Origin of the sequence: Sporosarcina sp. SAFN-015, from assembly GCF_051966875.1 — a bacterium.
In the GTDB taxonomy this organism is placed as follows: domain Bacteria; phylum Bacillota; class Bacilli; order Bacillales_A; family Planococcaceae; genus Sporosarcina.
The window spans coordinates 1-57671 of record NZ_JBQCKP010000006.1 but is presented as its reverse complement, the minus strand read 5'-3'; the positions used below and the strand labels follow the sequence as shown (position 1 = coordinate 57671).

59 protein-coding genes and 1 tRNA gene (1 of these 60 running past the window's edge) are annotated in these 57671 nt (G+C 41.1%); 45 read left to right on the top strand and 15 right to left on the bottom strand.

The window, feature by feature from the left end; all coding sequences use genetic code 11:
* Positions 1-247, bottom strand: the 5' portion of a protein-coding gene (locus tag ACTHPA_RS11760) for a DUF3899 domain-containing protein (RefSeq protein WP_440500466.1). The gene continues 98 nt to the left of window position 1, outside the view; 247 of the gene's 345 nt are visible here — the first part of the coding sequence; the start codon lies at positions 245-247; its stop codon lies off the left edge, out of view.
* 257 nt (positions 248-504) lie between these two features.
* On the opposite strand from ACTHPA_RS11760, the gene ACTHPA_RS11755 reads away from it, so the two are divergent.
* The 11 genes from ACTHPA_RS11755 (at position 505) to ACTHPA_RS11705 (ending at position 10992) form a co-directional block, all read left to right on the top strand.
* Positions 505-2226 (top strand): peptide ABC transporter substrate-binding protein, encoded by a 1722-nt coding sequence (locus ACTHPA_RS11755; protein ID WP_440500465.1) that lies wholly within the window; start codon positions 505-507, stop codon positions 2224-2226.
* A 164-nt stretch (positions 2227-2390) separates the two neighbouring features.
* Positions 2391-3323, top strand: coding sequence for an oligopeptide ABC transporter permease (gene opp3b / locus ACTHPA_RS11750; protein WP_440500464.1), 933 nt, complete (start codon positions 2391-2393; stop codon positions 3321-3323).
* On the top strand, positions 3323-4345 hold the full coding sequence (opp3C, locus tag ACTHPA_RS11745; RefSeq protein WP_440500463.1) for an oligopeptide ABC transporter permease: 1023 nt from the start codon (positions 3323-3325) through the stop codon (positions 4343-4345). The genes opp3b and opp3C overlap by 1 nt, the downstream gene beginning before the upstream one ends.
* A gap of 16 nt (positions 4346-4361) precedes the next feature.
* Positions 4362-5426, top strand: a complete 1065-nt coding sequence (locus tag ACTHPA_RS11740; protein ID WP_440500462.1) for an ABC transporter ATP-binding protein — start codon at positions 4362-4364, stop codon at positions 5424-5426.
* A complete protein-coding gene (locus ACTHPA_RS11735; protein ID WP_440500460.1) occupies positions 5426-6358 on the top strand; it encodes an ABC transporter ATP-binding protein in 933 nt (310 codons plus the stop codon). Before ACTHPA_RS11740 ends, ACTHPA_RS11735 begins: the two co-directional genes overlap by 1 nt.
* Before the next feature lie 140 nt (positions 6359-6498).
* The gene (locus tag ACTHPA_RS11730) at positions 6499-7194 is read left to right on the top strand and encodes a Crp/Fnr family transcriptional regulator (RefSeq protein ID WP_440500459.1); all 696 of its coding nucleotides are present in this window, start codon (positions 6499-6501) and stop codon (positions 7192-7194) included.
* A gap of 179 nt (positions 7195-7373) precedes the next feature.
* Entirely contained in the window at positions 7374-7523 is a 150-nt protein-coding gene (locus ACTHPA_RS11725; protein WP_440500457.1) for a cytochrome C oxidase subunit II, read from the top strand.
* Positions 7524-7551: 28 nt separating this feature from the next.
* Positions 7552-8019: a cytochrome c oxidase subunit II gene (locus tag ACTHPA_RS11720; RefSeq protein WP_440500455.1), complete on the top strand. Its 468-nt coding sequence runs from the start codon at positions 7552-7554 to the stop codon at positions 8017-8019.
* A gap of 89 nt (positions 8020-8108) precedes the next feature.
* A complete protein-coding gene (locus tag ACTHPA_RS11715; RefSeq protein WP_440500695.1) occupies positions 8109-9740 on the top strand; it encodes a cbb3-type cytochrome c oxidase subunit I in 1632 nt (543 codons plus the stop codon).
* A 62-nt stretch (positions 9741-9802) separates the two neighbouring features.
* Positions 9803-10438, top strand: a complete 636-nt coding sequence (locus ACTHPA_RS11710) for an SCO family protein (RefSeq protein ID WP_440500694.1) — start codon at positions 9803-9805, stop codon at positions 10436-10438.
* Positions 10435-10992, top strand: a complete 558-nt coding sequence (locus ACTHPA_RS11705) for a hypothetical protein (protein WP_440500454.1) — start codon at positions 10435-10437, stop codon at positions 10990-10992. The genes ACTHPA_RS11710 and ACTHPA_RS11705 overlap by 4 nt, the downstream gene beginning before the upstream one ends.
* 59 nt (positions 10993-11051) lie before the next feature.
* On the opposite strand, the gene ACTHPA_RS11700 is transcribed toward ACTHPA_RS11705, so the two are convergent.
* The 3 genes from ACTHPA_RS11700 to ACTHPA_RS11690 all read right to left on the bottom strand — a co-directional run bounded on the left by ACTHPA_RS11700 (position 11052) and on the right by ACTHPA_RS11690 (position 13707).
* Positions 11052-12347, bottom strand: a complete 1296-nt coding sequence (locus ACTHPA_RS11700; protein WP_440500453.1) for an L-lactate MFS transporter — start codon at positions 12345-12347, stop codon at positions 11052-11054.
* A gap of 213 nt (positions 12348-12560) precedes the next feature.
* Positions 12561-13346, bottom strand: a complete 786-nt coding sequence (gene fdhD, locus ACTHPA_RS11695) for a formate dehydrogenase accessory sulfurtransferase FdhD (RefSeq protein WP_440500452.1) — start codon at positions 13344-13346, stop codon at positions 12561-12563.
* Between the two features lie 13 nt (positions 13347-13359).
* A complete protein-coding gene (locus ACTHPA_RS11690; protein WP_440500451.1) occupies positions 13360-13707 on the bottom strand; it encodes a DUF2294 domain-containing protein in 348 nt (115 codons plus the stop codon).
* A gap of 263 nt (positions 13708-13970) precedes the next feature.
* Here ACTHPA_RS11690 and fdhF point away from each other — a divergent pair, with 263 nt between their 5' ends.
* The 3 genes from fdhF to ACTHPA_RS11675 all read left to right on the top strand — a co-directional run bounded on the left by fdhF (position 13971) and on the right by ACTHPA_RS11675 (position 18126).
* Entirely contained in the window at positions 13971-16907 is a 2937-nt protein-coding gene (gene fdhF, locus ACTHPA_RS11685; protein ID WP_440500450.1) for a formate dehydrogenase subunit alpha, read from the top strand.
* A gap of 5 nt (positions 16908-16912) precedes the next feature.
* Positions 16913-17392 carry a DUF1641 domain-containing protein gene (locus ACTHPA_RS11680; RefSeq protein WP_440500449.1) on the top strand — a complete coding sequence of 160 codons (480 nt, stop codon included), beginning with the start codon at positions 16913-16915 and terminating at the stop codon, positions 17390-17392.
* 92 nt (positions 17393-17484) lie between these two features.
* Positions 17485-18126, top strand: coding sequence for a YIP1 family protein (locus ACTHPA_RS11675; protein ID WP_440500447.1), 642 nt, complete (start codon positions 17485-17487; stop codon positions 18124-18126).
* Between the two features lie 51 nt (positions 18127-18177).
* Here ACTHPA_RS11675 and ACTHPA_RS11670 read toward each other — a convergent pair whose 3' ends face one another.
* Positions 18178-18357: a hypothetical protein gene (locus ACTHPA_RS11670; RefSeq protein WP_440500445.1), complete on the bottom strand. Its 180-nt coding sequence runs from the start codon at positions 18355-18357 to the stop codon at positions 18178-18180.
* 102 nt (positions 18358-18459) lie between these two features.
* The gene (locus ACTHPA_RS11665; protein ID WP_440500444.1) at positions 18460-19308 is read right to left on the bottom strand and encodes an MBL fold metallo-hydrolase; all 849 of its coding nucleotides are present in this window, start codon (positions 19306-19308) and stop codon (positions 18460-18462) included.
* Between the two features lie 150 nt (positions 19309-19458).
* Here ACTHPA_RS11665 and ACTHPA_RS11660 point away from each other — a divergent pair.
* A tRNA-Arg gene (locus ACTHPA_RS11660) sits at positions 19459-19531 on the top strand.
* A 76-nt stretch (positions 19532-19607) separates the two neighbouring features.
* Here ACTHPA_RS11660 and ACTHPA_RS11655 read toward each other — a convergent pair.
* Positions 19608-19844 carry a hypothetical protein gene (locus ACTHPA_RS11655; RefSeq protein ID WP_440500443.1) on the bottom strand — a complete coding sequence of 79 codons (237 nt, stop codon included), beginning with the start codon at positions 19842-19844 and terminating at the stop codon, positions 19608-19610.
* A 232-nt stretch (positions 19845-20076) separates the two neighbouring features.
* On the opposite strand from ACTHPA_RS11655, the gene ACTHPA_RS11650 reads away from it, so the two are divergent.
* The 4 genes from ACTHPA_RS11650 to ACTHPA_RS11635 all read left to right on the top strand — a co-directional run bounded on the left by ACTHPA_RS11650 (position 20077) and on the right by ACTHPA_RS11635 (position 23084).
* Positions 20077-20859 carry an amino acid ABC transporter substrate-binding protein gene (locus ACTHPA_RS11650; RefSeq protein WP_440500441.1) on the top strand — a complete coding sequence of 261 codons (783 nt, stop codon included), beginning with the start codon at positions 20077-20079 and terminating at the stop codon, positions 20857-20859.
* A gap of 63 nt (positions 20860-20922) precedes the next feature.
* Positions 20923-21582 (top strand): amino acid ABC transporter permease, encoded by a 660-nt coding sequence (locus tag ACTHPA_RS11645; protein ID WP_440500440.1) that lies wholly within the window; start codon positions 20923-20925, stop codon positions 21580-21582.
* Between the two features lie 43 nt (positions 21583-21625).
* A complete protein-coding gene (locus ACTHPA_RS11640) occupies positions 21626-22375 on the top strand; it encodes an amino acid ABC transporter ATP-binding protein (RefSeq protein ID WP_440500439.1) in 750 nt (249 codons plus the stop codon).
* Between the two features lie 151 nt (positions 22376-22526).
* On the top strand, positions 22527-23084 hold the full coding sequence (locus tag ACTHPA_RS11635; RefSeq protein ID WP_440500438.1) for a DUF420 domain-containing protein: 558 nt from the start codon (positions 22527-22529) through the stop codon (positions 23082-23084).
* Between the two features lie 48 nt (positions 23085-23132).
* Here the strand turns inward: ACTHPA_RS11635 and ACTHPA_RS11630 are convergent, their stop codons facing one another.
* Positions 23133-23609: a general stress protein gene (locus ACTHPA_RS11630; protein ID WP_440500436.1), complete on the bottom strand. Its 477-nt coding sequence runs from the start codon at positions 23607-23609 to the stop codon at positions 23133-23135.
* Positions 23610-23750: 141 nt separating this feature from the next.
* On the opposite strand from ACTHPA_RS11630, the gene ACTHPA_RS11625 reads away from it, so the two are divergent.
* Together ACTHPA_RS11625 and ACTHPA_RS11620 are read left to right on the top strand one after the other, a co-directional pair.
* Entirely contained in the window at positions 23751-24461 is a 711-nt protein-coding gene (locus ACTHPA_RS11625) for a DUF421 domain-containing protein (protein WP_440500435.1), read from the top strand.
* A gap of 60 nt (positions 24462-24521) precedes the next feature.
* Positions 24522-25820 (top strand): purine/pyrimidine permease, encoded by a 1299-nt coding sequence (locus ACTHPA_RS11620; RefSeq protein ID WP_440500434.1) that lies wholly within the window; start codon positions 24522-24524, stop codon positions 25818-25820.
* 18 nt (positions 25821-25838) lie between these two features.
* Here the strand turns inward: ACTHPA_RS11620 and mnmH are convergent, their stop codons facing one another.
* Both mnmH and selD read right to left on the bottom strand, forming a co-directional pair.
* Positions 25839-26903, bottom strand: a complete 1065-nt coding sequence (mnmH, locus tag ACTHPA_RS11615; protein ID WP_440500433.1) for a tRNA 2-selenouridine(34) synthase MnmH — start codon at positions 26901-26903, stop codon at positions 25839-25841.
* Positions 26904-26928: 25 nt separating this feature from the next.
* Positions 26929-27978, bottom strand: a complete 1050-nt coding sequence (gene selD, locus ACTHPA_RS11610; protein WP_440500432.1) for a selenide, water dikinase SelD — start codon at positions 27976-27978, stop codon at positions 26929-26931.
* 164 nt (positions 27979-28142) lie between these two features.
* Between selD and ACTHPA_RS11605 the strand changes: the two genes are divergently transcribed.
* Positions 28143-29561: an NAD-dependent succinate-semialdehyde dehydrogenase gene (locus ACTHPA_RS11605; protein WP_440500430.1), complete on the top strand. Its 1419-nt coding sequence runs from the start codon at positions 28143-28145 to the stop codon at positions 29559-29561.
* A gap of 187 nt (positions 29562-29748) precedes the next feature.
* Positions 29749-31230, top strand: coding sequence for a D-alanyl-D-alanine carboxypeptidase/D-alanyl-D-alanine endopeptidase (gene dacB, locus ACTHPA_RS11600; RefSeq protein WP_440500429.1), 1482 nt, complete (start codon positions 29749-29751; stop codon positions 31228-31230).
* Positions 31231-31280: 50 nt separating this feature from the next.
* Here dacB and ilvA read toward each other — a convergent pair whose 3' ends face one another.
* Positions 31281-32543: a threonine ammonia-lyase IlvA gene (ilvA, locus tag ACTHPA_RS11595; protein WP_440500693.1), complete on the bottom strand. Its 1263-nt coding sequence runs from the start codon at positions 32541-32543 to the stop codon at positions 31281-31283.
* Positions 32544-32717: 174 nt separating this feature from the next.
* Positions 32718-33617 (bottom strand): diacylglycerol/lipid kinase family protein, encoded by a 900-nt coding sequence (locus ACTHPA_RS11590; protein ID WP_440500428.1) that lies wholly within the window; start codon positions 33615-33617, stop codon positions 32718-32720.
* Between the two features lie 314 nt (positions 33618-33931).
* On the opposite strand from ACTHPA_RS11590, the gene ACTHPA_RS11585 reads away from it, so the two are divergent.
* From ACTHPA_RS11585 to ACTHPA_RS11575, 3 genes are all read left to right on the top strand, one after another.
* On the top strand, positions 33932-35395 hold the full coding sequence (locus tag ACTHPA_RS11585; RefSeq protein ID WP_440500427.1) for an amidase: 1464 nt from the start codon (positions 33932-33934) through the stop codon (positions 35393-35395).
* A gap of 173 nt (positions 35396-35568) precedes the next feature.
* Entirely contained in the window at positions 35569-37275 is a 1707-nt protein-coding gene (locus ACTHPA_RS11580; protein WP_440500426.1) for a methyl-accepting chemotaxis protein, read from the top strand.
* A 115-nt stretch (positions 37276-37390) separates the two neighbouring features.
* Positions 37391-38359, top strand: a complete 969-nt coding sequence (locus ACTHPA_RS11575) for a proline dehydrogenase family protein (RefSeq protein WP_440500425.1) — start codon at positions 37391-37393, stop codon at positions 38357-38359.
* 56 nt (positions 38360-38415) lie between these two features.
* Here ACTHPA_RS11575 and ACTHPA_RS11570 read toward each other — a convergent pair whose 3' ends face one another.
* Complete coding sequence (locus ACTHPA_RS11570; RefSeq protein ID WP_440500423.1) at positions 38416-39432, bottom strand: DUF1646 family protein; 1017 nt, start codon at positions 39430-39432, stop codon at positions 38416-38418.
* Between the two features lie 128 nt (positions 39433-39560).
* Complete coding sequence (locus ACTHPA_RS11565) at positions 39561-41054, bottom strand: peptide MFS transporter (protein ID WP_440500421.1); 1494 nt, start codon at positions 41052-41054, stop codon at positions 39561-39563.
* Between the two features lie 350 nt (positions 41055-41404).
* On the opposite strand from ACTHPA_RS11565, the gene ACTHPA_RS11560 reads away from it, so the two are divergent.
* The 11 genes from ACTHPA_RS11560 (at position 41405) to ACTHPA_RS11510 (ending at position 51745) form a co-directional block, all read left to right on the top strand.
* On the top strand, positions 41405-43291 hold the full coding sequence (locus ACTHPA_RS11560; protein ID WP_440500420.1) for an ABC-F family ATP-binding cassette domain-containing protein: 1887 nt from the start codon (positions 41405-41407) through the stop codon (positions 43289-43291).
* Between the two features lie 17 nt (positions 43292-43308).
* Positions 43309-44442 carry a conserved virulence factor C family protein gene (locus ACTHPA_RS11555; protein WP_440500419.1) on the top strand — a complete coding sequence of 378 codons (1134 nt, stop codon included), beginning with the start codon at positions 43309-43311 and terminating at the stop codon, positions 44440-44442.
* Between the two features lie 344 nt (positions 44443-44786).
* Positions 44787-45659 carry an ectoine/hydroxyectoine ABC transporter substrate-binding protein EhuB gene (ehuB, locus tag ACTHPA_RS11550; protein ID WP_440500418.1) on the top strand — a complete coding sequence of 291 codons (873 nt, stop codon included), beginning with the start codon at positions 44787-44789 and terminating at the stop codon, positions 45657-45659.
* A gap of 80 nt (positions 45660-45739) precedes the next feature.
* Positions 45740-46402, top strand: coding sequence for an amino acid ABC transporter permease (locus tag ACTHPA_RS11545; protein WP_440500417.1), 663 nt, complete (start codon positions 45740-45742; stop codon positions 46400-46402).
* Complete coding sequence (gene ehuD, locus ACTHPA_RS11540; RefSeq protein WP_440500415.1) at positions 46399-47085, top strand: ectoine/hydroxyectoine ABC transporter permease subunit EhuD; 687 nt, start codon at positions 46399-46401, stop codon at positions 47083-47085. The genes ACTHPA_RS11545 and ehuD overlap by 4 nt, the downstream gene beginning before the upstream one ends.
* 17 nt (positions 47086-47102) lie before the next feature.
* Positions 47103-47882, top strand: coding sequence for an ectoine/hydroxyectoine ABC transporter ATP-binding protein EhuA (gene ehuA / locus ACTHPA_RS11535; RefSeq protein WP_440500414.1), 780 nt, complete (start codon positions 47103-47105; stop codon positions 47880-47882).
* 131 nt (positions 47883-48013) lie between these two features.
* Positions 48014-48451: a BrxA/BrxB family bacilliredoxin gene (locus tag ACTHPA_RS11530; RefSeq protein ID WP_440500413.1), complete on the top strand. Its 438-nt coding sequence runs from the start codon at positions 48014-48016 to the stop codon at positions 48449-48451.
* Complete coding sequence (locus ACTHPA_RS11525) at positions 48429-49226, top strand: class I SAM-dependent methyltransferase (protein ID WP_440500411.1); 798 nt, start codon at positions 48429-48431, stop codon at positions 49224-49226. Before ACTHPA_RS11530 ends, ACTHPA_RS11525 begins: the two co-directional genes overlap by 23 nt.
* 305 nt (positions 49227-49531) lie before the next feature.
* On the top strand, positions 49532-50134 hold the full coding sequence (locus ACTHPA_RS11520) for a YpjP family protein (RefSeq protein ID WP_440500410.1): 603 nt from the start codon (positions 49532-49534) through the stop codon (positions 50132-50134).
* A 158-nt stretch (positions 50135-50292) separates the two neighbouring features.
* Complete coding sequence (locus ACTHPA_RS11515) at positions 50293-51234, top strand: thymidylate synthase (RefSeq protein WP_440500408.1); 942 nt, start codon at positions 50293-50295, stop codon at positions 51232-51234.
* A gap of 22 nt (positions 51235-51256) precedes the next feature.
* The gene (locus tag ACTHPA_RS11510; RefSeq protein ID WP_440500406.1) at positions 51257-51745 is read left to right on the top strand and encodes a dihydrofolate reductase; all 489 of its coding nucleotides are present in this window, start codon (positions 51257-51259) and stop codon (positions 51743-51745) included.
* A 22-nt stretch (positions 51746-51767) separates the two neighbouring features.
* Here ACTHPA_RS11510 and trhA read toward each other — a convergent pair whose 3' ends face one another.
* Positions 51768-52403 (bottom strand): PAQR family membrane homeostasis protein TrhA, encoded by a 636-nt coding sequence (gene trhA, locus ACTHPA_RS11505; RefSeq protein WP_440500405.1) that lies wholly within the window; start codon positions 52401-52403, stop codon positions 51768-51770.
* 72 nt (positions 52404-52475) lie between these two features.
* Here trhA and ACTHPA_RS11500 point away from each other — a divergent pair, with 72 nt between their 5' ends.
* From ACTHPA_RS11500 to ACTHPA_RS11465, 8 genes are all read left to right on the top strand, one after another.
* Positions 52476-53315 (top strand): DegV family protein, encoded by an 840-nt coding sequence (locus tag ACTHPA_RS11500; RefSeq protein WP_440500403.1) that lies wholly within the window; start codon positions 52476-52478, stop codon positions 53313-53315.
* 47 nt (positions 53316-53362) lie between these two features.
* Positions 53363-54175 carry a GDSL-type esterase/lipase family protein gene (locus ACTHPA_RS11495; RefSeq protein WP_440500402.1) on the top strand — a complete coding sequence of 271 codons (813 nt, stop codon included), beginning with the start codon at positions 53363-53365 and terminating at the stop codon, positions 54173-54175.
* Positions 54176-54187: 12 nt separating this feature from the next.
* Positions 54188-54763 carry a YpmS family protein gene (locus ACTHPA_RS11490; RefSeq protein WP_440500400.1) on the top strand — a complete coding sequence of 192 codons (576 nt, stop codon included), beginning with the start codon at positions 54188-54190 and terminating at the stop codon, positions 54761-54763.
* A gap of 138 nt (positions 54764-54901) precedes the next feature.
* Entirely contained in the window at positions 54902-55432 is a 531-nt protein-coding gene (gene msrA, locus ACTHPA_RS11485; protein WP_440500399.1) for a peptide-methionine (S)-S-oxide reductase MsrA, read from the top strand.
* Complete coding sequence (msrB, locus tag ACTHPA_RS11480; protein ID WP_440500398.1) at positions 55429-55854, top strand: peptide-methionine (R)-S-oxide reductase MsrB; 426 nt, start codon at positions 55429-55431, stop codon at positions 55852-55854. Before msrA ends, msrB begins: the two co-directional genes overlap by 4 nt.
* 13 nt (positions 55855-55867) lie before the next feature.
* The gene (locus ACTHPA_RS11475; RefSeq protein WP_440500397.1) at positions 55868-56089 is read left to right on the top strand and encodes a YozE family protein; all 222 of its coding nucleotides are present in this window, start codon (positions 55868-55870) and stop codon (positions 56087-56089) included.
* Between the two features lie 81 nt (positions 56090-56170).
* A complete protein-coding gene (gene deoD, locus ACTHPA_RS11470; RefSeq protein ID WP_440500396.1) occupies positions 56171-56872 on the top strand; it encodes a purine-nucleoside phosphorylase in 702 nt (233 codons plus the stop codon).
* A gap of 85 nt (positions 56873-56957) precedes the next feature.
* A partial coding sequence (locus tag ACTHPA_RS11465; RefSeq protein ID WP_440500395.1) for a S41 family peptidase occupies positions 56958-57671 on the top strand: 714 nt, incomplete at its 3' end.

Here is a 57671-nt window from a genome sequence, read left to right as displayed (position 1 = left end):
GTGCCCGCATAGTATTTATTTCGTCTTGGCCATGTTTGCGGGAGAAGACCTTTTTAAAACTCGAAGAAAAGAAATCGAAAAAACCAGATTGCAAGATCAAAACAAGAATTCCAATAAAGAGATAGGCTCCTCCTATATAGAAAGAAACGTTAATATAATCTATAGTTGTCAGTTTCTTGTATAAGATTAAAACAAGTACCAAAATTAATAATTGGTTTACAATAACATTGAATGTAATTTTCTTCATATTCTAACCTCTTTTTTATTGTTTATATTATTGATTATTTATGTATAATATCTCATTTGACGAAAGAATGCAATTTGGCTAGAAGTCAATATCTATAAGGTTTTATGTATATATATGCTAAGTATTTAGACTTTTATTTCTTTTATAATTATGTTGTTTCAGAAAAAAACATAAAAAAACTCTTTGACTTAAGATATTTTGAATGTATAATAAAAAGTGATAATTCTTCAGACAATTACAAAAGGGAGGTCAATGCTTTGAAAACAAACAAATGGCTTTTGCTTGTCGCTTTATCATTAGTGCTAAGTGTCGTGCTTGCTGCTTGCGGAGGCAAGGACAAGGACGAAGACAAAACTGCTGCACCAAACAAAGAAGATGACAAAGCAACAGAACAACAAACAGAAGAAGCCGGCGAGCCGGATGCAGAACAAGTTTTGAACTTGATCGAATCTGCAGCAATTCCATCTGTTGACTCCGCAATCGTGGAAGATGCAGTAGGATTTAACGTATTGAACAACGTAAACGAAGGGTTGTACCGTTTAAACCTTGAAAACGTTGCTGAACCAGCAATGGCAGCAGAGGAAGCGGAAGTAAGTGAAGATGGTCTCACTTACACATTCAAACTTCGTGATGCAAAATGGTCTGATGGAACACCTGTTACAGCACACGATTTCGTGTTTGCATGGCAACGTGCAATCGATCCTGCAACTGGATCGCCTTATGGTCCGTTCATGATGTCTGGAGTTATCAAAAATGCAACAGCAATTAGTGAAGAGAAAATGGACAAGTCTGAACTTGGCGTAGTTGCCGAGGACGACAAAACATTGGTCGTAACATTGGAACGCCCAGTACCTTACTTCCTATCACTAATGTCATTCGGAACGTTCTACCCACAAAAAGAAGAGTTTGTTACATCAAAAGGTGATGCATACGCTACGAACTCTGACAACCTGCTTTACAACGGTCCTTTCGTTCTTACTGAATGGGATGGAACTGGAGATAGCTGGGTTTACAAGAAAAACGAACATTATTGGGATGCTGAAAACGTAAAACTTGAAACAATCAACGTTGACGTTGTTAAAGATTCTGCAACAGCAGTTAAACTTTACAACGACGGCAAGAAAGACCGTGCAGGAGTATCTGGAGACTTGGCTCTTCAATATGGAACTCATGAGGAAGCTCGTAATGAGTCAGATACAGCAGTATTCTATTTTAAATTTAACCAAGAACGCGGTGGAGAAAAAACTCCACTTGCAAACGTAAATATCCGTAAAGCAATTGCAAAGTCTTTCCAAAAAGAGGACTTGGCTGATGTAGTTCTTGCGAACGGATCAACAGCTGCAAACTTCCTAGTGCCAAAAGAATTCGCATATGATGAAAACGGAACAGATTTCCGTGAAATCAGCGGAGATCACCTAGTATACGATGCAGAAGAAGCTAAGGAATACTGGGCAAAAGGTTTGGAAGAGCTAGGTGTTACTGAATTGGAACTTGAAATCCTAGGCGGAGACACTGAACTTTCCAAGAAAATGGACGAGTATTTCAAATCACAACTTGAAGGCAACCTTGAAGGTTTGAAAATCAAGTTGAAAGAAGTTCCTTTCGCAGTACGTTTGGAACTTGACGGAAATCAAGATTACGATATCCAAGTTTCTGGATGGGGCCCTGACTTCCAAGACCCGATTTCATTCATGGATTTGTTCGTAACAGGTGGTACTAACAACTTGATGTCATTCTCGAACAAAGAATACGATGAATTGATCGAATCTACTAAAGATGAGCTTGCACTAGATCCTGTAGCACGTTACGAAGCATTCGCAAAAGCTGAGAAAATCCTACTTGAGGATGAAGCAGCTATCGCACCGATCTACCAACGTGGTTTGATCCAACTTCAAAAACCGTACTTCAAAGGACTTGGAGTTCATCCATTCGGAGCTGACTACAGCTACAAATGGGCTTATATCTCTGGTAAAGAGTAAGTAAGCAACGCAGTTTAATCATCTGAGAGTATATGGCGGAAGCTCCATATACTCTCTTTTTACTAAAAGGGAATAAAGTGAAAGTTTGTAAGTGTTTTCATTTTGAAAAGAAATTGATTATTCAATTTGACATAAATCAAACTCACGTACTTTGGAGGTGCAACGTGGTTAAGTATATTGGAAAACGGCTCGTTTACATGTTCCTTACGATGTTCCTGATTGCAACTGCAACGTTTTTCTTAATGCAGACGCTCCCAGGTTCACCGATTGCTTCTTATAATAAGTTGAACGAAACGCAACGGGCAATAGTAGAAAAAAAATATGGCATCGATAAACCGAAACCGGTACAATACGCTATTTATATGAAAAACTTAGCCAAAGGGGATTTGGGTACTTCCTTTGTCTTTAAAGGGAAAAGCGTTAACGACTTATTGGCGTCAAGGGTGAAACCTTCCTTCATATTAGGTGCGCAGGCGATGGTATTCGGTACGATCATAGGGATTCTATTAGGAATGCTTGCCGCTTTGAAGCAGAATACGATATGGGATTATGGAAGTACATTTTTCGCCATATTGGGCGTATCGATACCTTCTTTCGTATTTGCTTCATTATTGCAATATTGGGTCGCTTCCCAATGGCATTTATTGCCGGTCGGACTTTGGAACGACGGATGGAAGTCAAGTGTCCTTCCTTCCATAGCTTTGGCAATGGGACCACTTGCACTATCGGCACGTTTCATTCGTACCGAAATGATTGAAGTATTGAGTTCCGACTATATTACATTAGCGAAAGCGAAAGGTGCGAGCGGTTTTGAAATCGCATTCAAACATGCATTCCGAAATGCGCTAATTCCTCTCGTTACAGTATTAGGACCGGTAGCGGCCGGTATTGTCACCGGTTCCCTTGTTGTAGAACAGATCTTTGCGATTCCGGGAATCGGGGAGCAGTTCGTATCCTCCATCATGACGAATGATTTTGCAACAATCATGGGTACGACACTATTCTTCTCTGCATTGTTGATTTTCATTATCTTCATTGTAGACCTTCTTTACGGAATCATTGATCCGCGAATCCGTTTGTCTGGAGGTAAAGGTTAATGCGAAAAGAAGAACTTCAACAATTGCCGCCGGAAAAATTCGAGCGTATTTCAATTGATAGCAGTAATGCTGAACGTATTACTAAACCAAGCTTAAGTTTTTGGCAAGATGCATGGCTAAGACTACGGAAAAACAAAGCGGCGATTGTCAGCATGATTATTCTTGTATTGTTTATCATTATGGCTTTAATAGGGCCGCATCTAAATGGCCATGATGGTGATGAACAAATTTTACGTCACGCTAACTTGCCGCCAAAAATTCCTGGTATTGAAAAATTAGGGATATTTGACGGAATGGGAAAATTAGGTGGAGAAACAGTAAACCTATATGAAATTAAAAAAGTGGATGAGTATTATTGGTTCGGAACAGATGGACTTGGCCGTGACTTGTTCACACGTGTTTGGGAAGGAACTCAAATTTCCTTATTGATTGCATTTGTTGCTGCGGCGATTGATGTGGTCATCGGTGTCCTTTACGGAGGAATTTCGGGCTACTTCGGTGGCCGTGTTGACGATATCATGCAACGGATTGTCGAAATTTTAATCGGTATCCCGACACTAATTATCGTCATCTTGATGCTATTGATAATGGAGCCGGGGCTAACCGCAATTATCATTGCAATATCCTTGACCGGATGGATCGGCATGTCCCGTATTGTACGTGCTCAAATCTTGAAATATAGAGGACAGGAATTCGTACTTGCTTCACGGACGCTTGGCGCGAGTGATAAGCGAATCATCGGTAAGCATTTATTGCCGAACATCATGGGGATTATCATTATTAATACGATGTTCACGATTCCAACTGCTATTTTCTTTGAGGCGTTCTTGAGCTTTATCGGACTTGGGCTGCAACCGCCTGCCGCTTCATTAGGTACGCTGATCAATGATGGATACAAAGTGATGGAGCATCAGCCGTATTTCCTATTGTTCCCGGCTGTGATCATCAGTGTCTTGATGATTGCATTTAACTTGATCGGCGACGGACTGCGCGATGCGCTGGATCCGAAAATGAAAGATTGATAGGAGGAAAGCCAATATGGAAAAAATATTGCAAGTAAAAGACTTGGAGCTTTCCTTCCACACATTTGCCGGTGAAGTGAAAGCAATCCGAGGAGTCAGTTTTGATTTGAACAAAGGAGAGACGCTAGCAATTGTCGGTGAGTCAGGATCCGGGAAATCGGTTACGACAAAATCGATTATGCGTCTATTGCCAGAATCAAGTTCTGAATTTAAAAATGGTGAAATACTATTTAACGGAAATGACCTTACGAAACTTTCTGATAAACAGATGCAAAAAATCAGAGGGAAAGAAATTTCAATGATTTTCCAAGATCCAATGACATCATTGAACCCGACAATGACAATTGGCAAGCAAGTAATGGAGCCGATTTTAAAACACCAAAAAGTTAGTAAAGCTAAAGCAAGAGAAGTAGGAATTGAGCTCTTGAAAATGGTAGGGATTCCGAACGCGGAAAACCGCTTTAAAATGTATCCTCACCAATTTTCCGGTGGCCAAAGACAGCGGATTGTTATTGCGATAGCGCTCGCTTGTAATCCGAAAGTCTTGATTGCCGACGAACCGACAACTGCCCTTGATGTTACGATTCAAGCTCAAATTCTCGAATTGATGAAGGATATACAGAAAAAAGTCGATACGTCGATCATCTTCATTACACATGATTTAGGCGTCGTTGCGAATGTCGCAGATCGGGTTGCTGTCATGTATGGTGGGCGGATTGTAGAAGTAGGTACGGTTGATGAAATTTTCTATAACCCGCAACATCCATATACATGGGGGCTTCTCAGCTCGATGCCGTCTATGGATTTGACAGAAGAGAAGCTGTATGCGATTCCTGGCACTCCGCCAGATTTGTTGAATCCACCTCTTGGAGACGCTTTCGCACCAAGAAGTGAGTATGCTTTAAAAATTGATTTGGAGCAAGCACCACCAATGTTTAAAGTGAGTGATACGCATTATGCTGCAACCTGGTTGTTGCATCCGAATGCTCCAGAAGTTGAACCGCCGAAAGCGATCATCGACCGGATGAAGACTTTCCGTGGAAGCAAATATTTTGAGCAAGCGAATAGAGGTGATGCTTGATGGCAGAGAAATTACTAGAAGTAAAAAACTTGAAACAATATTTTAATGCTGGCAAGCCATCCGAAGTCCGTGCAATTGATAATATTAGCTTTGATATTTATCGTGGGGAGACATTCGGGCTAGTCGGTGAATCCGGTTGCGGTAAATCGACGACCGGTAGGACAATCATCCGACTATATGACGCAACTGACGGCGAAGTCCTTTACGACGGAGTCAGTGTGCATGCGAATAAATCGAAATCCGAAATGAAGGATTTGAATCAGAAGATGCAGATGATTTTCCAAGATCCATATGCATCGTTAAATCCACGGATGAAAGTTCTTGACATCATTGCTGAAGGATTGGATGTCCATGGACTGGTTAAAAATCCGAAAGAACGGAAACAAAAAGTTGTCGAGCTGCTGGAAACAGTCGGATTGAATAAAGAGCATGCTGATCGTTATCCGCATGAGTTCTCCGGAGGACAGCGGCAACGGATCGGGATCGCCCGAGCACTTGCCGTCAACCCTGAGTTCATTATTGCTGACGAACCGATTTCCGCACTAGATGTATCTATTCAAGCACAAGTCGTCAACCTCTTGAAAGAGCTGCAAAAGGAAAAAGGATTGACGTATTTATTCATCGCGCATGACTTATCAATGGTGAAATATATTTCAGACCGTATTGGCGTTATGTATTTTGGGAAACTCGTTGAGATGGCTCCTGCAGATGAATTATATAAAAATCCTCTTCATCCTTATACAAAATCATTATTATCTGCAATTCCACTTCCAGATCCGATTTATGAACGGACACGCGTAAGACAAGCGTATGATCCTAAAAAACATAATTACGGACCAGATGAAAAAGTGGAATTCCGTGAAGTGACACCAGGTCATTTCGTTCTCTGTTCTGATAAAGAGTTCAACGAAATGAAAGCACAAGTCAACTAATCAATTTCTACCGCCATGACATCAATCATTACGATGTCATGGCGGTTTTCTGTTTCTAAGCCGATATCTTGCGATAGAATGTTATAATATAAGCAACTATTTTATTTGGAGAGTTATGTTTCATTCGAAGGAGAGATAAAATGGACTCGGAAATTGAACTTCTGAAAAGTGCAATGTTTTTTAAAGACTTATCCGACCAAGAATTGAAGCCTTTTCTTTCAATTATGTATCGTAGGAAGCTTACCGATAGAACTATTTTATTTTTGCAAGGTGATCCGATCACCCATGTATTTATCGCAACGGCAGGGAAGATTAAAATATACAGGAACGACCAGGCGGGCAAAGAACAAGTCCTGCATTTTAAACAGCACGGGGACTTGTTTCCACATGTCGGTTTCTTCCGTCAAGGTCACTATCCAGCTCATGCACAAGCGATTGAGGATAGTGAAGTCTTTTCGATTGCTATCAAAGATTTCGAACAGGTTCTTATGTCGAATCCTTCTTTGTCCATCAAGCTTTTCAGAATGCTTGGCGATCAAATCGTCAATTTGCAGCAAAGGCTGGAGGAGCTTGCATTGCGCAGTGCGAATGAACGGATCTTGTTATTATTGCTTAGGCTTTGTGAAACACATGGATCTGTCATAGGGAAGGAAGGTTGGGTGAAGTTGAATACTCGCTTTAAAAATGCAGATCTTGCCAATATGATCGGCACTTCAAGAGAGTCAGTCAACCGGATGATTTCACAGCTGCGCAAAGATGATGCGTTGCGATTGGAAGAAGGGGAATATTTGATACGCCCAGAAATGCTGAAAGATGAATTGCTCAATTTTACTTGAATCATTACATGATAGCCATTTTGCAAACTACGATCGCGTAGTTGCAAAATGGCTTTTTTGTTGGAATCAATGTCATAGGTTTGTCACTTTCAATCTCGTTAATGTGATGTACATCACATTATTGAGAACTATTATCAACTATTATAAAAACAACAATAAAGCAATGGAGGTGTTACGAAATGAATTTGCATGAAGCACCGCTTAAAAATAAGCAAGAACAAGAAGATGAAAATACCGTAAAAGGAACAATGGTATCAGTAGGCATCGTCGGACTTGTCATCCTGGTAATGTGGGTATTGCTATTCGCCATTTATATGTACCGCTACTAATACACGATAGAGATTAGGAGGAAGAAAGATGAAAATGAATCGCTATGAAGAGATCTGGTTACTATTGAGCGGTGGGATGCTTGTCATTTTCATGCTTATTACGGGTTATCAAACATTTGCTTTTGGGATGGGGCCACCGAGCCATAAAGAGACAATTGACCCGCAAAAGGTGAATGAAACTGCACCGTTTGATAAGCCAGGCGTTTATAAGACCGGCGACAAAGAATATGAAGTAGTCATGACTTTGGAAGTCTTCAACTTCAATCCGGGGAATATTGAAATTCCGGCTGGTTCAACTGTCACTTTCATCATGACATCGAAGGATGTAGTACACGGTTTCCAAGTTGCTAACACAAACTTGAACGCGATGGTGATGCCTGGCCATATTCAAAAAGCGACGCAAACATTCGATAAACCTGGGGAATATCTCGTGTTATGCAATGAGTATTGCGGCGCAGGACATCAGCATATGAGTACGACTATAACGGTGAAATAAAGGAGGGAATTTCCTTGAATACTGCAGTAAATGTGCATCAAAAAGAAAAGAAATTAAAAACCGTTTTTAAGGATACATCAAATAAAGTGATGGGAATTGGACCAGAAGATGCCAAATTGACAAAATCATATATGAGTGTAGCTTTTATCGCTTTGCTAATCGGTGGTGCATTAGGGCTGCTGCAAGGTTTGGAAAGAGCCGGCCTCATGCAGCTGCCACACTGGTTCAATTATTATCAAGTTTTGACCACTCATGGTGTATTGCTCGTACTTGTATTAACGGCTTTCTTTACGATCGGCTATTTCTATGCAGGTTTGTCTCACACATTAGGCGGTTTATCATCAAAAGTGAGAAAAGTGGCATGGATCGGCTTTTGGCTGAAAGTGATTGGTCTTGTCGTAGCAGTTATTCCAATACTTATGAATAAAGCATCCGTCTTGTATACATTTTATCCACCTATGGCAGCGTCACCCTATTTTTATATTGGTCTAGCACTAATCGTCATCGGAGTATGGATGTGCGCTTTCGGAGCTTTCATAAGCGTAGCAAAATGGCGTAAACAGAATCCAGGAAAGCATATTCCAATTCTCGCATTCTTTGCAACAGGTGTATTTGTTTTATTGTTTTTCGGAAGTATCGGTGTCACCATTGAAGTGTTGACGTTAATTGCATGGTCTTTCGGTTGGAAAGCTACGATCAATGTCTTGCTTAGCCGCACGCTATTCTGGTCTTTCGGCCATACATTAGTGAACATATGGTATTTGACAGCTGTATCAGCATGGTATGTAGTCGTTCCTAAAATTATCGGAGGACGTAGATTTAGCGATACATTGACAAGGGTAGTCGTCATTTTGTTAGTAATCTCAAATATTCCAGGTGGATTCCACCATCAAATTGTCGATCCTGGAATGACACAAACTCTTAAATTTCTTCATCTGTTCATGAGCCTTGCAATCGGTTTTCCATCTTTGATGACAGCTTTCGCAATGTTTTATGTGTTCGAAAAAACCGGCAGGAGATTAGGGGGAAAAGGGTTGTTTGGTTGGTTAAAGAAATTGCCCTGGGGAGATGTGAGATTCCTCGCTCCGATGGTTGCAATGATTGCCTTCATTCCTGCAGGTGCTGGAGGAATTGCACAAACAACTAACCAATTGAATCAAGTCGTGCACAATACATTATGGGTAGTCGGCCATTTCCATTTAACAGTCGGCACATCTGTAATTCTGACATTCTTCGGCATCAGTTATTGGTTGATCCCTTATATATCTAAACGGGTACTGACTCCAAGGATGAATAAAATCGGCATCATCCAAACAATTATCTGGACTGTTGGCATGTTGTCCATGTCCGTTGCTATGCACTGGGTCGGATTGCTTGGATCTCCTCGAAGAACATCCTATACGACTTATGGGGATGATGCGACAGCACTCGGTTGGGATCCGTACTTGCTTTTCCTTGCTGTAGGAGGGACATTCCTGATTATCGGTGTGCTCATCCAAGTATACGCTGTATTCCATATGATGTTTTTTGCTCCAAAAGGAGAAACGCAATTTCCGATTGCCGAGCCGGAAATGCCCGAAGAAACAACGCCATTGTGGACGGATCGATGGGGATTATGGATTGTTGCCATGTTACTAGTCGTTTCCATGGGGTATGTCGTTCCGCTAGTCGATTTGATCGTCAATGCACCTCCTGGATCGCCTCCATTCATAACATGGTGAATAAAAGGGTGGGTGGTCCTGATGAGAGGCCACCTCTTCTTGAAAACAATCGAGGAGTGGGTATCATGTCAACTCGATATACGAAATTGGCTAGCTCGGTAGTATTGCTAGTCGGATTACTTATCATTTTTATCGGAACTGATGGATTCACAGCATTCACTGCCGAAAAAGCCCGTGTGAATCATTTGCTAAAAGATAAACCTGCATTTCCCGAAGTTACTATGGAGGATAGTGAGGGTCGGGTATATTCGATTGATGAATTTAGAGGAAATTATGTTCTTATAACTTTTTTCTACTCATCTTGCACGACTGTTTGCATCGATCTCGAGATGAATATGTCCGAGTTATATGAGAAAATTCCACAGAAATACATTGGAAAAGATATCGATTTTCTTAGTATCAGTTTTGATCCTGCAAGAGATGACCCCGCTACTTTAGACATTTATAAAAATATGTTCAATAGTGATGGCGAGACATGGAGAATGGCAAGAATTCCGAACCAGCAGCAATTGGAAGGTCTGTTGAAAGAGTTCGGCGTCATCGTCATTCCCGATGATTATGGGAATTTCGCTCATAATTCAGCATTCTACCTCGTAGATGGCGAAGGCAAATTAGAAGAAGTTATGGATTATACAAATGTGGATGAGGCTGCAGAAAAACTGATGGAAGTACTGGGCGGTAGGGAGGGGAGGTCATGAAGCAGGCAGCATATGGAGCAGCATTATTCATCTTCCTTGCAATTCCAGTCGTTGCAGATGTGCTCGAATCAATAATGATTATGCACATGCATATGCAAATGCCACTTCTTATATTTTGCGGCTTTCTAATTGCTGTTTTTTTCAGACGTAAGTTTCCTACGTTCTTTGCTAAATGGAATGGGGATGGGATACCAGGTATTTTACTATTTACACTTATCATGTTGTATTGGATGATTCCGCGAACGATGGATGATGCATTGACAAATATGACAGTGGAGATATTCAAATTCATTAGTTTACCGTTTCTTGCAGGCATTCCATTACGCGATAGTTGGAAAAAAATCGGTTCGGCCGGGAAAAAAGTTATATGGGTCACTTTTACTTTTATGTTTTATATAATGGGTTTTCTTTATATAAAAGCGCCTATTCAACTTTGCAACAACTACTTGCTCATCGATCAGCTCACTCTTGGATGGGGATATATGACGATGGCTATCTGCTTCACGATCTACTTGCTCTATCTTGCTTTTACAAATAAGTATGAAACGGTATAAATAGAAGCAAAACCCCTATTCCATATTCCAAGGAGTAGGGGTCGCATATTATAAAAATATTAAACGCTCTTAGCAGTTTGTACTACATTTGATTTTTTAGAGTTATGTTGTTCAGCTCTTACTTTTTTGATATCAACTTGTATTAAAATCGAAATCACTAAAGCAATCGCAAAGAGTCCGGAGAAAAATAATAAGCTGCTTTCATAGCTTCCTGTTGTGTCTTTCATCCATGCCGCAAACATTGTTCCAGCAATCCCTGCAGCCGCCCAGGCTGTTAAAATATACCCATGAATTGCCCCAAGTTGTTTTGTTCCAAAAATATCGCCGATATATGCTGGTATACATGAAAAACCACCGCCATAGCAAGTATAAATGATGGCGAGCATTACTTGGAACATAATAGCGTTTGTTGTAAATGGAAGAAGGGCAAAAAGCGCTAACTGGATAACGAAAAACGCTGTATACGTATGCCTTCGGCCGATATAGTCGGAAATAGATGCCCATCCAAGCCTTCCAGCTCCATTAAAAAGACCAAGAACTCCTACGAGAGCAGCAGCTTGTACTGTAGTCATGCCAATACTTTCTATAGCAAGAGGCTTCGCCGCAGACAAAATGGCGATTCCACAAGTGACATTTAGGAACAGCATCATCCATAGATAGTAGAATCGTTTAGTTTTGACTGCTTCATTCGCTGTCAATTGCGCTAAGTCAACTTTCGCTTCAATTTTTCCGGATTCTAGTTTTTTAACATACCCCGCAGGTGCCCAACCTTCCTCAGGTTTTTCGAGATAAAGAGAAGAGACAATCATTATTAATAAATAAGACGCTCCTAAAATATAAAAAGTATTTTGTAGGCCGACTGAATTAATAAGCGCTTCCATTATTGGACTGCTGATCGCAGCTGCAAAGCCAAACCCCATAATGGCCATTCCAGTTGCTAGACCACGTCGATCGGGAAACCATTTCACTAGTGTAGAAACGGGAGCGATATATCCTACACCCAAACCAATTCCACCCAACACACCATAAAAAACGTATAATAGCGTAAGTGAAGACATACTTACAGCAAAACCGGCACCCATGACACCCACTCCAAAGCATGTTGCCGCGAGAATACCAGCTTTACGAGGACCGTGCTTTTCAACGAAGTGCCCAAGAAATGCAGCGGACAGACCTAGAAATAAAATTGCGATACTAAACGTCAATTGAACTTGGCTCGTCGACCATCCGAATTGATCGATGAGAGGGTTTGTAAAGTTACTCCAAGCATACACGGAACCGATTGAAATATGAATCCCGACAGCAGAGGCGGCAATTAACCATCTGTTCTTCGTTTTCTTCGTTCTCCCTTTCATTTTTCACATCTCCCTTTAATGATAAAGTAATATGCCAAATAAAAATATCTTCAGATTTTTATAAAGAAGTTTCTTGATAAAATGAAGAATTTTACATTCTATTTGAATAATAAAAATTCAGAAGACATATATTTGTCACATTTCCGACATAGTACCACCATTATTTGGGTTTGTCACTTAAAAGTTAAATAAGTCGAAAAACAGGGGAAATCGTTATTTAATCCTTTCGGGATGTGTATAGACATTGAATGATTCGCCTCTAATGAATCCAACTGCAGTTATGCCTAACTCTTCAGCAAGATTTATAGCCAGTTCAGTCGGGGCTGATTTTGAAAGAACAACTTCACAACCAATTTTTGCAACCTTCAACAATATTTCGGAAGAAATTCTACCGCTAAAGACAATTACCTTGTTTTTGACAGGAATATCTTTTCTTAAACAATGTCCATAAATCTTATCAAGTGCATTATGACGTCCAATATCCATTCTCGTTAGCATGAAATCTTGCGAATCACAAAGTGCAGCAATATGGACCCCGCCTGTTTGTTGAAATAGATCGGCTTTCATATCCATTTTTTCCATCAGTGCAAAACAATCCTGAGCTGATAACAGTACGTTTCTATCTTGCATACGTTTTGCGGTAAGTGCATCATTGGCGAAAACGAAACCTTGTCTGCTCATGCCGCAGCATGAAGTAATATACCTTTTATTTTGTAGTTGTTCGAAAAAAGGGAATGTCCGGCTTGTTTGGATATGGACTAACCCTAAATCTTCTTCCAATCGTATTTCCTGTATATCTTTATAACTGATAATAATTCTTTCAGAAGCAAGAAATCCGACTACCATATCCTCGAGATACTCAGGTGTACACACGATCGTCAATAGTTCTTTGCCATTCAATTTAACTGTAATAGGATACTCGGTTGCAACCTCATCATATTTTTGTTCGAAATTACCGTTGGCAAATCGTAAAATAGACCGACGTTGAATTCGGTTCATATTTGTTCTCCTTTCACTGATCAATGATTCTATCAAACAAAAATACAGAAACTGCAATATCATCCTCTAATTTGATGTCTGAAAAGAGATGGATAAATTTTGCCCCAACAACCTCCTCAAGGCCATCCGGAGGTGATTCATCATACACTTCTTGTATCATTTTTGTTCTGGCAGAATGGACCATTTCTTTTCCTTCTCGTGTACCCGCTATGAATTTTTCAGTTGGTGTCAAGTTTCCATACAACGTAGAGATTGCCATATTATCAACGAATATAGTTGTAATCCTCTCCGGACCTTTTCCGAATAGATCTTTCCTCAACTTTCTAATAATGTCGTTGAAATCGTGTATCTTCTTAGACATTTCTAAGCGCTCCTTTTTGAAACAATATGAATTGACTTGCAATAATTCTCTAAACCTATTGAATAGTGTATTCTTCTACTCTATAATACTAGTTAGTATGGTATCGGGGTATGGCATTGCACCGATATTATCAATTCATTACTTTACATTTGGATTGGTTATTTAGCAAGCTCTGCTATTAGACTATTCCACCATAGACAAGCACACCTCAATAGCAGGTGTATTTGTCTATGGTGGTTTTTTATTTCAAAGGAGGCATTTTCATGTCAATTAAGATCAATGGAAAGGCGTTTCCGTTCAAAGAGGGCATAACGATATTACAAGTGGTCAATGAACAGAAAATCGAGCATCCGCAAATTTGTTATTTTCCAGAAGTGGACCCGATTGAAACATGTGATACATGTATTGTCGAGATGAACGGACGGCTTGTTCGCGCGTGTTCCACAAAATTAGAACCAGGCATGGATATCCAATTATCTTCTCCTCGTGCTAAGGAAGCACAAACTGAAGCAATGGATCGAATTCTTGAAAACCATTTATTATATTGCACAGTTTGTGATAACAACAACGGCAACTGTAAAATCCACAACACTGTCGATATGATGGGAATCGAAGAACAGAAATATCCTTACGAACCGAAGTGCACACAAGACAGCGTCGACTTCACGCATCCATTTTACCGATATGATCCTAACCAATGTATCGCTTGCGGACAGTGCGTGGAAGCATGTCAAAATCTGCAAGTGAATGAAACCCTCAGTATCGATTGGGAAAGGGATCGTCCAATTGTCCTTTGGGATGGCGGCGCCAAAATCAATGATTCTTCCTGTGTAGGCTGCGGACACTGTGTCACCGTCTGTCCGTGTAATGCATTGATGGAGAAATCGATGCTTGGTGAAGCTGGCTTCATGACAGGAATGAAGGAAGAGATTTTGACACCGATGATCGATTTGGTGAAAAATGTCGAGCCAGGCTACAGCGGCATTATGGCAATATCAGATGCTGAAGCTGCCATGCGCGACACAAGAACGAAAAAGACAAAGACTGTTTGTACATTCTGCGGTGTCGGATGTTCATTCGAAGTGTGGACGAAAGATCGCAAAATCCTTAAAATACAGCCTGTTTCAGATGCGCCGGTCAATGCGATTTCAACTTGTGTGAAAGGGAAGTTCGGCTGGGATTTCATCAATAGCGAAGAAAGACTAACAACTCCACTCATCCGGAAAGGCGAGTCCTTTGTGGAGGCAACGTGGAAGGAAGCGTTGGACTTAGTGGCAGAAAAATTGGGAACTATCCATCGGGAGCATGGTGAAGACAGTGTCGGTTTCATTTCTTCTTCAAAAATAACAAATGAAGAAAACTATTTAATGCAAAAGCTCGCTAGGCAAATGTTCAAGACGAATAACGTCGACAACTGTTCTCGCTATTGCCAGTCTCCGGCGACTGATGGCTTATTCCGTACAGTCGGCATGGGAGGAGATGCCGGGACGATCAAAGATATCGCAAAAGCTGGGCTTGTCATTATCATCGGCGCAAACCCTGCTGAAGGTCACCCGGTCCTAGCAACACGTGTGAAACGCGCCCATAAGCTACACGGACAAAAACTGATCGTCGCCGATTTGCGTAAACATGAAATGGCCGATCGATCAGACATTTTCATTAGCCCTAAGCAAGGGACCGACCAAGTATGGCTAATGGCAGTTACGAAATATATGATTGACCAAGGTTGGCACGATTCAAATTTCATCAAAGAAAATGTTCATCATTTTGAAGAGTTTAAGGATGTATTGAAGAAATACACTCTCGATTTCGCTGAGCATGTAACCGGTGTTCCGAAAGATCATCTCATTCGTACTGCTGAAATGATTCGTGACGCAGATGGAACGTGTATCTTATGGGGAATGGGCGTAACGCAAAATACAGGAGGTTCCGATACGTCAGCTGCCATTTCAAACTTACTCCTGGCAACCGGAAACTACCGGAGACCAGGCGCAGGTGCATACCCGCTTCGTGGCCATAATAATGTACAGGGTGCTTGTGATATGGGGACGCTTCCGGGCTGGCTACCAGGATATCAGCACGTGACGGATAATCGTGCACGTGAAAAATTCGAACAGGCATATGGTGTTGAAATTGGCAATAAACCGGGACTTGATAATATTCAAATGCTTCATGCCGTCGATGAAGGAATCATGAAAGCAATGTATATCGTCGGAGAGGATATGGCGCTTGTCGATTCCAATGCGAACCACGTACATGACGTCTTATCCAAACTCGATTTCCTAGTCGTTCAAGACATATTTTTCTCAAGGACTGCAAGGTACGCAGATGTCATCTTGCCTGCAGTGCCTTCCTTAGAAAAGGATGGTACTTTCACGAATACGGAAAGAAGAGTTCAGCGTTTGTATAAAGCATTGCCGGAATTAGGGGATGCAAAGGCGGATTGGAAAATCATCCAAGAAATAGCAACTCGTTTAGGAGCGGATTGGAATTTTGAACATCCTAGCGAAATCTTCGCTGAAATGGCTAGTCTTTCACCATTATTCAGCCAAGCTGATTATAGCAATATGGAAAACTGGGATAGCTTTTTCTGGGGCAGTCTGGAAGGGGAAAGCACGCCGTTGCTATACGTTGATGGTTTCAATTTCCCTGATGGAAAAGCAAGATTCGCTTTATCCGATTGGGTAGAGCCTGTCGTCTATGATGACGAATTCGATTTGCACATTAACAATGGCAGGATGCTTGAACATTTCCATGAAGGGAACTTGACGAATAAATCTGCAGGGATTCAATCGAAGGTGCCTGAAATTTTCGTGGAAGTATCGCCAGAGCTTGCAAAAGAGAGAGGCGTTCTCAGCGGTTCATTAGTAAGGCTCGTTTCACCGCACGGAGCTGTCAGACTGCCGGCTTTAGTGACCGACAGAGTGAAAGGGAATGAGTTATTCCTTCCGATGAACTCTGTAGAAAAAGAATCAGCTATTAACTTTTTGACGGGTACAGCAGTAGATCAAAGAACGAACACACCTGCATTCAAACAAGCAAAAGTCCGTATGGAAGTTTTAAGGAAAGAAGGCGAAAATCCTTTACCGGCAAGCAACCATCGGAACAAGAAACGACATCCTCAAAACGGGGTAGAAGTTGAACGGAAGTGGGCTAGACCAGGTTACGAGCATCTGACAGATCAAGTGGAGAAAGGGTGAGCTCTATGGCAGCGCCAATTACTTCAATTAAACTAAAAGAACTTACGCCAGCAGAAGTGCAGCAACAGAAAATGGATGAACTGCAATCCCTCATTACAGAACAGCAGCAATCATTGCAAAAAATCTTAGAAATTACAGCTGAATTGGACAATGCGGGAGTACTGGATTCTGTAAATGCAATGGTAAAGGCGAAAGATGAGATTGCAAGTATCGCTGTAACACAAGCGTCCCGGGAACCGATGACGAATCTCATCAATAATATAATGAACGCGGCGGGTCTATTGACATCGATAAATCCGGAAGTTACGGAAAGTTTGAAGGACAGCATATCAAAAGGAATCGAAGAGGCTGAATTGTATAAAGGAAATGGAGATAAAGTGTCGATTTTTCAAGTGATGACCGCACTTAACGACCCTCATATCAATCGCGCAGTGAAGTATGGTTTAGATTTTCTGAAAGGTATGGGAAAAGGGCTTGATAAGTAAATGCCGATTCTCAATTATTCTTGAAACGAATCCGTTTTTCATGCGTATGTATGAAGAGTGGAAGAAAAAGAATAATAGGGAGTGAGCTTTCTTTGCAAAATAATGAATATGAAGTCCATGAAGGAATACAAGTCAACCCATGGACTGCCATATGGCTTCATCCGAGAAAAACCGTCCAATATGTGAAGGATTATAAAACAGGCAGTTTCGTACTTGGCATTTCGGCAATTACTGGAATCATACACTTCCTTGACCAAGCTGTGAACAATGATTTAGGGGAGACCTGGAATCTCGCCTCTATTCTATTAATTTCATTGATTGTCGGACCAATTATAGGAGTAATTGCACTATATGTAGTATCGGGAATATACCATGCTTTATCACTTCTGTTTGGCGGCTCGGGAACATTTGAGGAATCGCGAAAGGCGTACACGGTTTCTAATATCATTATTGTGATTATCGGAGTTATTTGGATACCGGATCTGCTTATTTTGGGTCAAGGCAATTTTATTAGTGACTATGATTTCTCGGTTGGACAATTTATTTGGATGATCGTCTCTTTACTTGTCAACTTTGTTGGAGGAATTTGGTCGTTGGTAGTCCTCGTTGCCGCATTTGCTGAAGTTCATCAGTATGCTATTTGGAAAGCTGTATTGGTTGTACTATTGCCGATTATCATTCTTGTAGTCTTTTTAGTCATTATTATTGCATTAACGACACCAGCTTTGTTTTAATTATGAAAAAAAGTTCGTCTCAAAGCCGTTTATAGCTTTAAGACGAACTTTTTAATGTGGGTTTATTGATTCATCGTCATTCTTTTGCTCTTGCTCCGTCTTTCTGTATGAGTTGACCATCGCTTCCTTATAATCGCCTAGAGTGGAAAATTCATGAAACCTCTTCGCAAACTTTCGATTCCGCAATTCAATTTCATTTCGTTTCGTAATGTTTCGCTCAACCCTGTCCATCGATCATACCTCCTCCGGATCATTATTATTTAGCTTACCCGGAAAACATGACAATATGACAGCGATGTAGGAATGACAGGGATAAGTCTACCGAAGTTGAATTTATTTTGAATCATCTACGAATTTGCCGTAATCGGGAACAGCAATCGATTGGAAATTAGAAACAAGCTTATTTAAGTTTTCATCTAGCCATTGCCCTTCAACCGGAACTCCATGGCCTGTAATAGCAATTTTCGGTCTCAAAGCCGCTAATATGCCGACTGACTGTTCAGCCGTATCCCAATCTGGCGTCAAATAGCGGGGAGGCCCACCTATTTCTTTTTCCTGAGTAAACACTTTATACAACTCATCCTGGATGACTGTTACGAATGCATCACCAACAATCATGGCGTGATCGTCATTACGGAACATAGAAATATGGCCAACGGAATGTCCTGGTGTGTGAATCCATTTCCAACCGGGCATGAATGGCACCGTATGATCGTCTGGTAGTGCATGCGCTTTTGATCCGATATTTGTACTTTCATGAGGAAACATGAACGATAATTTGGCAACCATCCCTCCCTCGACAGTCGTGTCAGGTTCAGGGTAATTTTTTTGTCCGGTAATATAAGGAAGCTCTAACGCATGTGCATATACGGGTACGTCCCAAACCTCCAATAAATCAACCAGTCCACCGATATGATCGAAGTGTGCATGTGTCAAAATAATCGCTTTTGGCGGATTGTCTTTACCAAATCTCCTTTCGGCTTCTTCTCTAATCTTTTCACCTGACGTAGGCATACCTGCGTCAATTAAAACCCAATCATTTCCTTCGCCGGCAAAACCGAAAAATATGACATTGACGATTTGAACCGTATAGCAGTATAAGTCGGGAGCTACTTCAAATCCTTTTCCACTAGTCACAGATGTCATAGGTTGAAATCTATCCGTTGAAGAACTTCGTTCCATGCATACTCCTCCTACCTACTATTAGTTTGTTTTCACATTTACTTTACTATGCGTGTTATTTTCGGTGTCATACGGCCGATCCTAAAAAAGGGCAGCAAAACTGTTGCTCTTACCAAATCATCTCTTTATAATAGAAAGGTACTCTAATTTGTCTCAGTAGCTCAGGGGATAGAGCAACAGCCTCCTAAGCTGTGGGTCGCAGGTTCGATTCCTGCCTGGGACGTTCCATTACATAGCGAAGGCTGTCCGAATGTCAGGTGAATCTGATTCATTCGGGCAGCCTCTTTTTTAAATTTGAATCATTTTTTTTCGGGATTGATACTATTAGGTTCATCCCCAAGACGATTCATCCCCTGGGATAGCGCTTCATTCGGGGTTTCCTGAAATGAGTAGCCTTTTTCAAAAATGGTTTCAGGATCCATTCCATTTGGCTCTTTGTCCGAGTTAGCATCGTCCTTCATTCCTAAAGATTGCTGTTGGGACGCTTCGGTTTTCTTGCTATTTTCCACGAAATCATTTTTAAATTCTTTCTCCATGTGAACATCCTCCTTTATGTTTCTTACGTATGCTTTACGTAATCCTATATTCTTCAATTTCCTTTTTCGACAGAATCAAAACGTTGACCAATCATATACTAAGTGGAATTGTTAGTGAACGAAGATTTCGAAAATTTATAAAGGGGTTTTCTTTATAGAGAAACCGTGGTATATTATCAATACGTTAACAGACTAAAGTGTTAAAGTGAGACTATGAAAAGGGGAGATAACAATGAAAAAATATATGACATTAATGATCATTTCAATAGTTGCATTGCTTGTCGTGACTGGTTGCGGTAAGTCAAAAACAGAAGGCTCAGAAGGGAAGAACGTTCTCGTCATCGGTGTGGACGATAAATTTGCTCCAATGGGTTTCCGTGATGAGAACAACGAACTCACTGGATTCGACATTGAATATGCGAAAGCTGCAGCTGAACATATGGGGATGGAAGCAAAATTTCAACCGATCGATTGGAAAACAAAAGAAACTGAATTGAGCAGTGGACGAATCGATTTGATTTGGAATGGGTATACGATAACGGATGAACGAAAAGGCAAAGTGCTTTTTACAAAGCCGTACTTGAAAAATGCACAAGTAGTAGCAACATTAGCTGATTCCGACATCGCTAAACTCAATGATTTATCCGGTAAAAAAATTGGGTTGCAAGCACTTTCCTCGGCTGCGGACGCATTAAGCGACAACCCGATTCAATCTGACATCAAATCGATTTCGGAATATGCGGACAATGTTCTTGCCCTATCAGACTTAAAATCAGGCCGTGTCGACGCAGTAGTCATTGACGAAGTTGTCATCGATTATTATATGTCCAAAGAAGAAGGCGTTTTTAAAGTGTTGGACGAGTCTTTAGCGCCTGAGGAATATGGAGTCGGTGTAAAAAAGGGCAATGAGGAATTGCTCAAAAAATTACAAGGCGCTTTAGATAAAATGAATGAAGACGGCAGTGCGGCAGAAATCTCCACGAAATGGTTCGGGGAAGATAAAGTACTTAAATAATGAAACGAGCATGCCGGGTTTTCGATGAGAAAACCTGTTTTGCTTTTTAGAAGGAGTTATCATATGTCTATCGATTATTTCTTATCCATCTTGAAACCGATGCTGGAGGGAGCCCAAGCAACGATAATTTTATTTATCGTTGCCATCATAGTATCCATTCCGCTTGGCTTCATGTTAACCCTTATTGCGAGGAGCTCTATTAAGCCGTTAGCTTATTTGGCGAATACTTATATTTACTTAATGCGTGGGACACCGCTCTTATTGCAACTGTTATTCATAGTTTTCGGCTTGCCGCTTATTCCCGTCATCGGAGAATATTTAGTACTTGATCGGTTTGTCGCAGCATGTTTAGGTTTCATCTTAAATTATGCGGCCTACTTCGCAGAGATTTTTCGTGGCGGTCTGCTCGCTATTGATAAAGGCCAATATGAGGCCGCACAAGTGCTTGGATTGAATCGATGGCAGACGATGAGAAAAGTTGTTCTTCCACAGATGTTCCGTATTGCATTGCCTTCTGTTGCAAATGAGTCGGTTACGCTAGTGAAGGATACGGCCCTACTTTACGCAGTGGCGGTGCCTGAATTGCTGCATTTCGCGCAAACAGCCGTCAACCGTGACTTTACAATAACTCCTTTCTTGTTGGCAGGCGTCATATATCTTCTTATTACATTATGTTTGACAATGTTCTTCAAATGGTTGGAAAGACGGTTGAGGTTCGATTAACTTTTATACAGTTATGCAGGATTGATAAAGAGGAGTGTAATTCATGGCAATTCTTGAAGTGACAAATATAAGAAAATCATTTGGTCCCCTTGAAGTACTAAAACAGATTAGTTTTGAAGTGAATAAAAATGATGTAATCGCAGTCATCGGACCATCTGGATCGGGGAAAAGTACGATGCTCAGGAGTCTAGTCCATTTAGAAGAATTGGACGGGGGAAGTGTGTCGGTCAACGGAAACTATATTGTAAAGGATGGAATTTATTCGAAACCTCAACAAGTGAAACAGATTACATCCAATATGGGAATGGTTTTTCAGCATTTCAATTTGTTCCCGCATCTTACTGTAGTTGAAAATCTTGAACTTGCGCCAAAGCTTCTTAAGCAAGGAAGTGCAATGCAAAACCGTGAATTAAGTATGGAATTATTAGCGAAAGTTGGCCTTTCCGACAAAGCAGATGTTTTGCCTTCCAAGCTTTCCGGCGGTCAAAAACAGAGGGTGGCTATAGCCCGTGCATTAATGAGAAAACCTGAAATTCTCTTGTTTGATGAACCTACATCTGCCTTGGATCCGGAATTGACGGGAGAAGTACTTCGTGTCATGAAAGATCTTGCTCAGGAAGATATGACCATGATTGTTGTAACTCATGAAATGGAATTTGCAAAGGATGTAGCAAATAAAGCGATTTTCATGGATAGAGGTGAGATTGTGGAATCAGGAAGTCCCGTAGATTTATTGAGCAATCCACAAATGGATCGGACAAAGGCATTTTTACACCGAACAATATTCAAGTGATCTGTAGAATAAAACAAGAAATGCAACTATGCAGTCGGGAAACTATACCCGGCTGCTTTTCATTTCGACAACAATGTGAACTGGCGTAAGGGAGGAGTAAAATATGATACACTACGGTTATTAAGTATGTACTGTATAAGGAGATGTTTAAATGAATCAAACCGCAGATTCAATTGGCGGGAAGCCTTTCAAAAAAAGAAATTATCGGCCGGCGATTATCATTTTATCGGTCGTATTAATTGGTATTATTGGCTTATTATCGGGTAGGCAGGGTGTGGAGGATTTTGATGCGTTTGATGTTACGATCCTTCCGTTGATGAATGCAATTTTCAATACCTTTACGTTCTTTTTCTTAGTAGCTGCACTCATTGCTATTAAAAAGAAGAATGTAAATGTCCATCGAAAATTCATCTATGCCGCATTTTGCACAACTGCTTTATTCCTTGTTACTTATGTAGCTTTTCATTATTTGTCCCCGTCCACTCCATATGGCGGCAGCGGCATTTTAGCTGGAATCTACTATTTTGTCCTCATCACACATATAATTCTCGCAGCGGCAATCGTTCCGCTTGCTTTAACAAGTGTTGCTAGGGCTTGGAACAGGGAGCATGAACGTCATCGCAAAATAGTGCGCTGGACGATGCCGATTTGGCTATACGTCAGCTTTACAGGTGTTCTTGTTTACATATTGATTTCTCCCTATTATTAAAATAAAAAAAGGCTGCTCCCATTGAGAGGGAACAGCCTTTTTCGTTTGTTAGATAAGCGGGCGATCGGGATAGTCCAAGCGTGTGGCTGTGTAATCGCCATCTACTAATACAAGAATTTTGCCTTCATTAAAGTAATCATTATAGCGATTTGCTTCTTCTTCAGGAATACCCATACCGATCAATGCTCCAGCGAGTCCGCCGACTCCTGCTCCTGCAGCTGCTCCAGTAATCCCTGCTACGATTGGTCCTGCTGCAATGATCGGGCCGACTCCGGGAATAGCAAGCGCTCCGATACCCGCTAACACACCACCAAGGCCGCCAAGCAAACCACCCGTTGCAGCCCCTGTCGCCGCGCCGTCTGCAGCATGGGTTCCAGTTTGTTCTTCGATGTTATCTACATGATCTCTATCTTTGCTAATGATAGAAATATCATTGGAACTATATCCTTGTCTTTTCAATTCCTCGATTGCAGCAACAGCTTCCGATTCAGTATCATAATAACCTACCACGTGTCTTTGTACCATTTCAAAACGCCTCCTAATAATTTTTTATTCTAGGTGAGTGCTATTCTAGAAAATACCCAATCAATTCTATTTAAAACATTGAAATAGATTTAAAACGTCGATACCGGGTATTTAACTAACTACAGAAGAGGAGGAATAGAAATGGATTATTTTATAAATGGAATGAAACTCGTTATCGGTTTGATTACTTTTATGGTCGTCATCCGGCTTTTAGGGAAAAAGCATTTGGCCGAGATGACGCCTTATGACATCATTTATTTAATAATGTTCGGGGGAATTCTAGAAGAAACTTTATATGATAATAAAACGAGTATATGGATGTTCCTATTCTCCATGGTTGTATGGGCACTATCCATATTCGCTATCGAGAAATTGGTATCTATCTTCAATCCATTGCGCATTCTTCTAAAAGGAGAGCCAGACCAATTGATTTCAGATGGAAAAATCAATCAGAAAGCGTTTAAAAAAAATCAACTGGAAATGGAGCAAGTCCGGACGATGCTCCGTCAACAAGGAATTTTTTCATTAAGGGAAGTGCGTGATATGTATATCGAACCCGGTGGACAAATATCGATCAATTCGTTCGCCAAATATAAACCAGTTGTAGCGGATGATTTGGATATTAGAAAAAAGGAGGAAGAGCCAAGTGTTCTGCTAATTGATGAAGGGGAAGTGAAGACGGAAGTATTGAATGCTATCGGAAAGTCCGAGCAATGGCTGCAGACAGAGATTCGCGAAAAAGGTTATAATCAAGCGAAGGAAATTCTCTATTGCGAATGGTCGAAGACTGATGGTTTCTTCATTAAAGGATTTGCTGATACTATAGAATTGAATGGACATCAGCCGAGCTGATCGATATTGTCCACTATATCAAAATTGTATCCGAATCGTATTCGGGTGAGAGGTGCATTTATGAAAATAGTTGTCGGAGGGTTGCAATGGGCGGTTTTTTTAATCGCATCCTCAATTGCGGCTCCTATTGCAATCGCCCATGGGTTTGGAATGGAGGCTGCTGAAACCGCCCTATTCGTTCAACGTACGATGTTTGTTCTCGGCATCGCATGTCTCGTCCAAGCTTTTATCGGTCATCGTTTGCCGATCAATGAAGGACCAGCGGGATTATGGTGGGGGATTTTCGTCATCTATGCAGGAATGGTAGGTATCGTATATCCTACTGGCGAGGATGCGTTGCAAGCTTTGCAAAGCGGAATGCTTGTCAGCGGCTTCTTGTTTATCTTATTGGCTATGAGTGGAATGATTTCTAAAATGAAAGATCTTTTCACTCCATCAGTTACATTTACATATTTGATGCTGCTCATTTTGCAATTAAGTGGTACTTTCCTAAAGGGAATGGTTGGTGTTGAAAGTGCTGGAGGCAAGATAGATGGCCTTATATTCCTCGGAAGTTTAGCGGTTGTCTTTATGACGTTCAGTACGATGAACCATAAAGTGCCCTGGGTCTCAAGGTATTCCGTCCTATTGTCGATCGGATTCGGTTGGATTCTCTTTCTGATAATCGGAAAGGCGGATCGTGTAACGCTTGAAGGCGGGCAATTTATTCGACTTCCCGATTTATTCGTGTATGGGAAACCGGTTTGGGATAGCGGCATGTTCATTACTGCTAGTTTTATTACGCTTTTATTGATTGCAAATATGATGGCGTCCATCCGTGTTATGGAAAGCTTACTGAAACAATCTTTTTCCATAACGCCGCCTGACCGGATGAAACAAGGCTCCATCGCTTCAGGAATCAACCATATATTCGCAGGAATCTTTTCAGCAATCGGGCCAGTCCCGATTTCAGGTGCAGCGGGGTTTGTTGGTGCAACAAGAATGGCGTCGCTTACGCCGTTCATAACGGGAAGCATTATTGTTATTCTAGTTACACTCATTCCATCGATCATGTCTGTGTTTGCTGTACTGCCTGCACCGGTTGCATACGCAGTCACGTTTGCAATATTTACGAAAATGGTAGAGATGGCATTCTATGAGCTTGCTGCCGAGCCGAAGAAAGATCGTGCCTATAAAGTGTCAGCCATTGGTTTAATGATAGGCGTGGGTATCATGTTTATTCCGCAGGAAAGCATGTCTGGTTTGCCGAATGCAATTGTAGCTGTTTTATCGAATGGCTTAATTACAGGTACAATTATTGCAATTATAATTGAACAATTCTTTATGTGGAATGAACGCCGGATAGAAAAATTGCAATGAAAAAAGCTGTCGATCACTTCAGTGATTGGCAGCCTTTTTAGATTTCAATTTCTCAGAAGTAAAGTCAAGCTTCAATAATTGTTCATAAGCATCATCAACAGAGTCTGCATAGATGACAAAGTCGTTTTCTTGAGGATGTTTTGTCGTTGAATACTCATATCGGGGGTCGTAGTAGTTTTCAAGCAATAATGTAACTGCTCCCTTAAATTCACCTTTGTGTAACTTTTCTTCTATTTCTTTCGCGATAGGCACATGGATGCGCCGTTTAATTAAATTAAAAGCTTCGATGAATTTATCACCAGCATTCCATGGATTATAATCAGCCAATATGTTTTTTACCCGTTCCTCTATCGGTAGATGGATGAAAACATGGATTCCATTTTTCTTTTTGTCAAATAGGAATGCGGGAATCAGCACTTTGCCGATTCGTTTGCTCTCTCCTTCAATATAGACGAAAGGTTTGTCTTTCTTTTTTTGAAGTTCATGGATCAGCAAAGAATCGAACTTTTTTTGGTTATTTGGTTCACGTCCAATTTGACCGAAAATAGAGCCGCGATGTCCGGCGAGCTGTTCAAGATTGATAATAGGAAAACCAGTGCTTGCTAGCCGATTCAAAAGAGCTGTCTTGCCCGATCCAGTATATCCATTCAACACAATAAAACGAGGAGGGAATGCTTCTTTTTCCAACTCTTTCACGACCCATTGGCGATATGTTCGGATTCCACCGCTTAATCGGTTTGCTTGAATGCCCATTAAATCAAGGACGGTCGCGGCTGTTTTGCTTCTCATACCGCCGCGCCAGCAAAATACTGTCATAGGTGTTTCTATCTTCTTAAATTGCTGTATGAAAGAGGGGAGTTTCGCTGAGAAAATCTCCAGCCCCCGTTCAGTAGCAGTCTCTTTCCCGACCTGTTTGTACAGGGTTCCAATTTCTGCCCGTTCTTCGTCGGTGAAGACAGGAATATTGATACTGCCTGGTATAGTCGCTTCCCTATACTCTGACGGAGAACGGACATCAATAATTGTATGCGGCTCTTTTTCGACCGATAAAAATAGGTCTTGTAAACTTATATCACGAATCAATTTCAATCACCTTCTATTATAAGGGTTAGTCAACATGGATATTTCCTGAATGCACTGAAGTTACTTCCCCTATGATGGCTGCATGGACGCCTTTTTTATTCATCTCGTCAATTAATTGATCTACATCGTTTGCTGAAACTGAAATTAGCAGGCCACCTGAAGTGACCGCATCACATAAAATATAACGGTCCAATTGATCAAGTTTATCAGCATAAGTGACCGCATCATCGACGTGGGCATAGTTGCTTTTTGTACCGCCTGGTATTCTTCCTGCTTCTGCTAGTTCTTTTGTGCGAGGAAGAATCGGTACTTGCTCTGAAATAATTCGGATGCCTATCCCACTTGCTTTAGCCATTTCTGTCGCATGTCCAAGCAAGCCGAATCCAGTGACATCTGTAGCCGCATGAACTTCATATTTAGACATCACTTCTGACGCAGTCTTGTTCAAAGTCGTCATTATTGAAGTCACCCGCTCAATTTCTTCATTAGAAAGAGCACCGTGTTTTAAAGAAGTAGTATAAATTCCGACACCGATGGGCTTTGTCAGCACTAACTTGTCTCCTGCTTTCGCACCGGCGTTTGTAAGGACTTTTTCGGGATGCACAGTGCCTGTTACCGCTAAGCCGAATTTAGGCTCTTGATCGTCAATGGAATGCCCGCCGACAAGAGTAACTCCAGCTTCTTTTAACTTGTCTCCGGCACCTCTCAAAATTTCGGTAAGAATGCTTTTATCCAATTTGGCTATGGGGAAAGCCACAATATTTAGAGCGGTGATCGGAGTTCCGCCCATTGCGTAAACATCGCTAATAGCATTCGTTGCTGCAATTTGGCCGAAATCATAAGGATCATCGACAATCGGAGTGAAAAAGTCAAGTGTTTGGACGATTGCGACGTCGTCCGTTAATTTATAAACACCGGCATCATCACTCGTATCGAGACCGACGAGAAGATTTGGATTGGAGACGGCAGGAGGAAGGGATTGAAGAACTTGCACTAAGTCTGCGGGTCCAATTTTACAGCCACATCCTCCTTTTGTTGTAAGTGATGTCAATTTGACCTGGTTCGATGTTTCCATCCTCATTACCGCCTTTCATCTTTTTAATAAATAGTTTAGCACAATAGATACGAACGTACATTGTAAGACGATTCGAAACAATTTCTCACTATGCAACCCGCTTGGAAGGAATTCAAGAAAAAATAATGATACATTTGTATATATAAATTGGAGGAGGTTATGAGATGAATGCATATTCTATGATCATTGACGGAAAAGAAGTCGGGAAAGGTCTTGGTACAATTGATGTCATGAATCCTGCAACTGGAGAACTGATCGCAACGGTTCCGTATGGAGCTGAAGAGGAAGCTCATCAGGCAGTTGAAGCTGCAAACAATGCGTTTTATAAATGGTCAACGCTCTCCGCTTATGAAAGAAGTTCTTACTTGGTGAAATGGTATGAACTGATCGAAAGTCATGTGGATGATCTGGCTCGGACAATGACGGAAGAGCAAGGGAAGCCAATAGCCGAGGCAAAAGGAGAAATCACATATGCAAACGGCTTCATCTCTTGGTACGCAGAAGAAGCAAAGCGAATTTATGGTGAAATGATTCCTTCCAGCCATACAGGAAAACGGATTTTCGTTCATAAACAGCCCGTCGGCGTAACGGCAATTATAACCCCTTGGAATTTTCCGGCAGCGATGATTACTAGAAAAGTCGCCCCTGCATTGGCTGCAGGCTGCACGGTTGTCATCAAGCCAGCGGAACAGACTCCGATTACTGCGATACGGTTAGCTCAATTGGCATTGGAAGCTGGTATTCCTGCTGGTGTTGTAAATGTCGTTACAGGTGACGCTAGTTCAATTGGGGATGTTTGGCTGCAGGATACACGGGTACGTAAGCTGACATTTACCGGTTCTACCGAAGTCGGGAAACTGTTAATGCGCGGTGCGGCAGATACAGTGAAGAAAATATCTTTGGAATTAGGTGGGCATGCACCGGCAATTGTTATGGAAGACAGTAATCTTGATAAAGCCGTGGATGGGATTATTGCCGCAAAATTCAGGAACGCTGGACAAACTTGTGTATGTGCCAATCGAATTTATGTGCACGAAGCAATCGAAGAAGCCTTTTCACAGAAGTTGGTTGAGCGAATTAAACAATTGAAAGTAGGAAACGGCAAGGATGAAGGTGTGACAATCGGCCCTCTTATTGATGAAGACGCAATCCAAAAAGTACAACGACATGTCGATGATGCTCAAGCGAAAGGTGCGGAAATAGCCGTCGGCGGGTCAAGGAAAGAAGGCTTGTTCTACGAGCCGACTGTATTACGTAGTGTCAAGGATGACATGGTATGTATGCAGGAAGAAACGTTCGGTCCGGTTGCGCCGATTACAACTTTCTCATCAGAGGAAGAAGTGATCAGAAGAGCGAATGATTCGATTTATGGATTGGCGGCATATGTATTTACAGAGAACATTTCAACGGGCATTCGGTTGAGCGAACGTTTGGAATATGGAATCGTCGGCTTAAATGATGGACTCCCATCGACTCCACAAGCGCCTTTCGGAGGGTTTAAGCAAAGCGGACTCGGCAGGGAAGGCGGGCACCATGGCTTAGATGAATATATTGAAATAAAATATATCTCGGTAGGTTTATAATATTTAGGATGGCATCCATTTACTATGGGTGTCTTATTTTGTCATTTTTATTGTAAGTTTATCAATAATAGAAAATTTATAGTTGCATAGATATTATTAAAAAATACTTTTTATCTCGAAATCTATTTATTTACTTAGAATAAAATGGTAGACTGAAAACGACATCAAAGAAGAAGGGGGAAATGATTTGTTGTTCAAAAGAACCGCTATGATTTTCATGGCTGTTTTCATGTCGTTTGCTACCGTGTTCACAGTTGCTCCTTGGCAAAAGGAGGTTCAAGCTTCAGCTTCGTATGATAAGTTGGAAAGAAATATTAATGCTGTCTTATTGGGAGATTCAATGAAATCTGTCGTAAGTAGTGTCACAGTGCGAAAGGCATCGACGGGAGAAATAATTTATGAGGCCAATGCAGATAACAAAGTGACGCCAGCTTCTACATTGAAGCTGCTCACATCAGCGGCAGCATTGGAAACGCTCGGTGAAGAATACCGATTCAAGACGGATTTGCTTACGGACGGATCTATTTCCAAAGGGGTATTGAACGGAAATCTCTATCTGCGTGGCGAAGGGGATCCGACTCTTTTGAAAAAGGATTTAGATCAATTTGCTGCAACACTGGCTAAGCTCGGGATAAGGAAAGTGAATGGCGATCTTGTAGGAGATGATAGTTGGTTCGATTCAGTCCGTCTTTCACCTGGAATTGATAAAAGTGATGAAACCTTTTACTATGCCGCTCAAATTTCAGGATTAACATTATCTCCAAACACTGATTATGATGCCGGAACTGTCATTGTCAACGCTAGTCCGACTAAGAAAGGGTATAAAGCCAAAGTTACATTAACGCCTGACACGGGCATCGTCACAATCATTAACAAAAGTAAGACGGTTCCGAAAGGCTATAAAAACACATTGTCGATCAAGCGACAATATGGAACGAATAATATTATCATTACAGGAAATGTACCAGTTGGAAATGCTGGAAAAAAAGAATGGGTTACAATTTCTAATCCGACAGCTTATACACTTGATGTATTTAAAAAGTCGCTAGCAACAAAAGGAATCACATTCACCAAACCTTCCAAAGTGACAAGAAGAAGCACCCCGCAGAATGCCAAGGTCCTTACATCCAGACAGTCGATGCCATTGAAGAATTTGATGAAGCCATTCATGAAGTTAAGTAACAACACACATGCAGAAATATTGGCAAAGACGATGGGCAAACAGGTTTATGGGGAAGGCAGCTGGAATGCGGGTCTTCGTGTAATGCGAGAATTTGGACAATCCGTCGGTCTACATACAGCTGAATGGAGTTTTGAAGATGCATCCGGCATGTCTCATAAAAACAAAGTAACTTCTGCGCAACTGACAGAATTGCTATATATTGCACGGCAAGCTCCGTGGTACAAAAGTTTCGTACAAGCTATCCCTGTTTCAGGAATGAATGACCGTTTTGTAGGCGGTACGTTAAAAAATAGGCTGACGAGTGCTTCTGTAAAAGGGAAAGTCATTGCGAAGACAGGTAGTTTAAACCAAGTGAATTCATTGGCGGGCTATGTCGAAACTAAAAGTGGGGAAACATTGATTTTTAGCGTCCTTACACAAGGGCAAAGAAAGAATGCACTCCCTGCAATTGATAAAATCGCTACCGTCATTGCTACGACACCATAAAACTAAAACCCACATACGGCGCTATTGCCGTTTGTGGGTTTTCCTTGTAATTAAATAAGGAGTTCAAATAACGTGCTATCTTTATTCACTTCGGTGAACGGGAAGCCGTTCTGTTCCATTCGGAGCAGTAGACCAGCATAATCTTCTTTTCTTTTCAATTCAATGCCGACAAGGCCAGGTCCATTTTCTTTATTATGCTTTTTCGTATATTCAAAAGTTGTAATATCATCATCCGGCCCTAACACAGAGTCGAGAAATTGACGCAATGCGCCTGCGCGTTGAGGGAAATTGATGATGAAATAGTATAGCAAACCTTCATATAATAAGGATTTCTCCTTAATTTCCTGCATCCGTCCAATATCGTTATTCCCTCCGCTAATGATACAAACAACTGATTTCCCTTTGATTTGATCTTTATAGAAATCGAGTGCGGCAATTGGCAAAGCACCTGCAGGTTCAGCGATAATAGCATGCTCGTTATACAAATCCAAAATAGCGGTGCAAACTTTCCCTTCAGGTACACTTAAAATGTCGTCGATATATTTCCGGCATATTTCATACGTTTGGTTGCCTACACATTTAACGGCGGCACCATCGACGAATTTATCAATACTTTCTAAAGCCGTAACAGCTCCATTTCGGACAGCAGCCTTCATACTGCTAGCCCCTTCCGGTTCGACTCCGATCATCTTTGTATTAGGGGATAGGTTTTTAATATATGTGCTAATACCCGACATGAGACCGCCTCCGCCGATGCTTGCAAAAACGAAGTCAATCGGTTCTTCAATGTCGTTCATCAATTCAACAGCTACTGTCCCTTGCCCTGCAATAATATCCTTGTCATCGAATGGATGGATAAAAATGCGATCCTCCTGTTCCGCGCTATTCACTGCGTGGGCAGATGAATCATCAAATGTATCACCGACGAGGATGATTTCCACAAAATCCTTGCCAAACATTTTCACTTGATTGACTTTCTGTTTCGGTGTCGTTTGTGGCATGAAGATTTTGCCATTAATTTTCAATTGAGCACATGCATAAGCGACACCTTGTGCATGATTGCCGGCACTTACACAGACAATCCCTTTTTCGCGGGCTTCTGCTTCAATCCGCTTGATTTTATAATAGGCACCGCGTAATTTGAACGAGCGTACGTATTGTAAATCTTCCCGCTTAATATAGACATTACAACCGTATTTTTCGGACAGCCTCTCATTTTTTTGCAAAGGTGTATGAATTACTACATCCTTTAGCAATTGATTGGCGATCAGGATATCTTCCACTTGTACTGTCTTTGTTTCACTTTTAGCCATCTTTGTCATATGCTCGTTCCCTCCGGTAACTTAAATGAATATTTTATTATATTAACATGAAACACCGAAGCAGAACATAAGATTGTTCATAATTGCCGATTAATTTGAATGAATTTCTCAAGACGAATTATTCAATTAAATATGTAAGCGTTTTCTTTATAGGAATATCAAATTTTAAGAAGTGACGACAAGTTTCAAAGCTCTTGGTTGAATGGAAAGGTGAATGTGAGTAGAGAAGAATATTTCTCCATCAACGATATAAGGTAATTTATGTTCTCCTTCAATTTTAATATCCTTTCCTTTCAAATAGGTCACTTCTTTCTCAAAGATAGGATGGCCTTTTAAAAGTTTAGGAAAAAGCTTAGTCATAACATTCCAGCGTTTCGCATTATGCAAGATAGTCACATCTATTAGTCCGTCTTGAGGATCTGCAAAAGGACAAATGATTAGACCACCTCCATACATTTTCATATTACCATTCGCAACTAGCCATAAGTTAGTTTGGAGAGTTAGACTTCCATCGACAAAGAAACTGCCACGGTATGGCTTGAAAGTCATCAGCTCAATGATTGCGGCAATTGTATAAGTAAAAGAACCGAAACCGAATCGATTAAGCCATTTTTTATAACTGGAGCGATCAGCTCTCATTCCAATCTTCGCATCCATTCCGACACCGACGACTGTTATTCCATACAATCCATTCACATATAGTAGATCTATCGCTTTCGTTTCACCAATGATCAATTTCTCGACAAAATGAACCGGTTTTCCAACAAGATTACAATTTCTGGCGATATCATTTCCAGATCCAGCAGGGAGGATAGCGAGTGGAATATTCGTATTGACCAATTGTTGAAGGGCGGAGCTTACGGTTCCATCGCCGCCAATAACGATGAAAGCCCGAATTGATTGTGAAGCAATTTTTTCTATCATATACGTGCGTGTCAATTCGGGAGAGATGCATATATGTGTTTCATAGGATATATTCTTAGCGATTAATATTGGATTAATTTCGTGCCAAATTGCAAGTGCCTCGCCTTTACCAGACGAGGGATTAATTATAAATACATACATGTGACGCCCCCATTCCTTTCTACTAGTTTAGTATAATCCAACTGAAGGAATAATTGAATTATGATTAGTCTGTTTTAAACTTTTGAAAGACGGGAAATCCTTAATGATGAGTTGCGATGAAAAGGAGAGGATATCATGCAGAAATGGGATAGCAGACCTGATAAGCCCGATACCGGTCTATGGGTCGCTTTAGGGGTATCATGCCTCATCATACTTATAATCATTCTCGTTAATCTTATGTAATATGTCTAAGCTTCTTTCCCGTCTAGGAAAGGAGCTTTCTTCATTTGTCTAATTAGGAGTCTCTCATTATAATGAATTTAATGAATAGTTTAAATACAGAGGGGCGGGATTGGGGAATGGAGAAGGTGGAGTTCATATTAGATGCAGATGTTACACATATACGAAAGATGATATGGAACAAGGAAATAACCGTTTCAGAAGTCACTTCTATTTTCATTGAAAGAATAAAAGAAAAAAATCCATCTGTTAATTTCTTAGTGGAAGATTGTTTTTCCGCTGCAATGGAACAATCGGCACAGGCTGACGAGGCATTATCGAACGGGGAAGCGGTAGGGATGTTATTTGGTGTTCCAATGAGCATGAAAGAATCATTTGATGTTGCCGGAATGCAAACGACCGGCGGATTGCTTGCAAGGAGAAACTCCGTACAGGAAGAAGACGCGCATATTGTCAAAAAGTTGAAAGCTGAAGGGGCAATTATACTAGGTAAGACAAACACACCTGAATTATGCTTTTGCCAAGAGACGGATAATAAATTGTATGGTAGAACAAATAATCCATGGAACTTAAGTCGGACAGTCGGCGGTTCAAGCGGCGGAGAGGGGGCGGCGATTGCACTTGGCGCGGCGGCGGCCGGAATTGGATCGGACATAGGAGGTTCAATCCGGTTTCCAAGCCATTTCAATGGTGTCATTGGATTTAAATCAGGAAAAGGGCAAGTGTCCCAAGTTGGAAGTTTTCCATTTGTGGATGATCCATGGCAACAAAGGATGCTTGGCATTGGACCGATGACGAAAACAGTAAGGGATGCAAAGCTATTGTATTCTATCATAGCTGACCACCAAATCGAAGAGCAGAGAATCACCGATTTTTCAATAAATGTTTTTCGTACAACCGAGTTCCCAATGTCCGATGAAACAATAAAATTAGTAAACAGCGTCTATCTTTTCTTGAAGGATCATTATAAGACGGATAGGGAAACAGTACCCTATATGAAAGAATCAGCGCTTCTTTGGCAGGAAATCATGTCGATCGATGGAGGGGAATCCACCCGGAAAGTAGCGTTCGGAAATGAAAAAGGCAGTCCGCTAGCTGCGTTTATAAAAGAAAAAATGAATGGAACCGCAACTGTTCATCGCTATTTATCGTGGGCATTAATCGGGGCTGCATTGTTCAAGCCGTCGGCAAAAAGGATAGATGAAATATCAAATCTATTAGACGAAGGAGATCAATTCTTAGAAGATTACTTAACAAAACGATTAATTATCATGCCGGTTTATCATACTGCAGCTCCCCCTCACGGCATTGTTTATAGCGAGATTTTTTCAATTAAAAAGACATTCATGAAATACATGCCGTTTGTCGCATATGCAAATACATGGGGGTTACCTGCGTTGACAGTACCCGTAGGAAGGGATAATGAAGGAATGCCAATTGGACTACAGATCATTAGCAAAAACGGCAACGAGGATGCCATCTTTTCGCTCGGATCCATTCTTGAAAAACAATTTGGAGGCTACTCTAGGGCTGAATAAAGAAGTGTAAAAAAGTTAAGTAGATGAAGGAAGCAATCAACTTCCTTCATCTTTTTTTATGGATTACTAATTAAATGAAAAAAGATAAAGAAAATGTATATGAAATCATGTATCATTTAGATAGTTAGTTCTATCATCAAATGATAGATTAGTAACAGGAAGGAAGAGAATTGATGAATAAAAGAAATAGCCTAACTTTCCAATTAGGCACCATAATAGTCGGCATTCTTATCGCGATGCTTGCTATCACATCTGTCGCCACGTATAAGACGGCATACGATAAGCTTTACGATGCAGCAGGTATAGAGGCCTATGGATGTGCAAGCATAACGACAGGTTTACTACTGCCTAATGACATTGAAAATGCATTGGCAGGAGATAAAGCGACGATTGAAAAAGTAGGCAAAGAATTGAATTGGACAGTTTTACATAAAGACATTTTTGAAACGCAATACGTCGTTGATTTAAATGGCAAACTTATGGCACTTGATGATAATTTAGCTAGTAAAGGTATCGAAGCGGGAGATCAAATACCGTTGGATGAAGAAGCAATTTCCATGCTGCTGGAAATGAAACATCCAACTTATTCAGAACCGTATAATTTTGCTGGCATGAAAAGATTGTCCGGGTATGCGCCAATCTTCAAAGATCACGACCCGTCTAAAGAGATTATCGCAATCAGCGTAATTGATTTTGATGCGAGCATCGTAGCAGACCGGACATGGGAAGTTGTTCGTGATGGCATACTTATTAGCATCATTCCAGTACTAATTGCAGCCTTCGTTACAATTATGCTTATCCGCCGTAAAACAAAGCCGATTTCCCGATTAATCGGTCATGCGAAAGAAATTGCGAACGGTAATTTGAACATTGGAAATGTAGATGTGAGTTCCAAGGATGAAGTTGGGGATCTTGCTAACACATTGAATACGATGACGTCAAACTTGCGTACTATGATCGGAACGATGAAGGATACATCGCATAAGCTAATGGAGAATTCCTCAACGACCGCTTCGGCATTAGGTGAAATGAACGGAGCAATTGAAATGGTTGCGGACAATATGAACGATGTTGCTTTAAGTGTCACGGAAGGCACAACTAATACAGAAAATGCATATTCCATCCTGAGCTCACTTGCAGCCGACTTGCAAAATTCTAAAGTGCGGGCAGATGAGGTAGCTGCCAATTCCCAATTAACGATGAGAATTGCGCAAGATGGGCAACAGCTTGCAAACGATATTAGCCAGGACATGAATAAAATTAGACAGTCTTCAACTGATGTTGGTTCAACAATTCAAGAACTTATCAAGTCAACGAGTAAAATACAAGAAATAACGAATTCAATTTCAGGCATTGCTGCACAGACGAATTTATTGGCATTGAACGCTTCAATAGAGGCTGCCAGAGCTGGTGAACATGGAAGAGGGTTTGCGGTAGTAGCGGAAGAAGTTAGAAAGCTAGCCGAACAATCCAATCTGGAAGTGCAGCAAGTTGAAAATATCGTCAATGATATAACAACTACAATTGGACAAGTTGAGGTCTCTGCTTTGGAAAGTACGAAAGTAGTAGAGACAGGTAGCCGGACTGCGCAACTCACTTCAGAATCGCTAAGCAATATTGCCGCAGCAGTCTCAAATACAGTTCAGGAAATTAATCAAATTTCCGAATTAATGAGTAGAGAAGCAGAGAAATCAGCTTCAGTAGTAGATTTGATCACTAACTTAACAACGGCAATGCAAGAAATCGAGAATAAAACGAATAATATTTCTGCTGCAACGGAGGAAACAACCGCTTCAATCAGCGAAGTGTCACAGCGATCGCTGCAAACAAATGGTATGGCTAAAGAGCTTGAAAAAATGGTTGGGCAGTTCAACCTATAGCATCCAGTTAAGCGGGAAGACTCTAAAATTTCCTTCTTGCTTAATTTGATGGTCAATTGTGGAGGCTATGTTATAATGCATGATGTAAATAATTTTTTATCGAGGAGAAATGGAAATGTTAAAAGATTTCTTTATCGGCCTATCCCAAAATCAATTTTTGAATAGTGCGGCGAAAAAATACGGCTTGAAATTAGGCGCTCAAAACGTTGTTGCGGGAACAAATATTACTGAAACAATTGAGAGCATCAAAGAATTGAACAAACACGGAATTTCTTGTACTGTAGACAACTTAGGCGAATTCGTCTATGAAAAAGAGGAAGCACTCGCAGCGAAAGAACAGATTCTCGCAGTCATTGAAGCTATTCATGAGAATGAAGTGGATGCGCATATTTCATTGAAGCCATCTCAACTAGGTTTAGATATCGACTATGATTTCTGTAAAGAAAACATAGAGGAAATCGTCGCTACGGCAAATAAATACGGTCTTTTTGTCAATTTTGACATGGAAGACTATGCACGTCTCCTACCTTCATTCAACTTGTTGGACGAGCTGTCGACACAATACGACAATGTCGGTACAGTCATTCAAGCTTATTTTTTCCGGGCGGAAGAAGACTTGCATAAGTATAAGAATTACCGTCTCAGGATCGTCAAGGGAGCTTATAAAGAGCCTGCCGAATATGCTTACCAAGATAAACAAGACATCGACAAAAACTATATTAAATTGATTGAATGGCACTTATTGAACGGTAAATTTACGTCAATCGCAACGCATGACCATAATGTCATCAATCATGTTAAACAATTCGTCAAAGACAATAATATTTCAAACGATAAGTTTGAATTCCAAATGTTATACGGTTTCAGGAAAGAAATGCAATTGGAACTCGCGAAAGAAGGATACAACTTCTGTACGTACGTTCCTTTCGGACAAGACTGGTACGGCTATTTCATGCGTCGACTTGCGGAAAGACCACAAAATATGAATCTTGTCGTGAAACAAGTGTTTACGAAAAAGACGAATACGATGATTGGTTTAGCGGCTGGTGCATTCCTGCTCGGACGCCTAACGAAAAAGAAATAAACTAAATAATACAGGTGGGGAGAAACGAATCAAATCGTATCTTCCCACCTGTTTGTTTATCCGAAAATAACAATTACAATAAAGTAGATTACCATTGCAATCAAGCCGATTGGAACACCGAATCGCGCCCACTCAACGCTTTTGATATTCAATTTTCCGGCGGCGATAATATTAGGGATATTACCTGGTATTAGCATTCCGCCACTAATAAGTAACCCTAGCAAAATCGCTTTAATCGTAGGCTCGTCCATCTCGCTGCTAATTTCTGCTGCTGCGAGCGTTGCATTATCGAGTACAGCCGAAATCATATTGATCCAATAAAGGATATACGGGTTTAGGTCAAGAAGGAATCGTTTAATGAACGGCTCAAATCCTGCGCCTAATAATGTCAATGCCATGACGAACAGGTAAACTTTAAACCCGCGGATAAGGATATCCACTAATGATTCGTCCCCTTGGTTCGCCTTCAAGCCCCCCGTCTTTTTCGAAGGCTTGATTAAGAACATTGCCAATACGCCGAAAGCGATGACTCCCGGGATAACATCTGGGCCAATAAGTTTTAGAAGATAAAAAAAGTCCTCATTCAGTTTGCTCGTTGCAATTGTTGAAAGCGGTTCACCGATCGGTGTCAACACAGCGCCCATTCCAATTGAATAACAGGCAAGGATGACAAACCGAACTTCCGATTTGCGATCAAGTTCTAAAACACTGACGATGGCGACTAAAACGAGAGCTGCAATGATAGCGGTGATGATGCTTGAAATGATTCCGAGAATAATAATGACTAGCGCTAAAAAGAGTTTAAAAGGAATGATCCGGCTCACACCTTCGATTCCTTTTTCAAAAGGCTTTTTGAGCCATTTGAAAATAAGACCCGCCACGATGACAGCAATCGTTATATGTATTGGATCCTCCAACGCCTTTAAAACCAAATCCTTATTCAATACTCCGCTCACTACGACCGCCGCAATTCCCATGATGAAGAGGAATACTTCCAAGTTGCGTTCAACAAATGGGATTGTGAAGGGCAGGAATAAAACTAACGCTAAGATGATAGACAAACCCACAATCATAATCTTTCCCCTTTTCCATTATTTAATTTACTTTCTATTCTATTATATCGCTTTATTAAGAAAAATATTTATTGGAAAATAAAAGCAATACCGCAAGCGGTATTGCTTTCAAAGATGATTAAATTGTATTAATGAACGCCCTTCATATATTTCAAGATGATGGGGGAAATTGCAAATAGGATTAAACTTAATACAATCGCTACACCGCCGATGATCCCGAAATACATCATTTCTGTTTCGGCAGAGTAAAATTTCACAAGTTGTGCATTCAAAGCCTGTGCTGCAGCGTTCGAAAGGAACCATAAGCTCATCGTCTGTGCAGAAAAGGCTGCTGGCGCTAATTTTGTCGTTGCGGATAATCCTACAGGAGAAAGGCATAGTTCACCTAACACTGCAATGAAAATACTGAGGACTAACCAAAGTGGGTTGACAAGTGTATCCGCGCCACCGAAATACGCAGGTAACAGAATAACGATGAATGAAAGTCCTGCAAAAAGAATTCCAAATGAGAATTTTTGAGGGATTGTCGGTTGACGTTTCCCCATTTTAATCCATAGCCATGCAAATACTGGTGCTAAAACAATGATGAATAATGGATTCAATGATTGGAACCAAGCAGGTGAGATATGGAATCCGAAAACATCCAAATCTGTTCGCTTATCTGCATACAATGCCAAAATGGTTGATCCTTGTTCAGCAATCGACCAAAACATAACTGCAGCCAAAAACAATGGAATATATGCGATGATTCGTGACTTTTCATCCGGTGTTGTCTTGTCACTTCTGTACATGACAACGAAATAGCAGAAAGGAATTACGAACCCGAGGATCCCTACCAATGCGATGAACGAGTCAAACGTAAGCCAACCATTAGGAATTGAGATAGCAACAAGTACGCCTAAGACTACTACTGCGGCTAAAATCGTTAAGAAGAAACGTTTCCGATCTTCTGGTTTTAATGGATTGGCGATTTGAGTTCCCGCGAGTCCCAAGTTCTTCTTCTTCGTATAGACGAACATGAGAAGACCGAAAAACATACCAACAGCAGCAAGACTAAAACCAAGGTGGAAGTTGTATTCCAATCCGATTGTCCCAACAATCCAAGGTGCGATGAAGCTTCCCATGTTAATGCCCATATAGAAAATACTGAAGCCCGAATCTCTGCGAATATCTTCTTTGCTATATATATCGCCAACGATACTTGAAACGTTCGGTTTTAAAAGGCCTGTACCAAGAACGATCAGTCCCATCGAGATGAAAAGGCCAGTTGCTCCCGCCGGCATTGCAAGGACAATATGACCGATCATAATCAATACTCCGCCATAGAATACCGCCTTGGAAGTACCGAATACACGGTCAGCAAGCCATCCACCGATAATACCGGACATATAGACAAGAGCCCCGTAAATGGACATGATTGAGAGGGCAGTCGTTTCACTTATCCCAAGTCCGCCTTTGGTCACTTCATAATACATATAGAAGAGGAGGATTGCCCTCATTCCGTAATAAGAAAAACGTTCCCAAAATTCTGTGAAAAATAACGTGAAAAGCCCTTTAGGATGTCCGAAGAATCCTTTTTGGGGAACGCTTTCAACAATTTGCTCTTTCGTTATTTGTGACATTGAAATGTTGCCTCCTTTAGTATTTCATTATTATATAGATAAATTAATTATATTGTCAAAATAAAAATGCCTTCTTTAAAATTTGTTTTTATCATGATAATAGAGTGTTTTCAGACACATCTTATATTTTTAAAATTATATTTAAAAAGAAAATTTACCTAGGACTACTGTAATAGAGACAACATTATAATACCCATTGGGCCAAAGCCGATACTTCAAGTGATGACCGGAATTACGAGCTTTGTATTATTTTACTTTGATTTCAAATATAAGCAGGACGTCAACGTTCAAAAACAACTGAATATGAGCTATCATGAAGATATGCAGTTAGTAGAAATGGATGTGTTGTTATGAGCCAATTGATTGTAGAGAATTTAACGAAAAGCGTCGGAGAAAAAACATTGTTCCGTGATATTTCTTTCACGATAGTAAGTGGGGAAAAAGTAGGCTTAATTGGGATTAACGGAACCGGTAAGTCAACTCTTCTTTCCATCATTGCCGGTGTAGAGGATGCAGATTCTATCAGCAAAGAACATCCAAATAAATATAGCATCTCCTATTTACCACAAACCCCTTTAGTAGATCCTGACAAAACTGTAATGGAAACAGTATTCATGTCAGATGCACCGATAATCAAATTGAATTTGGAATATGAATATGCGCTTGCAGCACTTTCAGCTGATTCCTCATCTGCAGAAAATCAAGAACGTTTTTCGAGGTTGCAAAATGAGATGGACGCACGATCCGCTTGGGATTTGAACACAAAAGCGAGGATGGTTCTGACAAAGCTTGGAATTGACACTTTCAATAAAAAAATGGGCGAGCTTTCCGGAGGACAACAGAAACGTGTCGCCTTGACAAAAGTGATTATCGAACCTGCCGATCTTCTACTTTTGGATGAGCCTACCAACCACCTTGATGTACAGTCAATCACATGGTTGCAGGAATACTTGAAGAGTGAGCAAGGGGCTGTCATGTTCATTACACATGACCGCTATTTCCTTGATGAGGTATCTACCCATATTTATGAATTGGCCGATCGTACGCTTTACACGCATACCGGAAATTTCGCCGATTATTTGGAATCGAAGGCGATCAGGGAAGAGATGGCGGAAGCGACAGATGCTAAGATGCGAAACAGATACCGAACGGAGTTAAAATGGATCAGGCGTGGGGCAAAAGCTAGATCGACGAAGCAGAAGGCTCGGATCGGCCGATTCGAAGAGCTTCAAGAGAATCTGAAAAAAGATGGCCCTGCTGTTGACATGGATGTGTCATTGAAAACATCCCGTCTCGGCAAAAAAGTCATTGAGACGCATGATATTTCAAAGGCTTTCAATCATAACAAAATAATTGATCGTTTCAGTTGCATTTTGCAATCGGGGGACCGCATAGCTATCGTTGGTCCGAACGGTGCAGGAAAATCGACGCTTATGAAACTGTTTGCGAAAGATCTCGAACCGGATAGCGGCTCAATAGAGATGGGATCTACCGTGAAAATAGCGCATTTTCATCAGCATCTACCGCATATGGACGAAAACAAACGAATTATTGAATACATTCGGGAAACGTCGAATGACATTGAAGATGGAGCTGGTGCCAGAATTTCTGCTACGCAAATGCTCGAACGTTTTCTGTTTCCTTCATCAGCACATGGAACTCCGATCGGAAAGTTATCCGGTGGAGAAAGGAAAAGGCTTTATTTGTTAAAATTGCTCATGGAACAGCCAAATGTATTGTTGCTTGATGAACCGACGAATGACCTCGATATCGAAACTTTATCAGTGCTCGAATCCTTTATTGATTCATTTCCAGGTGTCGTGATGACAATCTCACATGATCGCTTTTTCCTTGATAGGACATCTACGAAGCTTTGGGTATTAGATGGCTCTGGAAATATTGACGTGCTATACGGCCTTTATTCCGAATATCTTGAAGCAGAAATCGATAAAGCTAATGTAGTCACTTCTAAAAAAGAAGCTCCGGTTCAGCAACCGCCCGAGCCGACCATTGCTAAAAAGCGAATGACCTATTCAGAGAAAAAGGAATGGGAAACAATTGAGCAGGACATCGAGAATATTGAGGCGAAAATTGATTCGACGGAAGCCGAAATGATTGAATTCGGATCGAATTATGATCGTTTGCGTGAATTGACAAAGACGCTGGATGATCTGAATGCTGAATACGAGCGTTTGATTGAACGATGGACATATTTACAAGAAATATCCGGATCATAAAGTGAGGAGTGTTCGAAATGAAAATTGTAACGATAGAACCGACACCAAGTCCAAACTCCATGAAGATTATTTTGGACAAAGAGCTTCCGATGGGTGTCAGCCATAACTATAAAAAAGAAGACGCCGAGACTGCACCTCATCCTGTATCGAAAATACTTTCTATAAAAGGCGTAAAAGGAATCTACCATGTGATGGATTTCATGGCAGTTGAACGTATCGGTAACGTTGCTTGGGAAAATATACTTGCTGAAGTGCAAGCTATTTTCAACGAAGAGTCAGTGGACGTTAGCCGAGTTGACGAGCAAACACCAGATGATCATTACGGAGAAGTGTATGTTCATGTTCAAACGTATAAAGACATTCCTCTTCAAGTGAAAGTTTTCGATAGTGATTCCGAATTGCGATTTGGGTTAAGCGACCGATTCCGCGAAGCGATGGAAAAAGTGCATAGTACGGAAGTGGAAAACTATATTCTCCTCCGTAAATGGGCAGATTATGGCATTCGATATGGAGAAAAGCAAGAAATTGGCGAAACTGTCGTGCTGGAAGTCGAAGCCGCATATCCTGATGAACGTTTAGAGGAAATTATAAACCGATCAGAACAGGGGAAAAGCAATGTAGAAGAACGAAAACGCAAAGTCACTTTGGATGATTTCAATGTGGAAGAATGGGAAAAACGATTCCAATTGATTGATCAAATGCCAGATCCAGACGTTTCCGATCTTCCATTGCTTGATCGTGCGCTGGAAGATGAAAAAATGTCCATTCGCCGCCTTGCTACGGTTTACCTCGGCATGATTGAAGACGAGTCTGTCATTCCATATGTGGAAAAAGCATTGAAGGATAAAAGTTGGGCGGTACGCCGAACAGCAGGCGACTGCATGAGCGATTTAGGCTTTGCAGGCTTTGAGAAAGCTGCTATAGAGGCATTGAAAGATAAGAACAAGCTTGTCAGATGGCGTGCAGCGATGTTCTTATATGAATCGGGCACTGAAAACGCGTTGGATGCATTACATGAAGCTGAAAATGATCCTGAATTTGAAGTGAAGCTGCAAGTACGCATGGCTATTGCAAGAATCACAGAAGGAGAAGAAGCAAAAGGTTCCATCTGGAAGCAGATGACCGAATTGCATAGTAGTTCATCCGAATAATTGTCGAAATCTGTCTAAAAACACCAGCGAGTGTGCTTAAATACACTTGCTGGTGTTTTATTATTTTTTTATCAAAATGTATTGTTAGAACTGGAAAAAACCATAAAAAAAACTGGAGTATTTTCAAATTAGATAACGCTTACAAATTAATTTTCTGCTTTATCCAAAAAAAAAATGAAATTATTTAGTTAGCAATAAACGTTATATTAAAGGGTTTTAAAAGGCTTTTTTATTTCGTTGTTATCGAAAAAAGGAAAGAAGTGGGTTGATGAATAAAATTCCCTATGTTAACCTGTTAACTATCAAATTATTGTGTTTGATGAAAAAATAAAAGGAGGAACATTGTGAGAAAATTTAAGATTGGTATTTTGGCAATTGTGCTCGTACTGCTTGCTGCATGCAGCAGTGAAGATTCAGCATCAGGTGAAGGTGTATTGAATTCGCTACAGGAAAAAGGGGTAGTGAAAGTAGGATTCGCTAACGAGAAACCGTATGCATATGAAGAAGATGGAGAGCTCAAAGGTGGCGCGGTCGCTATTGCAAAAGCGGTCTTTGAGAATCTTGGCATAGAAGAAGTTGACGGTCATCTTTCTGATTTCGGCCAGTTGATCCCCGGGCTTGGTGCCGGGAAATTCGATGTCATAACTGCAGGAATGGCAATTACGCCTGATCGTTGCAATAGTGTTGACTTCGGCGAGCCTGAAATGCAATACGGAGAAGGGTTGATCGTCGCAGCTGGTAACCCGGAGAATTTGCATAGTTATGCAGATATTGCGGCGAATCCGGAAATCACAGTCGCTGTTATGAGTGGAGCAACAGAAAAGGATTTTATGATCCGTGAAGGTGTTGACGAAAAACAAATTATGATGGTGCCGGACATTCCTGCATCATTTGCCGCAGTTTCATCGGGCAGGGCACATGCGACAACAGGCACAGAAATGACAATCAAAATGGCGTTGGAGTCGGCAGACCAAGAAAAGCTGGAGTTTGTCTCCGACTTTGTTCAGCCTGAAATTGAAGGTGTACCTAGCTATGGGGCTGCAGCGTTCCGCATTGATGATGATGAATTAAGGGAAGCGTATAATGCTGAGCTGAAAAAGTTGAAGGAAAGCGGAAAAATTGCCGAGCTTATTGAGCCATACGGATTTACTGAGGAAATGAATGTAGTAGATCCTGCACTTACGACAGAAAGTATTTGTAGTGGTAAGAATTACTAAGAGAAGGGCGAGGGTCAGGCCTAAATAGGTGTGACCCTGTTTCTTATTTGAATGATTAGAACATTATTGGAGTTGTTTTTATGAGTTCCATTCCGGATATAACCCTTATGTTAATGAGGGGACTAAAAGTGACGTTGATCGTACTAGCGCTTTCCATCATTCTTTCTTCAATCATCGCAGTAATTGCTGGCCTGTCCAGAGTCTCCCAAAATAAATTGTTGACCGGTTTTACAGGATTTTATGTAGAAATCTTCAGGGGAACTTCGTTAATCGTCCAACTTTTTTGGTTTTCCTATGCATTGCCTGGTCTATTTAATATTCATCTCGGAAGCGATATTTGGGTAGCGGTATTGGCGATCTCCTTGAACTACGGCGCATATATGTCTGAAATAGTGAGAGGGGCTATTCTATCGGTTCCACCAGGTCAGACAGAAGCTTCAATCGCCTTAAATCTCTCCAGATTTCAAAGGATGCGGCATATTATAATCCCGCAGGCAATACGAATGATGTTGCCGGAGTATGGAAATTATTTAATTCAAATTTTAAAAGCAACTTCGCTTGTATCTTTAATTGGATTAACTGATTTGTTGTACTACGGAAATATCTATAGAAGCACGCATTTACAAGAAGCGCCAATCGTTTACATTATCATTTTAATCTTTTACTTCCTCCTTGCACTGCCGCTCATCGGTTTCACTCGGAAGATGGAAAAGGTCTCTAAGAAAGGTGTGGTTCACGGATGACTTGGAGCTGGGAAGTATTTATTGATGCAATCCCTATCATTTTCAAAGGTTTGTGGATCACGTTAGGTTTGACAATTGCTTGTTACTTATTCGCACTGATTTTCGGTTTTTTCTGGGTGTTCATGAGCCGTATTCCAATAAGGCCGATAAATTGGCTATTCAAATGGATTGCTGAATTCATCCGATCAACTCCGCCGCTTGTACAATTGTTTTTCATTTATTTTGCGTGGCCGGCAGTTCCGGTAGTAGGTGTAGCGCTGAATCCTTTCGTAGCTGCAATTCTCGGACTTGGCATCCACTTCAGTACGTACACATCAGAAGTGTATCGTTCCGGAATCGAAAGTGTCGAAAAAGGACAATGGGAAGCATCGACCGCTTTAAATTTATCAACACCACAAAAATGGCGGCATATTATCTTGCCGCAAGCAATACCGCCGACTATTCCGATGCTAGGTAATTACTTGATCATCATGTTCAAAGAAGTGCCACTAGCGTCAACGATCGGGGTCGTTGCAATGTTGCATTTGGCGAATGATTATGGTGCTCAATATTATAAATATGTGGAGCCTTTGACAGTCGTCGCGTTATTTTTCCTATTACTAAGCTACCCATCCGCCTTGTTGATCAATAAACTTGAAAAAAAGTATAATCGGCGTTTCGACAAAAAAACGGCAACGTTATAAAGAGAAGGAGAATATTGATGGAAGAACCAATAGTACAGTATAAAGACATCCATAAATCGTTTGGAGAAGTGGAAGTCTTGAAAGGTATAGATCTGGACGTTAAACAAGGAGAAAAAATCGCATTGATCGGTCCGAGCGGATCAGGTAAAACGACGATTATCCGTTTACTAATGACGTTGGAAAAACCAACTTCAGGTATCATTATTGTCGATGGAGAGAACCTTTGGGAAATGAGAAATAAGAAAAGTGAGCTCGTTGAAGCGGATGACAAGCATTTACGAAAAATCCGCGGCGATATCGGAATGGTGTTTCAGCATTTTAATCTTTTTCCACATATGACCATTTTAGAAAACTGTATGCTAGCGCCGACAATTGTGAAAAAGAAGAAACGTGAAGAAGTTCGGGAAATGGCGCTTGAAATGTTGGAGAAAGTAGGTCTTGCCGATAAAGTCGATCTCTATCCGAACCAATTATCAGGGGGGCAGAAGCAAAGGGTTGCCATGGCAAGAGCTTTAATGATGAGACCGAAAGTAATGCTCTTCGATGAAGTAACATCAGCATTAGATCCAGAACTTGTCGGTGAGGTATTGGAAGTCATCCGTGATCTTGCCAAATCAGGCGAGATGGCTATGATTCTAGTAACTCATGAAATGGATTTTGCTTTGGATATAGCTGACAGAGTTCTTTTCTTAAATGAAGGGGTTATTGAAGAAGAAGGACATCCGAATGACATTTTAATAAATCCGAAAAGCGCGAGATTACGGGATTTCCTGTCACGTTTTACAAACAACAGATAAATAATCATAATTATATTATGTAAACAATCAGGCCATCAGTTTTATTGAATAATATCGAAAACATGAAATCGTTTCGTTTTCACTGTAGAATGATACTGACAGTAGTGAATTTTCGAAAGGGGATTTTATAAATGAATGCGTACGATGAGTACATGAAAGGAATTGTGAAACCGATGCGGGAGGAGCTTGTCCAAACGGGTTTCACTGAACTGACAACAGCTGAAGAAGTGGAAGAAACGATGAAATCCATAGATGGCACGGCTTTAGTTGTCATCAATTCGGTTTGCGGTTGTGCAGCAGGACTTGCTCGTCCAGCAGTCAGAGAAGCATTGCACGCAGCTGAAAACAAACCAGATCATCTGTTAACAGTGTTTGCCGGACAGGATAAAGAAGCGACAGAGGAAATGAGAAGCTATTTCCCTGAAGTTCCACCTAGCTCTCCTTCCATCGCTGTTTGGAAGGATGGGGCTCTTGCCTATTTCATTCCAAGAGAACAAATCGAGAATTTTGAAATGGAACAGATCAAAGATCATTTGAGCGGCGTTCTTGAACAAGTTTGTGCAAAATAAGACAATCATCACAACTGCAGGTAGACCTGATGCGATTACTCATGAATTGGCAGCAGTCGCTAGCAGGGAGCTCGGTTTTCCGATTGTGGAAAGGAAGAAGCGTTCAGTTTCGCTTATGCATCGTGAATATTCAGCCGATGTCCTTGTAGCAGGTAAAGAACGTTATGAACTGTTCCGCGTAGGAATGGAGCACCCATTATTCTTTCATCCGAATTCCGCAGCTTTCCGTTTAAAACGCATCATAAAGGGTGAAACAGATCCGCTCGTTGAAGCTAGCGCATTAACGATAGGGGATACTTTCCTCGATTGTACACTAGGTTTGGCATCGGATAGCATAATTGCTTCCTATATAATAGGTGAAGAAGGGAAATGCGTTGGGTTGGAAGCGGATCCTACTGTAGCTTTTTTAGTGAAAACTGGCCTTCAACAGTTTCCAGCCAATTTCGAAGCATTGGAAACGTCCATGCAGAAAATCGAAGTCATTCAATCGGAAGCGATTGAGTTTCTGGCGAATCAATCGGATAACTCTTGGGATGTTGTATACATTGACCCGATGTTTCAAGCACCGATCGAAGAATCATCGAATTTCAAACCTCTTCGTCAAGCAGGCGTACATACTTCCTTGACAGAAAAGTGGATCGAGGAAGCCTTCCGGGTATGCAAGCGACGCGTTGTCGTGAAAGATCGATTTGATTCAGATGTATTTACCCAATTTTCCATGCAGCGAAAAATTAGAAAGAACACTAAATTTCATTTTGGGTTTTTGTCGAAATGAAAAAGTCGTCCATTCCATTGTGGGGTGGACGACTTTTTGTATCAGTTTGTAAAATTTAATGAGCTTAAATAAAGGACGAGTACGAGTAAACCAATTCCCATAAGTAATTCTACGTTCATTTATAAAACCTCCTTCATAAAACCTCACAATTATGTTCAGTTTTATTGTACAATGAATTTAGGAAATATGAAACCTTTTCAAGCCCTTTTCGTAATATTAGGAAAGACATCGACAATTTACGAATAAAACAACATAGCAAACTATTACTATAAAAAATATAAAATACATAAAGAGCAGGTGGCCAAATGAAGAAGTATTTACAAAATATTTTCATTGCACTCGTTGCGGTACTTACACTTGGCGTCATTTCGCCAAATCATGAAATTTGGACAAATCTACAGCCGAAAGACGATACGAGGGAAGCTAACCTTCCAACGACATCCAAACATGATTTACAATTAGGGCTAGAGGATTCCATTTTTGAACGTGAATCATTTGAATCTTCCCTTTCTATTGAAGACGCTCTTTTTCATCCTGCGAAGGAATTGGCATACATGAAATTTGGATCTAGAATTGGACCCGTCATCCAAAATGAATTTGATAGCACTATTTTTCCGAAAATTGAAGAGGTCATTCAAGATACAGTAGCTTCTGCTGGAGGACTTGATAATAGAATGCTCTCCATTACTGAATATCCTTCCGGTGATTATGCCGAGAAAATGTTTCATGTTGCCGACACAGAGAATGACAAAGATTTGATTCGTTTTCATGTAAGAACAGAGAAAAGACCGTTGGACGGTTATTTCTATAACTTCCATTACCATACTGCCGAAGACGGTTTTACTGTCCATCATTCACTTGGAGATATTTATTGGTCCAAAAACACGCCGCCGAAATGGTTGTCATAAGACAATACCGTTTCGGCGGCTTTTTTTGTACTTTTATGGATGCTTAAATTCCAAGTTTTAACTGGCTTGTTCAATAATAATGAATATGCGATGACCGCTAGGCGAAATTGCTTTCAGTTTTTGCTATACTGACAAGTAAGCACAAGGAGGATTCGATCATGAAACAATATTTGGATTTATGCTCCCATATTCTTGAACATGGAACTGTTAAAGAAGATAGAACCGGGACTGGAACAATAAGCGTATTTGGGTATCAAATGAGATACGATCTCCAAAAAGGATTCCCATTGATGACGACAAAGAAAACGGCCTTTCGATTGATCACTTCGGAATTATTATGGTTTCTAAAAGGAGACACTTCTCTTCGGACATTAATCAATGACCGCAATCCGATATGGGACGAATGGGGCTTTGAACGTTGGGTGACAAGTGACGAATATAATGGGCCAGACATGACGGATTTCGGTCGTCGCAGTCTTCAAGATGAAGAGTTTGAACGTACATATAAAGAGGAAATGGCAACATATAAGAAGCGCATAGTTGAAGATGACGAGTTTGCTGCAAAATACGGTGATTTAGGTCCGATTTACGGGAAACAGTGGAGATCTTGGAGTTCAGGAGACGGTGTCATCGACCAAATTGAGCAGTTGATTGAAGGTATTAAACGGAATCCAGATTCTCGCAGACATATTGTAACTGCATGGAATCCGTCCGAAGTGAACGATATGGCGCTGCCGCCTTGCCATGCATTGTTCCAGTTTTACGTAGCGGACGGCAAGCTCTCGTGCCAGCTTTATCAAAGAAGTGCCGATGTTTTCCTTGGCGTTCCTTTTAACATTGCATCATACGCTTTACTCGTCCATTTAATTGCACATGAATGCAATTTGGAAGTTGGCGAATTCGTCCATACGCTAGGGGATGCCCATATATATTTGAACCACATAGAGCAAATGAAGGAACAATTATCAAGAACTCCGAAAAAATTGCCTACATTGAAATTGAATACAGACGGGAAATCCATTTTTGAGTTGACTTACGAGGATATCACAGTTGAAGGTTATGATCCATATCCAAAAATAAAAGCGCCGATTGCAGTATAACAGGGAAAGAGGATGGTACTAGATGATTTCTTTACTTGTAGCATATGACTTGAACCGAGTGATTGGAATCGATAATAAAATGCCATGGCATATCCCAGAAGAGCTGAAATACTTTAAAAAAGTAACGATGGGTAAAGCTATAATTATGGGAAGAAAAACGTTCGAATCAATCGGTCGCCCGTTGCCGGGTCGGTTGAATATAGTTGTTACACGAAACAAAGATTATCAAGCGGCAGGAGTAGAAGTGTTCCATGGTCTGCAACAGGCGATTGAACGGGGGAAAGAGTATTCCGATGAAGTTGTTATCATCGGTGGTGCCGAAATATTCAATATGTCGATGGATATTGCTGATCGTCTTTACATAACGATCATTAGGAAAGAATACGAAGGCGACACGTTTTTCCCCGAACATGATGAGAGCTGGAAGCTTGTGTCTGAATCGGAAGATCATTACACAGAAGATGGCATCCCTTACTCTTATTTAGTATTTGATAGGACTTCGAATGCCTGACTAGGAAAACGAAAAAGCGTCCTCACACATAAAGGAGGACGCTGAAAAACATAGATGCACTGCCGGCAATGACGAAAATATGCCAAATCGCATGGTTGAAAGGGATCTTTCTCCATGCATAGAAAATCGAGCCGAACGTGTAAAGGATTCCACCAATCACTAATAATGCGAAGCCTTCGATCGGCAAATTGGTGTATAGCGGTTTGATGGCGGAAATGATTAGCCATCCCATTACAATATAGAAGACTAGTGAAACAGCTTCGTATTTATGGATGAAAAACACTTTGAAAAGTATCCCGAGGATGGCGAGTCCCCAAATGACACCAAAAAGCGACCAGCCAAGGGCCCCTTTTATCGTCACTAATAAAAATGGCGTATACGTCCCAGCGATAAGGACATAGATAGCCGAATGGTCGAAAACGGAAAACAATTTTTTCAGTTTTGCTGGCATGCTGTGTAAAAGTGTGCTCATGAGGAATAAAAGAACCATCGATGCTCCAAAAATGGTGAAGCTGACGACTGCGGTTGCACTGCCGTGATTAGTTCCTTCGATGATGAGCAAGACAAGCGCTGGAATGCTCAATGCAAATCCAATGCCGTGTGTGATGGCATTCCAAAGTTCCTCTCGTGAATTTTTATAATCAAATGCTTCGGACATACGCAAACCTCCTTGCATTTACAATTCTAACATACATTAACCGCCGCCAATATTATAAAGGAAGTGCTATTTTTGAAAAAAATTCATATCGTTACAGACTCCACCGCGGATTTAATCGAAAACTATACTAATCAATATGATATTCATGTTGTTCCGCTAACAATCCATATTGACGGCAATACGTATACGGATGGAATCGATATTCAACCTGAATCATTCATCGAAAAGATGAAAGGAAGCAAAGAGCTCCCGAAAAGCTCACAGCCTGCTGCAGGCGTTTTCAAAGAATTATATGATCGTCTCGGTGAAGACGGAAGCGAAATCATTTCCATCCATATGACCGGTGGAATGAGTGGCACTGTAAAATCAGCAGAAGCCGCAGCTGAAATGACGGACACGAAAGTGACTGTCATTGATTCTATGTTTATTTCCCATGCGTTGACGTTCCAAGTTGTAGAAGCTGCCAAAATGGCTAAAGAAGGGAAAAGTGTGGATGAGATAACAAGTCGATTGGCTGACGTACGCAAAAACACAACATTATTCGTTGTCGTCGATATGTTAGATAATCTTGTGAAAGGCGGCCGCATAGGTAAAGGGAAGGCATTGATCGGTTCTTTATTGAATATCAAACCGATTGCGACTTTGCAAGAAGGCGTTTACACACCGGTTGCCAAAGCGCGGAGCCACAAACAAGTCGTTTCACACTTATTTAAGGCTTTCAAGGAAGAGACTGCCGGCAAAATCATCCGTTCAATCGGCATTTCGCACGCAAATGGTATGGCAATGGCTGAACCGCTATTACAATTAATAGAAGAATCCGGTTTGAAAGATGTTAAATTCTCCTTCACTTCACCAATTATTAGTACGCATACAGGTGAAGGGGCAATCGGTTTCATGTATTATACGGACTGATTGTCGAACTGGACGGTTCAATAACAAATAAAAGGGGAACTGTGTTTATGAGAAGAATTTTCCTAATCATCGTCTTCTCATTCGTTTTAACCGGGTGTCAGGAGATAGACGTTTCAAATACGTCTGCTTTCTCTGAAAGAGAGGGCGTTGCATTTTCGGATTTTAATGTCCCGGATTATTTCGTTCCTGAAAAGGTCACTGTCATCGGTCTTGGGGATTCACTGACCCAAGGGGTGGGAGATGAGTATAAAAGGGATGGGTATTTCGGGCGCGTTGCACTAGCGATGAATGATTGGAAAGGCGTCGAAGAGATTGAATCGAAAAATTTGGCCAAAAGAGGAAGGCGAAGCGATCAATTAATCGATCAATTGGAAAAAAAGGATATCCAGGACGAGATCAAAAAGGCAGATGTCATCTATATGACAATCGGCGGGAATGACATAATGAAAGTTGTGAAAGCGAATCTTTTCAATTTGACCGCTAAGCCTTTTTATGCCGAGTTAGGCAAGTTTGAAAATCGGCTTGATGAGATATTTAAGATGATACGCGGATTGAATGGGGATGCCGTCATTGTCGTCTCGGGATTATACAATCCGCTGTCAATCGTTACTCATGAAGCGAATGAATTCGAAACGGTCATCGATGATTGGAATGAAGCGATTGAAATTCAGACGATCATGGACGGAAAGGCATGTTTTGTCCCTGTCGTCGACTTGTTTATAAGTAATGAGAACATGGTATACCACTCCGATTTTTTTCATCCAAATGCGAAAGGATATGAATCGATGGCAAATCGCTTTATTGAAAAAATCGATCAATGCGGTTTGACGGAATTGTCGGATGGAAAATTGGATATGTAGAGGTGACCGTTGTTGAATATTTGGAAAATAGCATTTTTTGTCCTTGCCGGACTAATAGCATCCGCTGTTATTGCGCTAGTGATTTTTCTTGAAAGTCCGGGGGATTCGGACCCGCTTCCGCCGATGGATCAATATGCGCCAAAAGGCAGCGTGTTGAGCGTTAAAGCGACTCGAAATGATTTGCAGGCGCTTGCGAATAATTATATCCGGAAAGCGATGAAGGGAGAAAAGCTCCCTGTCACAATGCAAATAAAAAATGATGTAAGTCTTCATTCCGAATTGACTGCATTCGGAATTACATTTCCCCTCATCATGCATTTTGATCCTGTCGTTCTGGAAGATGGAAACTTAATGCTGAAACAGACATCTATGGAAATAGCAGATTTGAATCTGCCTCCGTCTACCGTTTTGAGTGTATTACGAGATTCGGTCAAGTTGCCGCCATGGATGATTGTAAGACCGAAAGAGGAAGAGATATTCATCCACTTATCGGAGCTTGAAATTGCAGGTGATTTACAAGTGAGGGCTAAATCGGTTGATCTTGTAAATGATAATATTGAGCTGGAAGTGACCATACCAACTGATTAAAGTCCAGCTTCGGGCGCCAGAAACTCGGGGTCATAAGTCGAATATGCTGCGTGGCAAAGAGCGCCACTATGCATCTTCGTCTCATGCCCGTCGTTTCTAGTCGGGCGTCCTGCGCATTCTAAATGAGGAGGGGTATTTTTGGCAATTCAAAAAGCGACATTTGCGGGAGGATGTTTTTGGTGCATGGTGAAACCTTTTGATAGGTATGAGGGTGTATTATCCGTCGTTTCCGGTTATACGGGAGGAGATGTCGAAAATCCATCTTATGAGCTCGTTTGTACGAATACGACTGGGCATCGTGAAGCCGTTCAAATCACTTTCGATGACGATGTTATTTCTTATGATGAACTGCTCACTATTTTTTGGAAACAGATTGATCCGACGGACGCCGGCGGACAGTTTTTCGATCGTGGTGAATCGTATCAAACTGCGATTTTCACTCATACTCCCGAACAACAGCAACTCGCTCTGAAATCCAAACAAGAGCTTGATGCTTCTGGAAAATTCGATAAACCGATTCAAACAGATATACTACCTGCCAAACCGTTTTATCCTGCAGAAGAAGGGCATCAAAATTATTACATGAAAAACCCTGCGCATTACGAACGGTATTCGGTCGGGTCGGGACGCGAGCGTTTCAAATATGAAAACTGGGGTGACAAAGCATGAAAGAAGATCTTCGAAATAAGTTGAACGATATGCAATACTATGTAACACAGCAAAATGGAACAGAACCGCCATTCAACAATGAATTTGACAGTCATTATGAAGAGGGGATCTATGTCGATATCGTCTCAGGGAAGCCGTTATTCAGCTCCAAAGACAAATACGATGCAGGATGCGGATGGCCAAGTTTCACGAAGCCGATCGAAAGTGAAGAAGTGACAGAACATTTTGATGCAAGCCATGGTATGCGCAGGACTGAAGTACGCAGTAAAACAGCCGACTCCCATTTGGGACATGTGTTTCCTGATGGTCCAGGGCCGGCTGGACTTCGCTATTGCATAAATTCCGCAGCATTGCGCTTTATCCCGGCAGACAAACTTGAAGAAGAAGGCTATAGCAAGTATTCCTATTTGTTTGAAGCCTGATAGGAGGTAAAAGATGGATCGTTCTTTTTATCAATTTGTCTTATCTTTCCGTGGTGGGAAGAAAGGTGACCCGAAATCTGCATTCGCCGAGGCAATGTTCAATGATCATAGCTTCCCGAAAGATGAAAAAGGCTTCGACCCGCTGTCACGCTACTTGGAGGAGAAAGCGGATCCCGAAATGCCAAGTATAGTATTTGATGAATTATTTGAAATGTACAAAGAGCGTTTCCAATAGGTTTGAATCACCATCTCCATTGCATAAACTGTGGAATAACTGTATGATTAGAAAAGAAATTTGAAAGTGAGGCGGATAAATTTGAGCATACATATTAATGCGAAAAAAGGCGATATCGCAGACACGATCCTTCTGCCAGGAGACCCACTGCGTGCAAAATATATCGCAGAAACATTTTTAGAGGATGTAACTAAGTATAATGAAGTGAGAAATATGTTCGGATATACAGGAACATATAAAGGGAAACGCATCTCTGTTCAAGGAACAGGCATGGGTGTTCCATCCATCTCCATTTACATCAATGAACTAATGCAAGAATACGATGTACAGAAATTAATCCGTGTAGGTACTTGCGGAGCAATTCAAAAAGACGTAAAAGTTCGTGACGTCATTATTGCTCAAAGTGCTACTACGAATTCACCGATCAACCGGACGTTTTTCAATGGTGTCGACTATGCACCAACAGCAGATTTCGATTTATTGCTAAAGGCTTATAATGCTGGTTTGGAAAAAGGACTTCATTTGAAAGTAGGTAACGTTTTCACAGAAGACTTCTTCTACAATGAGCATGCAGAGCATGAAAAACTTGCGCAATACGGAGTATTAGCTGTTGAAATGGAAACGGCAGCTCTTTACACATTAGCTGCAAAATTTGGAAGACAAGCACTATCAGTATTGACGGTAAGTGACCACATTTTAACTGGAGAAGTGACTACTGCCGAAGAACGCCAAACGACATTCAATGACATGATCGTCGTCGCACTTGATGCTGCAATTCAATAATAGTGCATCGGAGGACCGCTCGCTGCATCAACGGCGGTCTTTTTTTGAATAAACCGGTATATCGGGAAAGAAAGTGGGGAATGGGATGGACGAAAAAGAGAAAAACGGCGGCCAAGAAGCTGAAACAAGCTATGAACCGCCTGCGAAACGTTATATACGAATGAAACCGTTTTCGTTAGTCATGCTCATATTCGGCCTCGTTCTTGCGACGGCTGCGGTGACCTTTTTTGCGTTGACGACGGGAGAGGATAAGGTCGTAGAAGTGGTCAGTCCTCAAAACACCTCAGCTGAGCGCAAGGAATTCAAAAAGCTATATGAAGCTTACGATGAAATGAAGAAAACGTATTATAACGATATTGACGAATCAGTAGTGATTGATGGTGCCATCAACGGAATGATCGAAGCACTCGGCGACCCTTTTTCGGATTATTTGAATGAAAAGGAAGCTCGTCAATTAAATGAAAGCATCTCTTCAAGCTTTGAAGGGATCGGTGCAGAAATCCAGGAAATGAATGGGTATATCAATGTTGTTTCACCGATAAAGAATTCACCAGCAGAACGTGCTGGCCTACTGCCGAATGATTTGATCATCGCTGTAGACGGCAAGAGCATCCAAGGAATGTCTTCTTCAGAAGCTGTCCTTCTTATCCGCGGCAAAAAAGGGACGACGGTCACTCTTTCAGTACGCCGAGGCGAAGCGGGAGAGCCATTTGACGTAAAAATCGAAAGAGACGTCATTCCAATTGAAACGGTGTATGCAGAAATGCTCGATAACAATATTGCACATATTCATATTACA

What these genes read in the sequence shown, in the direction of transcription:
- ACTHPA_RS11720 (WP_440500455.1), top strand. Translation starts at nt 7,552, where the DNA reads ATGAAAATGAATCGCTATGAAGAGATCTGGTTACTATTGAGCGGTGGG.
- ACTHPA_RS11590 (WP_440500428.1), bottom strand. Translation starts at nt 33,617, where the DNA reads ATGTATGTATTTATAATTAATCCCTCGTCTGGTAAAGGCGAGGCACTT.
- ACTHPA_RS11670 (WP_440500445.1), bottom strand. Translation starts at nt 18,357, where the DNA reads ATGGACAGGGTTGAGCGAAACATTACGAAACGAAATGAAATTGAATTG.
- fdhF (WP_440500450.1), top strand. Translation starts at nt 13,971, where the DNA reads ATGTCAATTAAGATCAATGGAAAGGCGTTTCCGTTCAAAGAGGGCATA.
- ACTHPA_RS11655 (WP_440500443.1), bottom strand. Translation starts at nt 19,844, where the DNA reads ATGGAGAAAGAATTTAAAAATGATTTCGTGGAAAATAGCAAGAAAACC.
- ACTHPA_RS11635 (WP_440500438.1), top strand. Translation starts at nt 22,527, where the DNA reads ATGAATCAAACCGCAGATTCAATTGGCGGGAAGCCTTTCAAAAAAAGA.
- ACTHPA_RS11735 (WP_440500460.1), top strand. Translation starts at nt 5,426, where the DNA reads ATGGCAGAGAAATTACTAGAAGTAAAAAACTTGAAACAATATTTTAAT.
- ACTHPA_RS11620 (WP_440500434.1), top strand. Translation starts at nt 24,522, where the DNA reads ATGAAAATAGTTGTCGGAGGGTTGCAATGGGCGGTTTTTTTAATCGCA.
- ACTHPA_RS11530 (WP_440500413.1), top strand. Translation starts at nt 48,014, where the DNA reads ATGAATGCGTACGATGAGTACATGAAAGGAATTGTGAAACCGATGCGG.
- ACTHPA_RS11605 (WP_440500430.1), top strand. Translation starts at nt 28,143, where the DNA reads ATGAATGCATATTCTATGATCATTGACGGAAAAGAAGTCGGGAAAGGT.
- ACTHPA_RS11510 (WP_440500406.1), top strand. Translation starts at nt 51,257, where the DNA reads ATGATTTCTTTACTTGTAGCATATGACTTGAACCGAGTGATTGGAATC.
- ACTHPA_RS11515 (WP_440500408.1), top strand. Translation starts at nt 50,293, where the DNA reads ATGAAACAATATTTGGATTTATGCTCCCATATTCTTGAACATGGAACT.
- ehuD (WP_440500415.1), top strand. Translation starts at nt 46,399, where the DNA reads ATGACTTGGAGCTGGGAAGTATTTATTGATGCAATCCCTATCATTTTC.
- ACTHPA_RS11715 (WP_440500695.1), top strand. Translation starts at nt 8,109, where the DNA reads ATGGGAATTGGACCAGAAGATGCCAAATTGACAAAATCATATATGAGT.
- ACTHPA_RS11575 (WP_440500425.1), top strand. Translation starts at nt 37,391, where the DNA reads ATGTTAAAAGATTTCTTTATCGGCCTATCCCAAAATCAATTTTTGAAT.
- ACTHPA_RS11580 (WP_440500426.1), top strand. Translation starts at nt 35,569, where the DNA reads ATGAATAAAAGAAATAGCCTAACTTTCCAATTAGGCACCATAATAGTC.
- ACTHPA_RS11520 (WP_440500410.1), top strand. Translation starts at nt 49,532, where the DNA reads ATGAAGAAGTATTTACAAAATATTTTCATTGCACTCGTTGCGGTACTT.
- trhA (WP_440500405.1), bottom strand. Translation starts at nt 52,403, where the DNA reads ATGTCCGAAGCATTTGATTATAAAAATTCACGAGAGGAACTTTGGAAT.
- ACTHPA_RS11650 (WP_440500441.1), top strand. Translation starts at nt 20,077, where the DNA reads ATGAAAAAATATATGACATTAATGATCATTTCAATAGTTGCATTGCTT.
- ACTHPA_RS11475 (WP_440500397.1), top strand. Translation starts at nt 55,868, where the DNA reads ATGGATCGTTCTTTTTATCAATTTGTCTTATCTTTCCGTGGTGGGAAG.
- ACTHPA_RS11680 (WP_440500449.1), top strand. Translation starts at nt 16,913, where the DNA reads ATGGCAGCGCCAATTACTTCAATTAAACTAAAAGAACTTACGCCAGCA.
- ACTHPA_RS11705 (WP_440500454.1), top strand. Translation starts at nt 10,435, where the DNA reads ATGAAGCAGGCAGCATATGGAGCAGCATTATTCATCTTCCTTGCAATT.
- ACTHPA_RS11740 (WP_440500462.1), top strand. Translation starts at nt 4,362, where the DNA reads ATGGAAAAAATATTGCAAGTAAAAGACTTGGAGCTTTCCTTCCACACA.
- ACTHPA_RS11565 (WP_440500421.1), bottom strand. Translation starts at nt 41,054, where the DNA reads ATGTCACAAATAACGAAAGAGCAAATTGTTGAAAGCGTTCCCCAAAAA.
- ACTHPA_RS11560 (WP_440500420.1), top strand. Translation starts at nt 41,405, where the DNA reads ATGAGCCAATTGATTGTAGAGAATTTAACGAAAAGCGTCGGAGAAAAA.
- ACTHPA_RS11630 (WP_440500436.1), bottom strand. Translation starts at nt 23,609, where the DNA reads ATGGTACAAAGACACGTGGTAGGTTATTATGATACTGAATCGGAAGCT.
- ACTHPA_RS11570 (WP_440500423.1), bottom strand. Translation starts at nt 39,432, where the DNA reads ATGATTGTGGGTTTGTCTATCATCTTAGCGTTAGTTTTATTCCTGCCC.
- msrB (WP_440500398.1), top strand. Translation starts at nt 55,429, where the DNA reads ATGAAAGAAGATCTTCGAAATAAGTTGAACGATATGCAATACTATGTA.
- ACTHPA_RS11645 (WP_440500440.1), top strand. Translation starts at nt 20,923, where the DNA reads ATGTCTATCGATTATTTCTTATCCATCTTGAAACCGATGCTGGAGGGA.
- fdhD (WP_440500452.1), bottom strand. Translation starts at nt 13,346, where the DNA reads ATGAACCGAATTCAACGTCGGTCTATTTTACGATTTGCCAACGGTAAT.
- ACTHPA_RS11730 (WP_440500459.1), top strand. Translation starts at nt 6,499, where the DNA reads ATGGACTCGGAAATTGAACTTCTGAAAAGTGCAATGTTTTTTAAAGAC.
- ACTHPA_RS11555 (WP_440500419.1), top strand. Translation starts at nt 43,309, where the DNA reads ATGAAAATTGTAACGATAGAACCGACACCAAGTCCAAACTCCATGAAG.
- selD (WP_440500432.1), bottom strand. Translation starts at nt 27,978, where the DNA reads ATGGAAACATCGAACCAGGTCAAATTGACATCACTTACAACAAAAGGA.
- ACTHPA_RS11690 (WP_440500451.1), bottom strand. Translation starts at nt 13,707, where the DNA reads ATGTCTAAGAAGATACACGATTTCAACGACATTATTAGAAAGTTGAGG.
- opp3C (WP_440500463.1), top strand. Translation starts at nt 3,323, where the DNA reads ATGCGAAAAGAAGAACTTCAACAATTGCCGCCGGAAAAATTCGAGCGT.
- ACTHPA_RS11640 (WP_440500439.1), top strand. Translation starts at nt 21,626, where the DNA reads ATGGCAATTCTTGAAGTGACAAATATAAGAAAATCATTTGGTCCCCTT.
- ACTHPA_RS11585 (WP_440500427.1), top strand. Translation starts at nt 33,932, where the DNA reads ATGAATTTAATGAATAGTTTAAATACAGAGGGGCGGGATTGGGGAATG.
- ehuA (WP_440500414.1), top strand. Translation starts at nt 47,103, where the DNA reads ATGGAAGAACCAATAGTACAGTATAAAGACATCCATAAATCGTTTGGA.
- ACTHPA_RS11625 (WP_440500435.1), top strand. Translation starts at nt 23,751, where the DNA reads ATGGATTATTTTATAAATGGAATGAAACTCGTTATCGGTTTGATTACT.
- ilvA (WP_440500693.1), bottom strand. Translation starts at nt 32,543, where the DNA reads ATGGCTAAAAGTGAAACAAAGACAGTACAAGTGGAAGATATCCTGATC.
- ACTHPA_RS11665 (WP_440500444.1), bottom strand. Translation starts at nt 19,308, where the DNA reads ATGGAACGAAGTTCTTCAACGGATAGATTTCAACCTATGACATCTGTG.
- ACTHPA_RS11545 (WP_440500417.1), top strand. Translation starts at nt 45,740, where the DNA reads ATGAGTTCCATTCCGGATATAACCCTTATGTTAATGAGGGGACTAAAA.
- ACTHPA_RS11495 (WP_440500402.1), top strand. Translation starts at nt 53,363, where the DNA reads ATGAGAAGAATTTTCCTAATCATCGTCTTCTCATTCGTTTTAACCGGG.
- ACTHPA_RS11725 (WP_440500457.1), top strand. Translation starts at nt 7,374, where the DNA reads ATGAATTTGCATGAAGCACCGCTTAAAAATAAGCAAGAACAAGAAGAT.
- ACTHPA_RS11700 (WP_440500453.1), bottom strand. Translation starts at nt 12,347, where the DNA reads ATGAAAGGGAGAACGAAGAAAACGAAGAACAGATGGTTAATTGCCGCC.